59 protein-coding genes and 2 tRNA genes (1 of these 61 running past the window's edge) are annotated in these 57062 nt (G+C 60.7%); 49 read left to right on the top strand and 12 right to left on the bottom strand.

Features of this window, described 5'->3' with window-relative positions; all coding sequences use genetic code 11:
* Positions 1-533, top strand: the 3' portion of a protein-coding gene (locus tag GX181_04870; GenBank protein NLM71280.1) for an EamA family transporter. Its footprint begins 340 nt before the window's first position; 533 of the gene's 873 nt are visible here — the last part of the coding sequence; its start codon lies off the left edge, out of view; its stop codon occupies positions 531-533.
* 330 nt (positions 534-863) lie between these two features.
* On the opposite strand, the gene GX181_04865 is transcribed toward GX181_04870, so the two are convergent.
* Both GX181_04865 and GX181_04860 read right to left on the bottom strand, forming a co-directional pair.
* Positions 864-2828: a portal protein gene (locus GX181_04865; protein NLM71279.1), complete on the bottom strand. Its 1965-nt coding sequence runs from the start codon at positions 2826-2828 to the stop codon at positions 864-866.
* A 145-nt stretch (positions 2829-2973) separates the two neighbouring features.
* The gene (locus GX181_04860) at positions 2974-4725 is read right to left on the bottom strand and encodes a BACON domain-containing protein (GenBank protein ID NLM71278.1); all 1752 of its coding nucleotides are present in this window, start codon (positions 4723-4725) and stop codon (positions 2974-2976) included.
* A 240-nt stretch (positions 4726-4965) separates the two neighbouring features.
* Between GX181_04860 and GX181_04855 the strand changes: the two genes are divergently transcribed.
* The gene (locus GX181_04855; GenBank protein NLM71277.1) at positions 4966-6219 is read left to right on the top strand and encodes a Zn-dependent hydrolase; all 1254 of its coding nucleotides are present in this window, start codon (positions 4966-4968) and stop codon (positions 6217-6219) included.
* Positions 6220-6278: 59 nt separating this feature from the next.
* On the top strand, positions 6279-7532 hold the full coding sequence (locus GX181_04850; protein NLM71276.1) for an arginine deiminase: 1254 nt from the start codon (positions 6279-6281) through the stop codon (positions 7530-7532).
* A 25-nt stretch (positions 7533-7557) separates the two neighbouring features.
* On the opposite strand, the gene GX181_04845 is transcribed toward GX181_04850, so the two are convergent.
* Together GX181_04845 and GX181_04840 are read right to left on the bottom strand one after the other, a co-directional pair.
* Positions 7558-8328, bottom strand: a complete 771-nt coding sequence (locus tag GX181_04845; protein NLM71275.1) for an enoyl-CoA hydratase/isomerase family protein — start codon at positions 8326-8328, stop codon at positions 7558-7560.
* 14 nt (positions 8329-8342) lie between these two features.
* Positions 8343-9881 (bottom strand): serine dehydratase, encoded by a 1539-nt coding sequence (locus GX181_04840; GenBank protein ID NLM71274.1) that lies wholly within the window; start codon positions 9879-9881, stop codon positions 8343-8345.
* A 91-nt stretch (positions 9882-9972) separates the two neighbouring features.
* Here GX181_04840 and GX181_04835 point away from each other — a divergent pair, with 91 nt between their 5' ends.
* Both GX181_04835 and GX181_04830 read left to right on the top strand, forming a co-directional pair.
* The gene (locus GX181_04835) at positions 9973-11151 is read left to right on the top strand and encodes a hypothetical protein (GenBank protein NLM71273.1); all 1179 of its coding nucleotides are present in this window, start codon (positions 9973-9975) and stop codon (positions 11149-11151) included.
* Between the two features lie 221 nt (positions 11152-11372).
* On the top strand, positions 11373-11918 hold the full coding sequence (locus GX181_04830; protein ID NLM71272.1) for a folate family ECF transporter S component: 546 nt from the start codon (positions 11373-11375) through the stop codon (positions 11916-11918).
* A gap of 9 nt (positions 11919-11927) precedes the next feature.
* Here GX181_04830 and aroE read toward each other — a convergent pair whose 3' ends face one another.
* Positions 11928-12926 carry a shikimate dehydrogenase gene (aroE, locus tag GX181_04825; GenBank protein ID NLM71271.1) on the bottom strand — a complete coding sequence of 333 codons (999 nt, stop codon included), beginning with the start codon at positions 12924-12926 and terminating at the stop codon, positions 11928-11930.
* A 69-nt stretch (positions 12927-12995) separates the two neighbouring features.
* On the opposite strand from aroE, the gene GX181_04820 reads away from it, so the two are divergent.
* The gene (locus tag GX181_04820) at positions 12996-14189 is read left to right on the top strand and encodes a CapA family protein (protein ID NLM71270.1); all 1194 of its coding nucleotides are present in this window, start codon (positions 12996-12998) and stop codon (positions 14187-14189) included.
* Between the two features lie 42 nt (positions 14190-14231).
* Complete coding sequence (locus GX181_04815) at positions 14232-15722, top strand: long-chain fatty acid--CoA ligase (GenBank protein ID NLM71269.1); 1491 nt, start codon at positions 14232-14234, stop codon at positions 15720-15722.
* A gap of 47 nt (positions 15723-15769) precedes the next feature.
* Here GX181_04815 and GX181_04810 read toward each other — a convergent pair whose 3' ends face one another.
* Both GX181_04810 and GX181_04805 read right to left on the bottom strand, forming a co-directional pair.
* Positions 15770-16639, bottom strand: a complete 870-nt coding sequence (locus GX181_04810; GenBank protein NLM71268.1) for a hypothetical protein — start codon at positions 16637-16639, stop codon at positions 15770-15772.
* Between the two features lie 68 nt (positions 16640-16707).
* Positions 16708-17871: a pyridoxal phosphate-dependent aminotransferase gene (locus tag GX181_04805; protein NLM71267.1), complete on the bottom strand. Its 1164-nt coding sequence runs from the start codon at positions 17869-17871 to the stop codon at positions 16708-16710.
* Between the two features lie 316 nt (positions 17872-18187).
* Between GX181_04805 and GX181_04800 the strand changes: the two genes are divergently transcribed.
* From GX181_04800 to GX181_04790, 3 genes are all read left to right on the top strand, one after another.
* Positions 18188-19876 carry a glutamine--tRNA ligase/YqeY domain fusion protein gene (locus tag GX181_04800; protein ID NLM71266.1) on the top strand — a complete coding sequence of 563 codons (1689 nt, stop codon included), beginning with the start codon at positions 18188-18190 and terminating at the stop codon, positions 19874-19876.
* A 90-nt stretch (positions 19877-19966) separates the two neighbouring features.
* Positions 19967-21460, top strand: a complete 1494-nt coding sequence (locus GX181_04795; GenBank protein NLM71265.1) for a hypothetical protein — start codon at positions 19967-19969, stop codon at positions 21458-21460.
* A gap of 16 nt (positions 21461-21476) precedes the next feature.
* Positions 21477-23387 (top strand): YgiQ family radical SAM protein, encoded by a 1911-nt coding sequence (locus tag GX181_04790; GenBank protein ID NLM71264.1) that lies wholly within the window; start codon positions 21477-21479, stop codon positions 23385-23387.
* Here the strand turns inward: GX181_04790 and GX181_04785 are convergent.
* Complete coding sequence (locus GX181_04785; GenBank protein ID NLM71263.1) at positions 23314-24210, bottom strand: DMT family transporter; 897 nt, start codon at positions 24208-24210, stop codon at positions 23314-23316. The two genes, GX181_04790 and GX181_04785, sit on opposite strands and share 74 nt — an antisense overlap.
* A gap of 253 nt (positions 24211-24463) precedes the next feature.
* Between GX181_04785 and GX181_04780 the strand changes: the two genes are divergently transcribed.
* Genes GX181_04780 through GX181_04715 form a run of 14 tightly spaced genes read left to right on the top strand, consistent with a single transcriptional unit; the run spans position 24464 to position 32564 of the window.
* Positions 24464-24949, top strand: a complete 486-nt coding sequence (locus tag GX181_04780) for a cation transporter (GenBank protein ID NLM71262.1) — start codon at positions 24464-24466, stop codon at positions 24947-24949.
* Positions 24946-25206 (top strand): cation:proton antiporter, encoded by a 261-nt coding sequence (locus GX181_04775; GenBank protein ID NLM71261.1) that lies wholly within the window; start codon positions 24946-24948, stop codon positions 25204-25206. Before GX181_04780 ends, GX181_04775 begins: the two co-directional genes overlap by 4 nt.
* 4 nt (positions 25207-25210) lie before the next feature.
* Positions 25211-25582, top strand: a complete 372-nt coding sequence (locus tag GX181_04770) for a cation:proton antiporter (GenBank protein ID NLM71260.1) — start codon at positions 25211-25213, stop codon at positions 25580-25582.
* Positions 25582-25845 (top strand): DUF4040 domain-containing protein, encoded by a 264-nt coding sequence (locus GX181_04765; GenBank protein NLM71259.1) that lies wholly within the window; start codon positions 25582-25584, stop codon positions 25843-25845. Before GX181_04770 ends, GX181_04765 begins: the two co-directional genes overlap by 1 nt.
* Entirely contained in the window at positions 25842-26114 is a 273-nt protein-coding gene (locus tag GX181_04760) for a hypothetical protein (GenBank protein NLM71258.1), read from the top strand. The genes GX181_04765 and GX181_04760 overlap by 4 nt, the downstream gene beginning before the upstream one ends.
* Positions 26111-26617 (top strand): sodium:proton antiporter, encoded by a 507-nt coding sequence (locus GX181_04755; protein NLM71257.1) that lies wholly within the window; start codon positions 26111-26113, stop codon positions 26615-26617. Before GX181_04760 ends, GX181_04755 begins: the two co-directional genes overlap by 4 nt.
* Positions 26607-26954 (top strand): cation:proton antiporter, encoded by a 348-nt coding sequence (locus GX181_04750; protein ID NLM71256.1) that lies wholly within the window; start codon positions 26607-26609, stop codon positions 26952-26954. Before GX181_04755 ends, GX181_04750 begins: the two co-directional genes overlap by 11 nt.
* Positions 26951-28516 (top strand): NADH:ubiquinone oxidoreductase, encoded by a 1566-nt coding sequence (locus GX181_04745; GenBank protein ID NLM71255.1) that lies wholly within the window; start codon positions 26951-26953, stop codon positions 28514-28516. Before GX181_04750 ends, GX181_04745 begins: the two co-directional genes overlap by 4 nt.
* Positions 28516-28854 carry a hydrogenase gene (locus GX181_04740; protein NLM71254.1) on the top strand — a complete coding sequence of 113 codons (339 nt, stop codon included), beginning with the start codon at positions 28516-28518 and terminating at the stop codon, positions 28852-28854. The genes GX181_04745 and GX181_04740 overlap by 1 nt, the downstream gene beginning before the upstream one ends.
* A 25-nt stretch (positions 28855-28879) precedes the next feature.
* A complete protein-coding gene (locus tag GX181_04735) occupies positions 28880-29335 on the top strand; it encodes an NADH-quinone oxidoreductase subunit B family protein (GenBank protein ID NLM71253.1) in 456 nt (151 codons plus the stop codon).
* Complete coding sequence (locus GX181_04730) at positions 29332-29883, top strand: NADH-quinone oxidoreductase subunit C (protein NLM71252.1); 552 nt, start codon at positions 29332-29334, stop codon at positions 29881-29883. The genes GX181_04735 and GX181_04730 overlap by 4 nt, the downstream gene beginning before the upstream one ends.
* A gap of 8 nt (positions 29884-29891) precedes the next feature.
* Positions 29892-31124, top strand: a complete 1233-nt coding sequence (locus GX181_04725; GenBank protein ID NLM71251.1) for an NADH dehydrogenase subunit — start codon at positions 29892-29894, stop codon at positions 31122-31124.
* Positions 31118-32110 carry an NADH-quinone oxidoreductase subunit H gene (locus GX181_04720; protein ID NLM71250.1) on the top strand — a complete coding sequence of 331 codons (993 nt, stop codon included), beginning with the start codon at positions 31118-31120 and terminating at the stop codon, positions 32108-32110. Before GX181_04725 ends, GX181_04720 begins: the two co-directional genes overlap by 7 nt.
* A gap of 16 nt (positions 32111-32126) precedes the next feature.
* Positions 32127-32564, top strand: coding sequence for a 4Fe-4S binding protein (locus tag GX181_04715; protein NLM71249.1), 438 nt, complete (start codon positions 32127-32129; stop codon positions 32562-32564).
* Positions 32565-32643: 79 nt separating this feature from the next.
* On the opposite strand, the gene gltX is transcribed toward GX181_04715, so the two are convergent.
* Positions 32644-33957, bottom strand: coding sequence for a glutamate--tRNA ligase (gltX, locus tag GX181_04710; GenBank protein ID NLM71248.1), 1314 nt, complete (start codon positions 33955-33957; stop codon positions 32644-32646).
* A gap of 124 nt (positions 33958-34081) precedes the next feature.
* Between gltX and GX181_04705 the strand changes: the two genes are divergently transcribed.
* The 25 genes from GX181_04705 (at position 34082) to GX181_04585 (ending at position 55418) form a co-directional block, all read left to right on the top strand.
* Positions 34082-36604 (top strand): DNA polymerase I, encoded by a 2523-nt coding sequence (locus GX181_04705; GenBank protein ID NLM71247.1) that lies wholly within the window; start codon positions 34082-34084, stop codon positions 36602-36604.
* Between the two features lie 70 nt (positions 36605-36674).
* Positions 36675-37808: a hypothetical protein gene (locus tag GX181_04700; protein NLM71246.1), complete on the top strand. Its 1134-nt coding sequence runs from the start codon at positions 36675-36677 to the stop codon at positions 37806-37808.
* 69 nt (positions 37809-37877) lie between these two features.
* Positions 37878-37972, top strand: a tRNA-Ser gene (locus tag GX181_04695).
* Positions 37973-38035: 63 nt separating this feature from the next.
* Positions 38036-38112 (top strand) — tRNA-Arg (locus GX181_04690).
* A 119-nt stretch (positions 38113-38231) separates the two neighbouring features.
* Positions 38232-40115, top strand: a complete 1884-nt coding sequence (locus GX181_04685) for a phosphodiester glycosidase family protein (GenBank protein NLM71245.1) — start codon at positions 38232-38234, stop codon at positions 40113-40115.
* Between the two features lie 90 nt (positions 40116-40205).
* Positions 40206-40685: a hypothetical protein gene (locus tag GX181_04680; protein NLM71244.1), complete on the top strand. Its 480-nt coding sequence runs from the start codon at positions 40206-40208 to the stop codon at positions 40683-40685.
* Positions 40686-40760: 75 nt separating this feature from the next.
* Positions 40761-40949, top strand: coding sequence for a 4-oxalocrotonate tautomerase (locus tag GX181_04675; protein ID NLM71243.1), 189 nt, complete (start codon positions 40761-40763; stop codon positions 40947-40949).
* A gap of 62 nt (positions 40950-41011) precedes the next feature.
* Entirely contained in the window at positions 41012-41257 is a 246-nt protein-coding gene (locus GX181_04670) for a hypothetical protein (protein ID NLM71242.1), read from the top strand.
* A 12-nt stretch (positions 41258-41269) separates the two neighbouring features.
* Positions 41270-42217, top strand: coding sequence for an ArsA family ATPase (locus tag GX181_04665; GenBank protein ID NLM71241.1), 948 nt, complete (start codon positions 41270-41272; stop codon positions 42215-42217).
* Positions 42217-42684 carry a nucleoside deaminase gene (locus GX181_04660; protein ID NLM71240.1) on the top strand — a complete coding sequence of 156 codons (468 nt, stop codon included), beginning with the start codon at positions 42217-42219 and terminating at the stop codon, positions 42682-42684. Before GX181_04665 ends, GX181_04660 begins: the two co-directional genes overlap by 1 nt.
* 13 nt (positions 42685-42697) lie before the next feature.
* Positions 42698-43831 (top strand): UDP-4-amino-4,6-dideoxy-N-acetyl-beta-L-altrosamine transaminase, encoded by a 1134-nt coding sequence (pseC, locus tag GX181_04655; GenBank protein ID NLM71239.1) that lies wholly within the window; start codon positions 42698-42700, stop codon positions 43829-43831.
* A 99-nt stretch (positions 43832-43930) separates the two neighbouring features.
* A complete protein-coding gene (locus GX181_04650) occupies positions 43931-44374 on the top strand; it encodes an OmpH family outer membrane protein (protein NLM71238.1) in 444 nt (147 codons plus the stop codon).
* Between the two features lie 92 nt (positions 44375-44466).
* Entirely contained in the window at positions 44467-45306 is an 840-nt protein-coding gene (locus tag GX181_04645) for an HAD family phosphatase (protein NLM71237.1), read from the top strand.
* 194 nt (positions 45307-45500) lie between these two features.
* Positions 45501-46763: an ABC transporter substrate-binding protein gene (locus GX181_04640; protein NLM71236.1), complete on the top strand. Its 1263-nt coding sequence runs from the start codon at positions 45501-45503 to the stop codon at positions 46761-46763.
* A 78-nt stretch (positions 46764-46841) separates the two neighbouring features.
* The gene (locus tag GX181_04635; GenBank protein ID NLM71235.1) at positions 46842-47702 is read left to right on the top strand and encodes a branched-chain amino acid ABC transporter permease; all 861 of its coding nucleotides are present in this window, start codon (positions 46842-46844) and stop codon (positions 47700-47702) included.
* Positions 47703-47708: 6 nt separating this feature from the next.
* Positions 47709-48707 carry a branched-chain amino acid ABC transporter permease gene (locus GX181_04630; GenBank protein ID NLM71234.1) on the top strand — a complete coding sequence of 333 codons (999 nt, stop codon included), beginning with the start codon at positions 47709-47711 and terminating at the stop codon, positions 48705-48707.
* A complete protein-coding gene (locus GX181_04625; GenBank protein NLM71233.1) occupies positions 48707-49483 on the top strand; it encodes an ABC transporter ATP-binding protein in 777 nt (258 codons plus the stop codon). The genes GX181_04630 and GX181_04625 overlap by 1 nt, the downstream gene beginning before the upstream one ends.
* A complete protein-coding gene (locus GX181_04620) occupies positions 49470-50174 on the top strand; it encodes an ABC transporter ATP-binding protein (protein ID NLM71232.1) in 705 nt (234 codons plus the stop codon). The genes GX181_04625 and GX181_04620 overlap by 14 nt, the downstream gene beginning before the upstream one ends.
* A gap of 149 nt (positions 50175-50323) precedes the next feature.
* A complete protein-coding gene (locus tag GX181_04615; protein NLM71231.1) occupies positions 50324-50821 on the top strand; it encodes an adenosine monophosphate-protein transferase in 498 nt (165 codons plus the stop codon).
* 43 nt (positions 50822-50864) lie between these two features.
* Positions 50865-52094, top strand: a complete 1230-nt coding sequence (locus GX181_04610; GenBank protein NLM71230.1) for an ABC transporter substrate-binding protein — start codon at positions 50865-50867, stop codon at positions 52092-52094.
* A 55-nt stretch (positions 52095-52149) separates the two neighbouring features.
* A complete protein-coding gene (locus GX181_04605; GenBank protein NLM71229.1) occupies positions 52150-52515 on the top strand; it encodes a transcriptional regulator in 366 nt (121 codons plus the stop codon).
* A gap of 99 nt (positions 52516-52614) precedes the next feature.
* Positions 52615-52953 carry an anti-sigma regulatory factor gene (locus tag GX181_04600; GenBank protein NLM71228.1) on the top strand — a complete coding sequence of 113 codons (339 nt, stop codon included), beginning with the start codon at positions 52615-52617 and terminating at the stop codon, positions 52951-52953.
* A gap of 46 nt (positions 52954-52999) precedes the next feature.
* Positions 53000-54313, top strand: a complete 1314-nt coding sequence (locus GX181_04595; protein ID NLM71227.1) for a 4Fe-4S dicluster domain-containing protein — start codon at positions 53000-53002, stop codon at positions 54311-54313.
* Between the two features lie 2 nt (positions 54314-54315).
* Complete coding sequence (locus GX181_04590) at positions 54316-54657, top strand: serine kinase (protein ID NLM71226.1); 342 nt, start codon at positions 54316-54318, stop codon at positions 54655-54657.
* The gene (locus tag GX181_04585) at positions 54654-55418 is read left to right on the top strand and encodes a PHP domain-containing protein (protein ID NLM71225.1); all 765 of its coding nucleotides are present in this window, start codon (positions 54654-54656) and stop codon (positions 55416-55418) included. The genes GX181_04590 and GX181_04585 overlap by 4 nt, the downstream gene beginning before the upstream one ends.
* Here GX181_04585 and GX181_04580 read toward each other — a convergent pair.
* From GX181_04580 to GX181_04570, 3 genes are all read right to left on the bottom strand, one after another.
* Positions 55331-56020, bottom strand: coding sequence for a bifunctional phosphoribosyl-AMP cyclohydrolase/phosphoribosyl-ATP diphosphatase HisIE (locus GX181_04580; protein NLM71224.1), 690 nt, complete (start codon positions 56018-56020; stop codon positions 55331-55333). The two genes, GX181_04585 and GX181_04580, sit on opposite strands and share 88 nt — an antisense overlap.
* A 5-nt stretch (positions 56021-56025) precedes the next feature.
* Entirely contained in the window at positions 56026-56796 is a 771-nt protein-coding gene (hisF, locus tag GX181_04575) for an imidazole glycerol phosphate synthase subunit HisF (GenBank protein ID NLM71223.1), read from the bottom strand.
* Positions 56793-57062 (bottom strand): 1-(5-phosphoribosyl)-5-[(5-phosphoribosylamino)methylideneamino] imidazole-4-carboxamide isomerase (locus GX181_04570; protein ID NLM71222.1); only part of this gene is annotated, 270 nt, incomplete at its 5' end. The genes GX181_04570 and hisF, both read right to left, overlap by 4 nt.

The raw sequence follows: 57062 nt of genomic DNA, 5'->3' as shown, positions 1-57062 counted from the left end.
AGAAGCTGATCCCGGCGCGGCTGAGGGGGTTCGCGGTCGTCTTGCTCGGAATGGCGCTGGTGAACAGCGACGCTTTCGCCCAGGGGACTATCTCCTGGGGGCTGGCCTGCGGCCTTATGTCCGCCATCATGTTGGCCGTTATGGTGATACTCAACCGATTGGCAGCAAGCATCACCGGCTTTGAGAACGCAGTGCTGCAGCTGACCATCAGCTTCCTCACTGTGGCGGTGTTCACCGTGGCCAGGCAGGGCTTCCTTGTCTCCATCCCCTCCGGCAGCCTTTTGCCGATGATCCTGCTCGGCCTCGTCAACACCGGGTATGGCTGCTACCTGTACTTCTCGACGATGCAGCGGTTGCCGGCTCAGACGGTGGTGATCACCGGCTACCTGGAGCCACTGTCCGCGCTGATATTCTCAGCCCTGCTGCTTGGGGAGAGGATGACTCCGGTCCAGATAGTCGGAGCGGCGATGATACTGGGCGGGGCGTTGTACGGTGAAAGGGCCGGGATGAAGGCGGCGGAGACAGAGGCGTAGGGGGCGATAAAACTCTGTCATCCCGAGGGATCTCGCCTTTGGCGATCCCACAAACCCGAGATCCTTCGCTCACGCTCAGGATGACAATGGGGGTAAGCAGGCGGCCGAACGGGCGTTTTTTCCGTTCGTGTCGTTCGCTATCCCATGTCGCCTAAGGCGATCGGCAAGTGAGATCTCGCCCTCCTGTCATCCCGAGGGGGTTTTCCCGAGGGATCTCGCCTTTGGCGGCCTTGCAAACCCGAGATCCTTCGCTCACGCTCAGGATGACAGGGGGCAGTCCTCAAGATGACATTGACAATGGCGACCTGCGAGTGATATCTCTCTTGTTGCTCACTGTTTCTTGAAAAAATCCACCAGCCTGCGGTTCTCGTCAGGGGTGCCTACCACTCCCAGGTAGTCTCCGCAGCGCAGGATGAAGTCCCCGCCAGGGTTCGAGACCAGCTCTCCGCTCCTGCGCACCGCGATTATTGATATACCAAGCGCCTCCCTCAGTCTTGACTCGTCCAGCCTTCTGTCCTCCGCCGGGTTGCCGGGGTGGACGTATACCCACTCGAGTGCAAGCCTGTTGGTCGATGACTGCAGGCCGTTCATGTCCTCGTACTCGGGGAACTGCTCGAACAGGGGGCCGTACATCGAGGAGCGCAGCGATTCCAGCTCCCTGTGGGCGGCGGTGGCCTTGACTCCGAACAGGGTCAAGGTCTGTCGCGCCATCTCTATCGACGCCTCGAAGTCCGGTTCCACAAAGTGGCTGACTCCGTGCCCCTTCAGTATGTCTATGTCCTCCTCGTCCGCGGCCCACGCCAGCAACTCAACGTCGGGGTTCTGCCCGCGGATCGCCCGGATGACCTCCACCGTCCCCATTCCGGCGGAAGTAGTTATAACCGCCAGCTTGGCGTCGGTCAACTCGGCGGCCTCCAGCACAACTCTCTGCGCCGGGTCCCCGAGAAGCATGGTCAGCCCCTGCTCTTTTCCCTTAAGGAACTCCGTGTGGTTCGGCTCTATGATTACGTAGGGGATCTCGAAGCGGGTCAGAAGCACCCCAAGGTAGCGGGCAAGGCTCATGCCCCCGGCCAGCACCACGTGATCCTTCAGGTGGCTCTTCGGCAGGTTGATGCTCTTTACCCTCGCCGGCGAGCCTCTCTTCTTGACCAGCGAGTATATCGGGGAGACCAGCCCGGAGACGACAGGGCCGAAGATCATCGACAGCACGACCGCGTTGAGTGCGACCGAGTACTCGGTCTTGCCCATCGCGCCTGTGGTGACGGCGGCCTGCAGCACTATGAATGCGATCTCCGAGATAGGCGTCATAGTGAGGAATGCGGCAAGGGGGATCACGTTGCGGAAGCCGAAGATATAAGTCAGAGCGGACAGGATCGCTCCTCTCCCGAGTGTGGTGCCCAGCATCAGCAGCACGGTCGCCACCGGGTGAGAGGCCAGCACGGTCGGGTCCAGCAGCATCCCGATCGATACGAAGAAGAGCAGCGCGAATACGTCGCGCAGGGACGAAATGTCGCTCAAGGTTCTCTTGCTGTAGTCGGACTCGCTGAGCACCAGCCCCGCCATGAACGCGCCGAATGCAAAGGAGAGTCCGAAGGCGTAGGTTATGTAGCCTATGCAGAGGCCGAGAGCGGTCACGGAGAGTATGAACAGCTCCTGCGACTCCCACCCGGCGACGTACTTCAGCACCTGCGGAATGACGCGCGACCCGGCGAATACCATCACCACGGTGAAAGCGATCACCTTGAAGACGGGGGAGAGCACGCCGAGCAGGGTCAGCTCCGTCCCCTGAAGGCCGATCAGCAGCACCATGAGCGGCAGCACAAGAATGTCCTGCACTATGGACATGCCGAGCATCACTCGGCTTGACAGGGTACCGAGCTGCCCCCTGGACGCCAATGTCTTCATAATGACCGACGTGCTGGAGGAGACGATGGAGACCGCGTACCACATCGACGGCGCCACGCTCCATCCGGTGACCCAGCGCGCCAGCCCGTAGCCGATGAAGAGGGTTATGAACACCTGTATCGCGCCTCCGCCGACCGTGACGCCCTTGATGGAGGCTATGCTCTTCATGGAGAACTCGAGCCCCAGCGAGAAGAGCAGCAGCGCCGCGCCTATTTCCGCGAGTCCCGCGATCTGGTCCGGGTCCGTGATGGAGACTCCTCCCGTGTAGGGGCCTATAATTATCCCCGCGATAATGTATCCGAAGATCAGGGGCTGGTTCAGCTTTCTGGTGACTATGCCGCCGATCAGCCCGGCCGTGACTACTATGATCAGGTCTATCGCTATTTCCATTTGGCTCCCCCGAGGTGTTTTTTTACCACCGCATTATCGTATAAGCCTTAGATATGCGCAAGCGCGGCTCTCGGCCGCGAAGAAAGGGGGCCGCGCAAAACCGCGACCCCCTCGAGATCACCGAGCTGTCCTGACGCCCGGACGTCTAATACTTGGACTGGAAGACCTTCACCGTGCACTCTCCCTTTCCGTCGGCGGTCCGAAGCGTGATGTTCGCCCACCTGTCGGCGCCAGTCATATTTGGTTTCACCGTGACGTAGACGCCGCTGGTCTGGTCCGCCTCTCCTTTGTACTTGGAGAGTTCGCACCACTCCTGGTCGCTCTCCGCCTCCCACGGCCGCGCCGTGCCGAACTTGAGCTTCTTGTGGCTCCCCTCGGCGTCAAAGTCCACTTCGTTTCCGGCGATCAGCGGCGCGTATATGAACGGTATGGTATAGGTCTCGGTGCTGGAAACCCAATCGTGGTGTTCGACTTCATGTTTTTTAAACTTCATAATGTACTGGTTCCCGTTTGAGTAACCGTTCTGCCATTTGAATTTGGAATTGAAACCCTTGATCTTGTCTCGCGCGTTCGGCGGTATCTTCCACAGCCACTGGTTGAAGGGCTCGAAGTTGCTGCGCGACAGCCGCACCGCGTCGTGGAAATTCCCCGTGAAGTTGAAGTCCCATTTTCCGGGTTCCGTGCAACGAGGCCTTGGGAATTCATAGCGCCACTTGGCTTTTGTCTTGTCTTCCGAGGGCGCGGAGCTGTTCATCACTGTGCAGTCCGCGATACTGACAGTCTCGGAGGATGAGTAGGTGACACTGCTGGAGAGATTCGCTGTTGGATTGGAGCCGCTCACTCCGACAGCGCCCCCGAGGCTCCACGAGAAGCCGCTCGTAACGGACGTGCTGCCGGATGTCGAGGCTGGGGATGTGTTCACCAGCTGGACACCTTTGACATCGTCCAATCTGTTTTCGAAATCGTAGTACACCATGTAGCCGCGGATCTGGGCAAGGTGTTTACCATGGGCGTCATCTTTTCCATAGTTGTCCTCCGGGTTCAGCATCGCCCTCTGCTGAACGACGAACCAGTCGTAGTCGACGCCGTCAGTCGCGTTGTAGGAGTGGCAGGCGTAGATGTAGTAGTTGATCATGAAGTGCTGCTTGTACTTGGAGGCGTCACGAGTAATGATCTGTGCCTTGGCGATCCGGGTGAGGTCGTCGGTGGCCGAGGCCACGGCGGCCTTCGCTGACTCCTTGGCCCTCTCCGCGTCCACGAGGCGCTTCTCCTCGTTCGCAATGTACTGGACGAAATTTCTGGTTCTCGCCTCGTTGAACTCGTCAAGGTCGAAATCGTCCTCCGGCGGGGGGAGCTCCTCGGCCGGATCGTCGCTACTCGTATTCTCCGACTTGACAGGCGCCGTGTACTCCGGGGTCACCCAGGTGAATATGTCCGTGCCCCCGTCGTCTCGCGGCTGTCTATATACCGCGAGTATCTCGACCAGCTTTCGCTTTCCGTCCCCATCCTCGATGTCGAAGTGGGGCGGCAGGCCGACGTGTCCAAGAAACTCATTGACCCGGTCGACCGTCGCGTGCACCAGCACCACGAAACAACCTGCCTCGTAGGCCCGCCGTATCGACCTGATGTCGCCGTCGCTCGGGGTGAAGGCATCGCCATAGGATACGAAAAGCACTCCGTCTGTCGACTCTCCGTTGTAAGGAAGGAATTCTACGCAGTATCTCTTCAGGTAGAGCGCCAGTCCTTCCCAGCCCTGGCCTATATAGTAGGCCCTGGCGATTACTACTTGGTCCTCACTTCCCCCTCCGCATCCTCCGATGAAGAAGATCGAGAGGGCCAGGAAGAGCGCCGCCGTGAAAATTCCGCCGAGACGCCTTTTCGCACTGCGATTTTTCATTATCTGCAACACCCCCTGAATTCAGTTTGGGCGTGAAAGATTTGCCTCTGTCTTTCCGTCTCCTTTCGGTAGCGGCGCCTCTTTCAAGCTTGGAACGAATATTAACACTTTATCTCACTCGTGTCAATAAAATTGTAGTCGATTATCTGAAAAGTCGGAAGAGAGGTAAAGGACGCTTTGCTTTTCGCCCGGGTCTTGCTGGTATACTCTGTCGAGGGAGCTTTATAAGGAGGGATTGCTATGGGGTGCGGTTCGTTGAAGATAGACGGGGAGTCGCTTCTTGCCCGGATAAGGGAGTTTGCGGAGATCGGCCGGGACGACTCGGAAGGCAGGACGCGCCTTGCCCTGTCCGAGGGGGACGGTATGGCCAGGGACAGGCTGGTCGGCTGGATGAGAGAGCTGGACCTGGAGGTAAGGATAGACCCGGTCGGAAACATCTTCGGCATACTGAGGGGCGAGGACGAGTCGTGCTCGAACGCCCTTATGATCGGCTCGCACATCGACACGGTCATAGAGGCCGGACCGCTTGACGGCGTGTACGGGGTACTCTCGGGGCTGGCAGTAGCGAGGGCCTTCAGGGAGTCAGGCCTGCGTCCCCGCCACACTCTCATGGTGGCGGCCTTCACCAACGAGGAGGGGGTGCGTTTTCAGCCGGACATGCTGGGTTCTCTCTTTTTCGCGGGTGGAATAAGCCTTGAGGAGGCTTTGGCGGCCAGGGGGACGGACGGCGCCCTCTTCGGCGAGGAGCTGCGGCGCATCGGTTACGCGGGAGACGCCGACCCCGCCGATCTGCACCCCGCGGAGTATCTTGAATTGCACGTGGAGCAGGGCCCGGTACTGGACTCCGAGGGGATCGACATAGGAGTGGTCGAGGACCTTCAAGGGATCTCCTGGAGGAGGGTCTTGATGGAAGGAGCGGCCAACCACGCCGGGACCACGCCGATGCCCATGAGAAGCGACGCCGGGTACGCCGCGGCGAGGGCGATCGTCTTTCTGCGGGAGCTGGCCGCCGCGTCGGGAAGTATCAGGACCACCGTGGGGACTCTGTCCCTTTCGCCGGGCGCGATAAACGTCATCCCGTCCAGGGCGGAGTTCACCGTCGACATGCGCGACCCGGACGAAGAGAGGCTTTTACGCGGAGAGAGGGAGTTCACGGGCTTCCTGGACCGGTTGAAGGAGGAAGAGGGAGTGAAAATCTCTGTCGAGTCTTTGGCTCGCTTTGAACCCGTGCGCTTCGACTTCGGTCTCGCGGACTCGATAGAGGCGGTTGCCAAGGGACGAAGCCTGTCCACCCTGCGGATGACCTCCGGCGCGGGGCACGACGCTCAGATGCTGGCGAGGGTCTGCAGGACGGCGATGATATTCGTCCCGAGCAGGGACGGTATAAGCCACAGTCCCGCGGAGTTCACCCCGGAAGAACAGCTTCTGAACGGGGCGAACGTGCTGATGGACGTCGCCTTCGAGCTGCTGCAAAAGAGTGGAAAAGGGCTATAATAGACGGGCATTTCGTGATTTGCACGGACAATGCTGATTGCACACAGGAGGGGGAGCTTGTGAGGATAAGCGTCAATTCCGAGATCGGGAAGCTTCGCGCGGTCATCATGCAGCCGCCCGGCAAGGGCATCGAGCGCTGCACGCCGCTGAACGTCGGGGAGCTGGCATGGGACTCGGTGCCGAGCGTTCACAAGGCGGCGGAGGAGCATAGGCAGTGGGTAGGCGTGATGGAGAAGTTCGGCGCCAAAGTCCTTCTGTTCGAGGACCTGCTGCGCGATGTGCTGGCCCTTCCGGCGGTCAGGGACGAGGTCGTATCCGCCGTCCTCGACACCGAGAGGGAGTACCTGGCGGAGCAGACGCTGGACGTCCTTCGCGAGCATCTGCTCGGGCTTCAGCCGGGGGATTTGGTCGACAGGCTCTTCTACGGCATGACCAAGGACGAGCTCCACGAGGTGTCGGGCGAGATGGCGCTGCGCGACCTGGCGGACCAGGACAACATCTGGTCGCTCTTCCCTATGACCAACGTGTTATACACGCGCGACCCGGCGGCTGTGCTGGGAGAGGGAATAGTCTTCGGCAAGATGTTCAACCGCGACAGGATGAAGGAGCCCTCTTGCCTTAGGGCCGTCTTCCGTCACCACCCGGAGTTCGCAGGGCTGGACGCGCCCGCCTGGTACGGCGAGGAACCGGACGACACGACCCCCGCAGAGGGGGGAAATGTCCACTGCTACGGAAAGAATGTGTTCATCATAGGCGTCAACGAGAGGACTCACCCCGACTCGATAGAGAAGATAGCCGGCAGGACGATGGAAAGGGGCGATATCACCGACGTGCTGGCGCTGCGCTTCGACAACCCGCGCCTGGGCCCGGCGGACTCGATAGGACTGACGGTCCACGTCGACATGTTCCTCAACATGATAGACCACGACGCCTTCCTCTTCTTCCCCTACATAGAGAAGAGACTGACCGTGCTTCACATAACGAGGGGCAGGGGCGACAGGCTTAACATCCGCAGGGAGGACTCCCTCTTCGACGCCATAAAGAAGGTGTTGAGGCTCGACTCTGTGCGGGTGATAAAGGTCGGCGGCGACGAGAGCGAGACGGTGGCCTTCACCGAGCAGAGATCCGGCTCCGGCGGGAACACTGTCACATTGGAGCCAGGACGGGTGTGCATCTCCGACAGGAACACGGCGACCATCAGGGCGCTTGAGAAGGGCGGGATCAACGTGGTGCCGTTGGTGGCCGACGAGATAGTCAAGGGCGGCGGCGGCCCCCGCTGCACGACCATGCCTCTGTGGAGGGACGAGGTCTAGCCCGCCCCTCCGTAAAAGCGAAGAATCAGCGCATCTTGTACACGGGAGGGCGTTTTGCGAGGAAGGCCTCGACGCCCTCTCGTCCGTCCTCCGACATGGCCAGGGCCGCGAACACATCCCCCCCGGTCTGCACCGCGCGCCCCAGTGTCAGCCCCTCTCCCCGGGCGAACCCGGTCTTCCCCGCCCTCAGCGAGAGGGCGCTCTTCGAGGCGAGCTTGACCGCGAGCTCCATGACGGCCTCCTCCAGCTTGCCCGGCTCGGCGATCGAGTAGACGAACCCGAGTTCAAGCCCCTTGGCCGCAGGTATCAGGTCACCGGTGAGAGCGTACTGAAGGGCCCTCTTGTCGCCTATCCAGCGGGCGAGCTGCAGCCCCGGCTCTATGCAGATAAGCCCCACATTCACCGCGGTGGTGCCGAACACGGCCTCCTGCTCGGCAACTATGAAGTCGCAGGCAAGCGCCAGCCCGGTCCCGTTGGCAAGCGCATAGCCGTGCACGGAGGCTATCACCGGCTTGGTCATGGCGGCCAGCCTGTGATTGTGGAGGTCCATCAGCTCCAGGTAGCCGGGAATCTCGTGTCTCTCCTTCGTGACCAGCTCTCGGAGGTCTATGCCTGTCGAGAAGTGCTTGCCCGCGCCGGAGATGACTACCACCCGGACTGAGTCGTCCGCCTCGGCCGCCTGCAGGGCCGAGTCGAGTCCCAGGGCCAGTTCCGCGTTGAAGGTGTTCATGGCCTCCGGCCTGTTGAGCTCCACTCGGCAGATGCCGTCTTTTACGCTGCTTAGAACAGCTGACATTCTACATTCTCCTTTCAATCGTCGATCAGATCCAGCCTCTGAAGGCGCAATGCCGTCGGGCATAGGGCGAGTCCCCCTCGCGAGGTGCAGCGAAGCTCCTCCGGCATCATGCGCCCCGTGGCGTCGACCGCGTCTATGGTCTCGTCCAGAGGCACCGGGCTCCGGTAGCCCGCCAGCACCAGGTCCGCGCACAGAAAGGCCTGGGACGCGAGGGCCGCATTCCTGCTGTGACAGGGAATCTCCACGACGCCCTGTATCAGGTCGCATACGGACCCCATCACGTTCTGAAGCACGGTGGCAGCAGCGTCGCAAGCCTGAAGCGCGGAGCCTCCCGCAGCCTCCGTGACGGCCGCGGCACCCATAGCGCCCGCCACCCCTATCTCCACCTGGCAGCCGGCCGCCTCTGCGGCGAAGGTGCTTCTGAGGTCGTGGAAGAGCCCCGCCGCCCCCGCGGCCCAGAGGGCCATCAGCGCCCTCCTCCTGCCTATCTCCATATCCTCGATCAGGGTGCATAGAACGCCCGGCAGGACCCCGGCCGCCCCTCCTGTGGGAGCCGCGCAGACAACTCCCCCGGCGGCATTAGTATGAAGCGCGGCCATGGCCCTTATCGCGGCCCTGGCGTGAGGTCCGCCCAGGAACACCGCTCCGTCGGCCTCCGCACGTGCAAGGCCGCCAGCGAAGGGGTGGAGAAGTCTCATGGAGGGCAGCTCTCCCGACAGACCGAGCGCGACCGCCTTGAGCATTATGTCGAGCATGGACGCCATCTCCGCCATCAGCGACTCCTCGTCCCGTCCCAGCAGCGCCGCCTCGTAGGCCAGGGCGGCCTCGCCCAGCGACAGACCGTCCCTCTTTGCGACATTCAGCACCTCCTCCGCGCTTCGGAAGATCTCGTCCCCGGCCAACGGGTGCATGACCGGCGAGGCCGTGAGGACACGCACGACCCCCGGCAGGGCCGCGACCGAGTCAAGCACGTTCGCGTCGATCGGGCGCGGAGAAGATACGGTAAGCATGGCCCGGCCGTCCGACTCGGTCGCCTCGCCGTCGAGCATCGCACGGGCCCTGGGGATCGTACCGGGGGACATCTCGATCGCCGCAGTATATGACGCCCCGTTTATCATCAGTGAGAGGCCGTTGAGGGAGGTTATCTCGAACGAGCCGCCGCCGACGGACCTGCTGTGGATGACTATCTCGCGCCCGTCCTCGCCCGTGAGGACGAGCAGCGAGCTGTTGGGGTGGTTGGCCTCCGGGAAAGGAGACGCCTCGAAGACGACATCCAGCCCGCGAGGGGAGGCGAGATCGAGCGCCTCGCCGAACTCCGGGGAGGTCATCGGAATGCCCAGGAGCCCGGCGACGAAGGCCGTGTCGCTCCCCTGGTCGTGGTAGCACACGGCGAGGGAACTTGAGGGGTGCAGCAGAAACCTGGCCCTGACCGGCTTCGCCCCCAGCAGTTCTCGCGCGGTCGTCGCTATGCGCCAAGGTCCGGCCGTGTGCGAACTGGACGGCCCCCTCATCACAGGGCCGATGACGTTGTTAAGAATGCTTACTCGCTTCAACGGTATCGCCTCCTCGTCATGCTTTTCTCACCGAGTATAGCACTCGAGCCCGTGGAAAAAAGCGTACGGGTGTATTCGGAGGGGCCGTTTTGTGGTAGATTACTTACGCGAGGTGATGGGTATGAGAATGATGAGGGCGTTGCTTGTTTGTGCGGTGATTTTGGCCGCGACCCCGGCATGGGCCGAGGGTGAAGTCGCGGAGGACTCCTTTTTCGCGAAGATGTGGAGCAAGGCGATGCCAAAGCTTGAACAGGCACTGGAGCTGTTCGAGAAGGGCGAGACCCTGCCGGAGGCCAGGGTGTTCGGAGACGACAAGAGAAAGAACAGCCTGAAGTACGAGAAGTTGCTGAACGACGTGTTCAACATACTTCTGGACTCGGAGTTCCACTCCTCGCGGGGGCAGTACCGGCAGTTGGAGGACGAGATCGAGAAGGCCGAACAGAGGATGGCGGAGCTGAGAAAGGACAGAATCGGCGCGCCCGATGACTCGTGGATCCCCTTCAAACAGACCAGGACGAAGATAGACAAGGAGCTGGAGGCGCTTCAGAGCGACGTCTCACGCTTCAAGGAGGAGAAGGAGGCGATCCGCTCGTCCATGACGAAGGCCCTGTCCGAGATGGGGCTTAACCTGGACTCGACCAGTCTGGACGTCCTTCTCGCCAGCGTGAGCGGAGACGAGGTCATAGCGCTGATGCTCGCCGCCGACAGCATCAAGAAGATCAACCTTCAGATAGTGGAGCTTCTCAGCAAGGGAGAGGGCAACCTCCACATCGCCCGGAAGTACACGGGGATACACATGGTGCTGGTGGACATCTATCTCAATGCTCACTACCTGGTTATGGACAGGATAGCGAAGGAGTACTCGCCGCGACTGGACGAGATATCAAGCGCGGCCCTTATGCTGAAGAAGCAGGCCGAGGCCATGCTGGAGAAGACGCCTGTGGACGACCCGAGGCGAGAGGTGCTGGAGACCAACATAAGGGCCAACAACAGGACTGTCCAGACGGCCTCTCTCTACCGGGAGTATCTGCGGACCCAGCAGAACAAGCTGCGAGTCTCGGCGGAGAAGCTGAAGAGCGACCTCTCCGTGGCGCAGAACACGTACCAGACGGTCAAGACGGGCAGCGACCTGGTAGCCCTGATCAACACCTCCATGAGGACGCTGGAGAGCGTCTACAGCTTCGTCCTTCCCGACCTTTCGACAGTGTACGACCGGGAGATCCTGAACGAGTTCGAGCGAATAACCGGACAGATTCGAAGGGGCGCATAAACGAATTCGGCGTTGCTAGCCGGTGCCGATAGTGGTATAATAGTCTTAATTTAGAAGGCAGAGTAGGTTTCCCCGCGTGAAGTGCTTTGGGATGGAACGTTGCCCAGGGACGAAAAGTCGAACGCGATTTGCGGTGGGGGAGCCGCGTTCGCTGTCACATCAACAAGAACGACCTCTTTTGATGTGGCGGTTGCGCCTATGTCAAAAGGAGGTCGCTTTTCATGAAGCAGAATCGTTTTTCAGTCCGCGATATGGTAGTGCTGTCTCTCCTGGTTAGTCTGAACGTGGTGCTGTCTAGAATAGCAAGCATCAGGATCCCCATTGGGGGTGTCGAATCGCTGAGGATAGGGTTCGGCGCGATGCCGGTGATATTCGCGGGCCTCTTCTTCGGGGCCCGTGCGGGCGCCACTGTCGGAACGCTCGGCGATATCGCCGGTTTCATAATGAGCCCGGCGGGCGGAGTTTTCATGCCGCACTTCACCCTGTCCGTGGCCCTTGCCGGGGCGATACCGCCCCTCGTACTGCGGCTCTTCGGCAGAAAGGAATACGTCACTGATTACTCCCTCCTGGAGCTTCTCGTCGCGATAGGGGTGGGGCAGACGGTGACGTCCGTTCTCCTGACCCCCTATTTCCTCGATATGCTGTTCGGTGTGCCGTTCGCCGCAACGGTCTTCGTTAGGATTCAGACTCAACTGGTCCAGGTACCGATATACGCCGTGTTCCTCAAGCTGCTGGCACGTCGACTGTCATTCCTGGCGCTGCAGTAGGAGGGTGTCTTACTCGCTGCGCAGTTCCAGTGCTCCTCTCATTGCATCCACGGGGGCGGGCAGACCGGTGAAGATGGTGAAGGCCTCCGCGCCTTGTTGCAGGAGCATCTCGATGCCGGAGGCGGAGGGGATGCCCCGTTTCTTCGCCTCCGAGCACAGAGGGGTGTCGCCCTCGCGAGAGTAGACCAGGTCAAGAACTGCGCCGCTCCCTGCCTTGAGGACTCCGTCCAGGAATCCCTCGGGCCAAGGTGTGCCGTCGAGCCCAAGTGATGTGGCGTTGACAGTTAAGTCCGGTGCTGCACCGGGTGTCGACCCCCACGGCAATATTTTCAACTCGGCGAGTCGCGATGACCCGTCCGAGCCGGCGAGGTCGTCCAAAAGCTTGGTCGCTCTCTCGCGGGAGCGGTTCGAAAGCACTATCCTCTCGAAGCCCTCGTCGAGCAGGGCGCAGATGGCAGCCCTCGCCGCGCCTCCCGCCCCGAGGACCAATGCCTGCCCCCTTCGCGGGGCGAGCGACCTTATGGCCGCGCGTGCGCCGGCCACGTCCGTGTTATACCCCCCAGCTTCCTCCCCTCTGAACAGCACTGTGTTCACCGCCCCGGTCCTCTTAGCGGAGGAGTCGAGGCGTCGGACCCATCGAAAGGCCCTCTCCTTGTGCGGGACTGTGATGTTGACGCCGATTGCTCCTAGGGCCCTCAGTCCCTCCATCGCCGCGTCGAAATCCTCGGCGGCCACCCGGAAAGCGATGTAGCGGCACCCGACGCCGAGCTCGGCGAACGCGGCGTTGTGCATCGCCGGGGAGAGTGAATGTGCCACCGGATCCCCCAGGAGGCCCGTCAGCCGCTCGATGCTCGACCCGGCCTTTCCAGGTATTGCGTTGCTCTCTCCTATAGCCGGTCTCTCGTGCGCACCGGCAGAGCCGTCACCAACCATGTCTTCCACCCCGCCATTCGCGTTTCCGCCTATGATACGCCGTGGGGCCTCTACGTTCAATAGAACTCTCTTCACTCGTACAGGAGAATATCTGCCCGCTGAAGGTTATAATAGTCCTTAGTATCTAGTACGGAGGTGGTCTAATTGTCGTTTGCGCCCCACTCCTCCGCACGTTCCGGAGGAGGACGAGGCCTTCGCGCCGTCTGCGCGATTGCCGTTCTTTTTTTATTCCTTTTTGCCGCCGTCAACCCCACATTCGCGGACGAGGTGCCTGGCCCGGCGGAGGCGGACCGGGGCACGGAGGCTCGTTTCTCTTTCGTCGCGGTGGGCGACGCTCTGATCCACAGGGGGGTGTACGAGGCGGCGAGAAAGAGCAAGACCGAGTTCGACTTCAAGCCCAACGTGCGCCTGCTTAGGGATAGGATCAGGGGTTTTGACGTCGCCTTCTACAACCAGGAGACCATTCTTGGAGGAGTCGCCCTCGGGCTGTCGACCTACCCTTGCTTCAACTCCCCTCACGAGGTGGGGGACGCTATGCTGGACGCCGGCTTCAACCTCGTCTCTTTGGCCAACAACCACACCTTGGACAGAGGGGAGAAGGGAGTGCTGGCGTCGCTGGAGTACTGGAAGGACAAGACAGATATCGTCACGGCGGGCAGCTACTCGTCGCAGGAGGATATGGACGAGCCGATACTGTTCGAGGTCAACGGGATCAAGTGCGCATTCCTGGCCTACACCACGTCGACGAACGGGCTTCGTGCGCCCAAGGGCAAGGAGCACTACGTGGCCGTGTACAACGCCGACAGAGTGAAGGAGGACGTCGAGCGGGCCAGGGACGCGGGGGCGGAGGCCGTGATAGTCTCCATGCACTGGGGCGCGGAGTACGTGTTCACGCCGGGGGATCAGCAGAAGACGATAGCCAAGCACCTGGCTGGACTGGGAGTGAACCTGGTCGTCGGTCATCACGCTCACGTGGTGCAGCCGGTTCAGATGGTGGACGAAACCCTCGTCATCTACTCGCTGGGGAACTTCATCTCCGCGCAGAACGAGATGTACAAGCTCATCGGCCTCATGGTGTCGCTCGACGTGGTCAGGAGAGGGGAGGGCGACGAGGCGACCGTCGGCTTCGAGAATGTGATCGGGACCCTGCTCTACAACCCGCGCAGGTCGGTTCTCGGCAGGTACGTCGTCGTCCCGTTCGACCTTTTGACTACCGAGATACTCAAGGACTTCGACAAGGTGCACAAAAAGTACGCCGCCTACGTCAAGGTGGACGATACGATCGAGATTCGCCCTCCGGCCAAGGTGCCGCCAAAGGCCCCGGCGAAGAAGAAGTAGCCGCGTAGGCGGTCGGAGAAGATAACGAGGGAGGGAGAGCAAGTGTCGGTAAGGCTTGAAGAAGTGATATCCAAGCGGTTTGCGGAGGAACCGTCGCAGAGGACGATTTGGTGGAAGGGTGCCTGGCGCGATGCACGCGAGGTGGATAGCAGCGTGGAGGAGTGCGTCTCGATACTAAGGCAGGCCGGTTTTCAGCCGGGAAGCCGGCTCGCGGCCTTTCTGCCGAACAGCCCGCTGGTGCTGATGCTATCGATGGCAGCCTGGCGGCTCGGAGGAACGTTCGTCCCGTTGAACCCGAGGGGAGGAGAAGAATGGATACTGCGTATCCTCGACCACGTGGATCCCTTCGCTGTAGTGCTCGGGGAGGATATGCAGCCGCTCGCGGAGGCCATCGGCGCCGCCGGGATTCCCGTCTCTAGCGCCGCCCCCGACGGGCTTCCGTCGCCCTTCACGGGGAGAAGGGACAGGCATTCCCAGGACAGCGACGTGGCGGTGGTCTTCGCCACATCCGGCACCACGGGCGCGCCGAAGGCCGTCCCTCTGACCCACGGGAACCTCTACGACAACACGAAGGGTGTCCACGAGACGATCGAGGGCTTCGAGAAGGGGCGGGTGTTGATGAACATCCTCCCCAACTTCCACTCCTTCGGGTACACGGTCTGCGGGGTCCTTCCGCTGGTTTGGGGGCTGCCAGAGGCCCTGCTGCCCGCCTTCATGCCGCTGGGCAACTTCTTCGAAGGCCTGCTCGACTCCGGAACAGGGATACTGATCGCGGTGCCGACGATGCTGCCCTTCATCCTTGGGGCCGCGTCGAAGGGGCAGGAGCTTCCCCCCGAGCTTCGCTACATCCTGACGGGCGGCGGAAAGCTCGATCCTTCGCTGGAGAATCGCTTCCGCGACCAGCTCGGCGTGATAATCTACGAGGGGTACGGCCTGACCGAGTGCTCCCCGGTGGTCTCGTGCAACCCGAGCGACGCCCTGCGCAAGACGGGCACGGTGGGCCCGGCTCTGCCGAGCTACACGGTGGAGGTGAGAGGCGAGGACGGAAAGCCACTTCCCCCGGACAGCGAGGGGGTTCTCTGGCTGAAGGGACCGTCCGTGGCGAAGGGCTATTTCAACGACCCGGAGGAGAGCGCCAAGCGCTTCCACGACGGATGGATCGACACGGGCGACATGGTCACGGTCGATTCGGACGGGTACATAACCATCCTTGACAGGGTTACAGACATGATCATAGTCGGAGGATTCAACGTCTTCCCGCAGGAGGTGGAGACGGTGATCAAGGAGATACCCGGAGTCAGGGAGGCGGTGGTGGTGGGCGCGTCCAACCCGGTGAGCGGCGAAGTGCCTGTGGCCTTCGTTATCAAGGAGGAGGACTCCGACCTAGACGCTCACACGGTCATCGCCCACTGCAAGGAGAAGATGGCCCACTTCAAGGCGCCTAGAAAGGTAAGGTTCGTGCAGGAGCTGCCCATGTCAGCGGTGGGCAAGGTGTTGAAGAGAAAGCTGCGCGAGCAGATGATACGAGAGTGATAAAGAGAGGGCCTTCCGAATTCGGAAGGCCCTCTCTTTATGTCCGTCTATTTTTTCAGGAAGAAGAGCAGGGGCGAGAGCAAAAGGAGTATTGCAGGAGCGACGTAGCCCTGAGCGCTGCAGCCTCCCTCCACCTCGGCCGGTCCCTCCACGAAGTGGTGGACTGTGCACAGAGCGTGTGCCGGTTCTCTGTTATCCCTTCCGCCTCGGTAGTTCGAGACGGCGGATATGTACGCTGTGCCTGGCTGGAGGCCTGTGGTCAGCAGGCGAACCCTGTTGCCGATCCTCGTCGCCGGGTCGATCTGGATTATCTCCGGGTTGCTCGTGTACCAGGTGATATGTCTGAACTCGGCGTGGGGAGGCATTACGCTCGCAGTCAGAGTACCCGTGTAGCCGTGTAAGATGGAGATCTCATCCTTGTTGATTATTACCTCTTCTACAGGTACCGGCGGATTCTGCACGTAGACCATGCAGTAAGCGGCCTCATCCCCCTCTTCCTCGTCATCAAGATCCTCGTAGACGATGATCCGGGCGACGCCCTCCCCGCCGGGCGCTTCGACGACCACCTCGCTGCCCTCGACCGCGTCGTCCCCGGTCTGGCCCGCGATTCCGGCTATGGCCGGGTCGCTTGACCGCCACAAGACCCTCGCGGGCAGTATTTTTATCTTCTCTTCTTCGTCGTCTAGTCGCACCTCCCCGGCCTTCAACTTCCTCTCCTCGCCGACCCCCATCAGGATGGAGTAGAGTATCTGTAAATCGTCACCTTCTCCCTCGTAAATGATGATATCGCCGTCCTCCAGTTCCTGCAATGCCGACGAAGGGCAGGTGATCCATCCGACCTCGCTCGACGCGGAAGCCGCCCCCGCCGCGAGCACGCACAAAACGACAAAAGCCGTGAGAAATTTTTTAGAAAACATGCGATCCAACACCGTCCTTACGCAATAATCGTATTGCTTAGTGCGAATTATAGCATGCGCCCCTGTTTTCAACCCCTGTTTTTAAGGGCGTTATCCATCCTGTCGAAGGCCTTCTCCAGGTCGTCCATCGAGAGGGTGCAGGCGATCCTTACGTGCCCCGCTCCGCACTTTCCGAAGGCCGACCCTGGGATCGTGGCGACCTTTGCCTCCTCCAGCAGCCACCAGGCGAAGTCCATATCGTCCATCCCCGTGCCGGAGATGTCCGGGAAGAGATAGAACGCGCCCCTAGGCTCGGGGCAGGTCACACCGGGCATGGCGTTCAGGCGCTCCGCACCGTAGCGCACTCGTTTCTCGTATTCGGCGGCTCGAATTCGCATCTTCGCGTCCTGCGTCCTGAGGGCCTCGATCGCGCCCATCTGGGACAGGACGTTAACACCGTAGGCCTCGTTCACGGAGATCTGAAGCATGACCTTGAGTAGATCAGGGGGTGCTATGACGTAGCCGATTCGCCATCCGGTCATGCAGTGACTCTTGGACAGGCCTCCGATAGTTGCTGTCCTCTCCCTCATGCCCGGCAGGGACGCCATCGGGATGTGCTTTCCGGAGTACAGGAAGTTCTCGTAAATCTCGTCCGTGATCAGGAGAAGATCGTGCTTTCTCGCTACATCGGCGATCGACTCGGCCTGCTCTTCTGTGAGCACGCCGCCGGTCGGGTTGCACGGGGAGTTGATCAGAAGGATCTTGGTCCGCGGGGTGACGGCCCTGTCGAAGTCGGCCGCCTCGGGGAAGAAGCCGTTCTCCTCCCGCGCGGGGACCTGCACCACGGTTCCTTCGTTCAGCCGAACCTGCTGAAGGTACGCTGAGAAGCACGGGTCGGTCAGCATAACCTCGTCGCCCGGGTCGAGCATAGCCTTGAAGCAGAGGTGAGTGGCCTGGATGCCCCCCACCGTCACCAGCACCTCCTCGGGCGAGAAGTCAACCGAGTGATGCCTCTTCCAGTAGGCGCATATCTCCCTTTTCAGCTCCGGGTAGCCCGCCAGGGGCGGGTAGTGGGTGACTCCTCTCTTGGCCGCGGATGCGGCCGCGTCGACTATCTCCGCCTCCGTGTGAAAGTCCGGCTCCCCTATGCTGAGGTTGCTAAGGTCGTCGATGCTCTCCGCCGCCTGGAAAATTTTGGTCATGGGGGACGGTTGAACGTCCTTGAAGCGCTGCGCTACTTTTGGCTGGTGCATTTGTCCTCCTCCTTGTTGCGGGAGACCGCCTCCCTAAGATGGTCATCGTGACTACCGGTTCATCATCCATTGAAATCCCTCTTTTTGCAAGCCTGGAATATATCCTGTAATTATCGGATAGGCTTGATAAGTACTTATCGCCGGACAGGTATGAGGAGAGCTGAGTTGAGGGATTTCACGGGTTTTGACGGCACGGTTTTACTTTTTCGCCTCCCCGTGTAAAAATATCCTTGAGCGCTTTCGAAGGAGCGGCTGTTGCTTTGCGCCCGGAGGACGGACCGGGGCCTATCAGACGAAAAAGGAGCGGTTGAGATCCATGGAGATACAGACCGGCAAAGGACCTCATTTCATCGAGCAGATCATAATAGACGACCTTGCAAACGGCGTGGTCGAAGAAGTGCGAACTCGCTTCCCGCCGGAGCCCAACGGCTACCTGCACATCGGGCACGCGAAGTCCATCTGCCTGAACTTCGGGCTTGCGGAGCAGTTCGGCGGGACTTGCAACCTGCGCTTCGACGACACCAATCCGGCCAAGGAGGAGACGGAGTACGTCGAGTCCATCATCCGGGATGTGAAGTGGCTCGGCTTCCAGTGGCACTCGCTGCGCTACGCGTCGGACTACTTCCAGCAGTTCTACGAGTGGGCGATAGAGCTGATCGAGGCGGGCAAGGCGTTTATCGACCACCAGACGCCTGACGAGATACGAAACACGCGCGGCACTCTGACCTCGCCGGGGACCGAGTCGCCCTACCGGAATCGCACCGTGGAGGAGAATTTGGAGCTGTTCCGGCAGATGAAGGCCGGTGTCCTCGAGGACGGAACGTGCGTGCTGCGGGCGAAGATAGACATGACTCACCCCAACATCAACATGAGGGATCCGGTGCTCTACAGGATATTGCACCGGAGCCACTTCCGCACGGGCGACGACTGGTGCATCTACCCGATGTACGACTTCGCCCACGGTTACGAGGACGCGATAGAGGGGATCACACACTCGATCTGCACGCTTGAATTCGAGGATCACAGGCCCCTGTACGACTGGTTGCTGGACAACGTGTCCGTTCCGAGCAGGCCGCGCCAGTTCGAGTTCGCCAGGCTGAACCTCTCGTACACCATAATGAGCAAGAGGATGCTGCTTGAGCTGGTCAACAAGGGTATAGTCTCCGGCTGGGACGACCCGAGGATGCCGACTATAAGCGGCATTCGCCGCAGGGGATACACTCCCTCGGCGATCAGGCGCTTCTGCTCGGAGATCGGCGTGGCGAAGGCCAACAGCATAGTGGACATAGAGTTCCTTCACTACGTTATCAGGGAGGAGCTTAACACGACGGCACAGAGGGGTATGGCCGTGCTGGAGCCCCTGAAGGTCGTGATCGAGAACTACCCGGAGGGCCAGGTCGAGATGATGGACGCGGAGAACAACCCGGAGGACCCGGGGGCCGGCTTCAGACAGATACCCTTTTCAAGGGAGCTGTACATTGAAAGAGGTGACTTCATGGAGAACCCTCCCAGGAAGTTCTTCAGGCTGTCTCCCGGTGCGGAGGTTCGGCTCAAGCACGCCTACCTCATCACCTGCAGGGACGTGGTCCGCGATGAGTCCGGCAACGTGATCGAACTGCGCTGCGTCTACGACCCGGAGACGAGGGGGGGTGCGACGCCCGACGGACGGCGAGTCAAAGGCACCCTTCACTGGGTGTCCGCGCCGCACGCCATCAGGGCTCGGGTCAGGCTCTACGAGAACCTGTTCACCCTTCGCGACATGAGCGAGATGGAGGAGGGCAAGTGCTACTCCGATTACCTGAACCCGGAGTCCCAGGCGATACTCGATGAGTGCCTCGTCGAGCCGATGCTGGCCGAGGCGAGCCCGATGGACCGATTCCAGTTCATGCGCCAGGGGTACTTCTGCATGGACTCGGACTCCACGCCGGAGCTCCCCGTGTTCAACCGGACCGTCGCGCTGAAGGACACGTGGGCCAAGATAGAGCGAAAGAGCGGCGCCGATTGATTCCAGATGCTTTTACAAGGATAATGACTGTTGGAATGACCGATACGCCGTAAAAAGTGTTTTCGCTATTTCGAGAGGAGGTCCCCTATCGTGAGGAATTTCGACGATTCCGGAACCACCGGAAATGAGACGGGGAGCGTAGGCAGGAGGTGTCCCGAGTGCGGGAGCCTGGTCGAGAACTCCTTCCGCTTCTGTCCGGAGTGCGGCCTGTTCGTCCCCGGTACTACTTCGGGCTTTCGCGCCGAGAGAGATGAACTCGACGACGAGGTGGTCCGCGACTACGATCCCCCCGAGGAGGATTTTCCCGTGGACGACGGGGAGGACGACTATGACGACGAAGACGAAGACGAGTATGACGGGGTCGTCTCCGCGTCGTACGAGCCGCGTCCTCAAAGACGGGAGCCTCTGCGCTCGAACGCCGCGATGGCCGGCGCGGGCTACAGGGAGTTCAACGCCGCCATAGGAGCCCGAAAGACCCAGAGAGACCGCAAGGGAGGAGTCTTCCTGGTGGTGCTCTTCTTCCTCTTCGTCGGAGTGCTCGGCGGCGGGGTCTACTGGTTTCTGCAGCAGGCAGGGAAGATCCCGTACGAGAGCAGCGGAGGCAAACCCGTGGCGAAGCAGCCAGTGCAGCCGCCCGCGACTCGGGAGGAGGCCTCCGTGCAGCCCCTGGCGACACCTGGGGGGGCGCCGCTGGACTTGACCTCCCTTCCGGGTTCGCAGCCTCTGCCTGTGTCCTCTCCCGTCATGACCGACGCGCTGGAGATACTGCGTCCGACGAGGGGAGTTGTGATTGGATCCGGCGTGAACCTGCGCGGCTCTCACTCGGTGAGCAGCTCGGTGGTGGGAAAGGTGACCGCCGGCAACGAGGTGGAGGTGCTGGAGTCGTGGGCCGGCGACGAAGGGACCGAGGTGGTGACGCTAGCCGACGTGGACCTTATAGCAGCTGACGGCAAGACCTTGCGCCTTGCAAAGGGAAGAGGCCTGTCGGTGCTGTCGGGGCCGGACCCGAACGGGCTTATCAAGGTGGCCCTTCCCGACGACAGGGCGAAGACGCCCTATACCCTCTCCGCGACGACTGTGACCGCCCCTCACTCCTGGCCCTGGTACAAGATACGCCCGCGCGGGGGCAGGGAGGGATGGATCTTCGGCAAGTTCATAGCCGTGTTCAATCCCATGGACAACAGCCTCTCCTCCAACGTCTACGACCGCGCCCTTCACACCTTCGGAGAGACGAAGGAGGGACTGATGGCCTCGCTGGGCGCGCCGCTCAAGTCCTCCGTCAAGAAGGTGACCGTCTCGGGCTTCGACGCGGACGAGGACACCCTCGGGTACGACGGGCTCACGGCCGTGCTGCTGACGAGCGGGGGCTTGACCGAAGTCAAGTCGCTTACCCTGCTGTCTCCCAAGCACAGCCTGGATGGGGGCTTGGCCGTCGGGCTGGAGCGGCTGGCGGTTCTGTCGATCCTGGGTCTTCCGAACGCCATGGAGAGAGGGAGCGAGGTCTACCGGCTCGACGCTAGGACGGGGATAAGGGTCCGCTACGAGAACTACACGGTGAAGACGCTGCACATCGGCAACCTTTGATGACGGAGCCGCAGGCATGAGCATCCCACCCGTTCCAGGCGCCGGCTTCCTGCCCGTCGACGGAGTGGAGATGGCTAAACGAGGCTGGGACCGGCTTGATTTTCTGATGGTGAGCGGCGACGCTTATGTCGACCACCCATCCTTCGGGGTCGCGGTAATCGCCAGGGTGTTGGAGGAGGAGGGATTCAGGGTCGGGATTCTGCCGCAGCCCGACTGGCGCACGGCGGACTCCTTCAAGATAATGGGAAGGCCGAGGTACGCGGCGCTGGTCACAGCGGGCAATCTTGACTCGATGCTGAACAAACTGACCGCGGCGAAGAAGAGCAGAAGCGAGGACAGATACTCGCCCGGAGGAAGACCGGGTATGCGCCCCGACAGGGCCACCATCGCCTACTGCTGCAGGCTGAGGGAGCTTTGGAAGGACCTTCCGATCGTGATCGGAGGAGTGGAGGCGAGCCTCCGGCGCTTCGCTCACTACGACTACTGGTCCGATTCGGTGCGCAGGTCGATGATCGTCGACAGCCAGGCCGACTTGCTGGTCTACGGGATGGGAGAGCTTCAGATCCGGGAGATAGCGAGGGCCCTGGCGGAAGGAGCGCCGGTCGAACGCCTGACGGACGTGCCGGGCACGGTATGGCGCACGAAGGAGCTGAGCGAAGCGGCGGAACGGAGCGTCGTCTGCCCCTCTTTCGAGGAGGTCTCGTCGGACAGGAGAAAGTTCGCTGAGGCTTTCGCCATCCAGGACGGTGAGCAGGATCCCTTCAGGGGCCGAGCCGTGGCCCAGATGCACGGAAACAGTTGGATCGTGCAAAACCCGCCCGCAAGGCCTCTTACCACCGAGGAGATGGACCTGGTTTACTCCCTTCCTTACGCCAGGACCTGGCACCCGAGGTACGACGACGATGGCGGCGTGCCGGCCATTGCAGAGGTCCGCTTCAGCCTCGCGAGCCACCGAGGTTGCTTCGGCGGCTGCTCCTTCTGCGCCATCCACTACCACCAGGGAAGGATAATTCAGAGCCGCAGCCACGAGTCGCTTCTTCGCGAGGCGAGGATTCTAACTTCCCTCCCGGATTTCAAGGGTTACATCCACGATGTCGGCGGCCCCACGGCCAACTTCAGGATACCGGCCTGCGACGACCAGCTGATCCGGGGCGCCTGTAGGGACCGCCGCTGCCTCTTCCCGAGGCCGTGCCGCAAGCTGAAGGTCGATCACTCCGACTATATCGCGCTGCTTAGAAAGCTGCGCTCCCTCCCGAAGGTAAAAAAAGTCTTCATTCGATCGGGTATACGTTTCGACTACCTGTTGGCCGACGGAAAAAGCGGCTTCCTGGAGGAGCTGTGCAAGCATCACGTGAGCGGCCAGCTCAAGGTCGCACCGGAGCATGTGTCAAAGAGGGTGCTGGCCCTGATGGGGAAGCCGGGCAGGAAGGTCTACGAGAGGTTCAGGTCGGCCTTCGCGGCGATGAACAAGCGGCTTGGAAAGAGACAGTACCTGGTTCCCTATTTCATCTCCTCTCATCCCGGGTCGGCCCTGGAGGACGCGGTGGAGCTGGCGGAGTTCATAAGGGACTCCCGAGTCCAGCCGGAGCAGATACAGGACTTTATCCCCACTCCGGGCAGTCTGTCGACCTGCATGTACTACACGGGCCTGAACCCCTTTACCGGGGAGGAGGTCCGGTCGGCGAAATCGCCCGAGGAACGCAGGATGCAACGTGCCCTGCTGCGCTTCGCCGACCGGAAGAATCGAGACGTTGTAATAAGGGCCCTGGAGGCCGCGGGCAGGCGGGACCTCATCGGTACCGGGCCGTCCTGCCTTGTGAGGGCTCCGGCAGATAAGAAAAAGACCGTCGGGTCTAGGTCCTCTTCGGAGAGACCAGCTTTAGCAAGGAGGGACCGGAGACGGTCAAAAGAACGGCGACGAAGATGAGCACGCAGCCCGCGATCATCTGCGAGGTGAAGACCTCGTTCATGAAGTAGACCCCCGCGAGGGCGCCGAAGACCGCCTCAAGGCTGAGCAGGATGGAGACATGCGTGGACGGGGTGTACTTCTGGGCCGTGTTCTGCACGGCGAAGGCCACCACGGTGCACAGCACCACCGTGTAGGCGATGCTCCACAGCCCGCTTCCGTCCCCGAAACCGGGCCAGGTCTCGAACAGCAGAGCCGCGGGAAGGCTCAGTACAGCCACCATCACGATCTGAAGGGTGGTGAGTACGAGCGGGTCCGTGTCCACCACAAAATGCTCTATGACGATTATGTGGAGGGCGAAGAAGAAGGCGCACGCGAAGGTGAGAGTGTCTCCGACGCCTATGCCGGCGTCCTCCTGGAGGGACAGCAGGGCCATCCCGACCAAGCAGATCAGCGACGCTGCGAAGGAGAGCGGACCGGGTGACACCCTGCGAAGCGCCCAGTAGAGAAAGGGTACTATCACTACGTAGGTCGAGGTCAAGAAAGCCTGCTTGCCCGGAGTGGTATAGTTGAGACCCAACGTCTGGGTGGCGTATCCGAGGAAGAGAAAGAAGCCGACGATGATCCCGGCGCGCACGTCCTTCATGGTCATCGAGGAGACCTTGCGCCGGAAGATGACCGCCATGAGCAGGGCGGCGGCCGTGAAGCGAAGCACGAGCAGCCAGAAGGTCGGGAAGGAGTCAAGCGCGTCCTTCATGGCGACGAAGCTGAGGCCCCAGAACAGGGAGACAGTTACTAGCGAGAGGTCTGCCAGGGCTGATTTCATCGAGGGGGAGGATTTCATGAAAGTTCACTTCCAATTTTGGCGTATTATGCGCCGTTGGTTCGACGCGCGAAGGAGAGTATAGCATATTCCTTCGCTGAAAAGCCGTCGGAAAAGATGCATGGGGATCGGCGTTCATCGGCGACGATTTGCGATGGTCGGCGGCGAGAGAACCTCATTTACAAGTCGCTCATGTAGAGTATAATGAACACGTTTGTTTTCAAGGGACCGGAGGCATCGTCCTTTTATTTTTCATCGACGGGAGGTGTGGCGCGTGTTTATCTTCATAGTCTCGTTTCTGATGTACATCCTTCTTGTATGGTCGGGCGGGGCCATCCCGCTGGGGGAGGTGCTGATCGGGCTGCTCTTGGCGGCTGCGATAACTTATGCCTTCAAGTCCTGGCATCCGGGCAGGGACCTCAGTAAACGGGGTCTCGATCCGAGGAGGTGGGCGAACTTCATCGCGTTCCTCTTCGGACCGTTCGCGGTGGGGCTTGCGAAGGCGAATATCGACGTGGCTACTAGGGTCATAACCGGAAAGATCAGGCCGGGAATTGTCAAGATCAACCCCGGACTCAGGAGCGATATAGCAAAGACTGTACTGGCTAACTCCATTACACTTACTCCGGGGACCCTTACGGTGGATGTCGACGACGCCGGTGTTTTCTATATCCACTGGCTGTACGTCGAGGACGAGGAGCCGACGGGGGAGCAGCTCTACGGGAGTTTTGCCAAGTGGGCAAGGAGGTTGGCTGAATGACGGTCCACGTTATCTGGTTTGTCGCGGCTATCTTGGGAGTTCTTGCGCTTTCCGTGCTCGGACGCCTCATAGCGGGCCCCACGGTCGCCGACAGAGCGGTGGCGCTAGACACATTGAACACCTATGTCCTGGGGATCATGCTTCTGATGGCGGTGGCCTACGACTCCGTGGTCATGGTGGACGTAGGCATCGTCTACGCATCGCTCTCGTTCGTGGGTACGATGTTCATCGCCAGGCATATAGAGGGGGAGGTGTGAGCAAGTGGTTGTCTTTCTGCTTGTGACGGCCGCTCTCATAGTCAGTCTTATATTCAATTCGTTGGGAGCGGTGGCCCTGTACCGGTTCCCCGATGTCTACACCAGGCTTCACGGCACGACGAAGTGCACCACTTTCGGCACCATATTCATAGTCTTCGCCGTGCTCATCTATTCTCTGGGCCGGCTGATCGGAGAGGGGGAGCAGCGCTTCCTGGTTCTTTTCATCCACGCTTGCGTGGCTCTCATGGTCCTTCTCATCACGAACGCGACCGGGGCACACGCCCTCGCGAGGGCCTCTCACAGGAGCGGCATCCTGCCTGCGCAGGCAGTGGTAGACAAACTGGAGGAGAGTCGTGAAGGGGGGAAAGGGGCATGATGAACTCTGCGATGCACATCTTCGTGCTGTCCGTAATGGGCATAGCGGCCTTCTTCGCCCTCTGGTTCAGGGACCTGATCTCGTCGGTTATCTCCATGTCGATCTTCAGCTTGATGATGGCGCTGGAGTTCTACCTGCTCCAGGCGCCCGACGTGGCGATGGCGGAGGCGGCCATAGGAGCGGCTCTCAGCACGACCATCTTCATAATCACCATCAGGGCCTGCAGCCGGCCCAAGAGGCGCGAAGGGGGTAGGGACTGGTGAAAAAGACGCTCTTCGTAACAGCGGCGATTCTTCTCGGTTCGTTCATCGTCGGCGCCCTTGACGCGGTACATCCGTTCGGAGACCCGCTCGACGCGCCCATGGACGACTACTTCATAGAGAACGCGCTCAACGACATATCCGCCGAGAATATCGTGACGGCGATAGTCTTCGATTACAGGGGCTTCGACACCATAGGAGAGGCGGCGGTCCTCTTCACCGCGCTCACCGCTGTGTCCGTCCTGCTGAGGGAAGGGAGGAAGAAACCGTGAATCCGCTCTCGGTAGTGGTCCGGACGGTCTGCGACCTGTTTGCATGGTTCATGATCGTCTTCGGCGTAAACGTTCTGTTGCACGGTTACGTGACCCCGGGCGGAGGTTTCCAGGGCGGCGCGATAATCGCGACTTTCACGGCCTTCCTTCTCGTCGCCTACGGCGGCGGAAGGGTTGCGGCGAGGGTGAACGACAAGCTGTTCGACCTGTTCGAGGAGGTCGGGCTGATAGTCTTCTTCATCCTAGCGTTCCTGGGCTTCCCGATGACCTTCTTCTTCAACTTCATGGCGAGGCCCCTTGCTGAGAGCGCCTCCGGGTTTTTCCCCGGAGTCGGCACCGTGGCCCTCATGTCAGTGGCGGTTGGACTCGAGGTCACAGGTGCTCTGTCGCTGATAATTCTTACGATGCACAGAGGTATTCGCATGTTCAAGGCGGAGCCCCTGGAGCATGAGACGGGGCACGAGAGAACGGTCTTGAAGGAGGTGCACGGGCATGATAGCTAACGCTCCTTTTTTCCTGGTGGGTCTTCTGTTCCTGGGCGGCATGGTCGCAATCTTCATGGAGAAGAACCTCATCAAGATCGCCATAGCGATAAGCATCATAAGCTCGTCGGTAAACCTGTTCCTGGTGGCCCTCGGCTACAGGAACGGAGGGACGATCCCCATCCACTTCCTGGCGGGCGAGGGGACGGTCATGGTGCTCCCCACGCCTCAGGCGATGACTCTGACTGCGATAGTCATAGCCCTCGCGACCACGGCCCTGCTCCTGTCGCTCATAATACTCGTCCACAGGCATTACGGGACGCTTGACATCGACGAGATCAGGAGGTTGAGAGGATGAACTGGAACGATCACCTTCCGGCGCTATTGCTGGCGGTTCCGCTCTTCGGCGCGTTCATAGCGCCTGTCGTCTCCCCGTTCGGCAGGACGCCCCGCGACGCGCTTCTGACGGTCGTCTCATTCCTGACCCTTTTGGTCTCGCTGCTTCTTTTCAAGCACGTTCTGACGAACGGGACGGCCGTGTACGTCATGGGCGGCGAGAGCTACAATCTAACCCTGCCGCTCGGGATGAAGCTACCGATAAGGATAATCATGGAGGTGGACGCCTTCAGCGCCTTCATGGCGGTCTGCGGAACGATAGCATCCTTCGCAGGCGCTCTGTTCTCCATGAACTACATGGAGAAGTTCACCGGCCTGGGCCGCTTCGTCGCTCTCTACTTCCTGCTGACTACCGGGATGCTCGGCATGATGATCACGGGCGACATATTCAACTTCTTCGTCTTCCTCGAGATCGCCTCCATAGCATCCATCGGCCTCATAGCATTCTGGAGGGACAGGCCGGAGGCAATAGAGGCGAGCTTCAAGTACATGCTCATCTCGCAGGTCAGCTCGATGATCTTCCTGGTCGCGGCGGGCGCCCTGTACGGAAAGTACAACGCTCTGAACATGGCCGCCATAGGCTCGCTGATGAGACCGGGGACTATGGAAAAGCTGGCGCTGGTCTTCCTGGTGGGGACCCTCGCGATGAAGTGCGGAGCCTTCCCGCTCCACATGTGGCTTCCGGACGCGTACGCCGAGGCGCCGTCCGGCGTATCGTGCCTATTGGTGGCGGTCAGCCAGGCCTCTCTGTACGGGCTGATGCGCGTCTGCTTCTCGCTATACGGCGTGAACCTCGGCGGAGCGTTCGTGCCGTGGGTCATAATCGCGATGGGGCTTGCCTCCATGTTCTTCGGTGTCACGATGGCGGTCGTCCAGCACGAGATAAAACGCCTCATAGGCTATCACTCCGTCTCGCAGGTGGGCTACATGCTGCTTGGTCTCGGAGTCGGGATGCTGGTGCTGACCGATGCGCGAGGCATGGCCGAATACGGCTTCACCGCCATCAAGGGCGGCATCTTCCACATCTACAACTACACGATGTACAAGGCCCTTCTATTCCTCGCGGCGGGCGCGGTCTACTACGCTACCGGAAAGCGCGACCTCAACGAGCTGGGCGGACTGGCGAGGAGGATGCCCTTCACTACAGGGATGTTCGTGATAGCGGCGGCCGCGATCTCCGGGCTCCCGCCCTTCAACGGCTTCGTGTCGAAGCTGCTGATCTACGAGTCGGCCTTCGCGGTCCATCCCTCTCTGACCGTCGTCGCTCTGGTCACTTCGGTGCTGACCCTGGCCTCTTTCGTCAAGGTCTTCCAGACAGCGTTCCTGGGGCCGGAGAAGGGGTCGTTCACCTCGGTGAGGGAGGTCCCGACCGGAATGCTATTCGGCATGGGGGTGCTGACCCTCGCGGTCATGATTGCCACTCTCTTCCCGTCCTGGACTCTTTCATACCTGGTTGAGCCCGCCGCCAAGGCGCTTGTCGACCAGGCCGGGTATATCGGCGCAGTAATGGGAGGTGGGCTCTGATGCTCGGTACTGTTTACACTGGGTTCGGCTACTGGGACGTATCGTCCTGGATAGCGTTTTTTGCGATAGCCGCCGCCCTGGTCCTGTGGCTTCGCGCCCAGGGGCGCGAAGACTACAAGGAGGGGACCGAACAGGACGAGATCTTCTGGTCCGGAAACGTGGTCCCGGAGGAGGGGGCGGAGATAACGGTGCCGGCCTCCTCCGCGTACTGGGGTTTTCGGAAGGCCATGGCCCCCTTCTACAGGGCCCTGATCGGAATGCACACGGGAATCGGAACGGATATCGTCGGCTTCTACGTGGTAGTGGTCGCCCTGATGGCCGTGTTCATTCTTCTATAGGAGGGGCGACATGATCAACAAACTCATGGAGAGGTACCTGGATATTCTGCCCAAGTCGCTCTGGGTGACGACGTGCAACTCCGGGTCGTGCAACGGATGCGACATAGAGATTGTGGCCTGCATTAGCCCGCGCTACGATATCGAGCGCTTCGGCATGAAACTTGTAGGAACCCCGAGGCACGCCGACGTTCTGATAGTGACGGGGCCTGTGACGAAATACATGACCGAGAGGCTGAGGCGAATATACGAACAGATGCCAGACCCGAAGGCGGTCGTGGTGGTCGGCAACTGCGGGTCTTCCGGCGACGTCTTCTACAAGTCCTACAACCTCGACGGCCCGGTGGACAATGTCATCCCGGTCGATGTCTACGTGCACGGATGCCCTCCTCGCCCGGAGGCGATAATCGAAGGAGTGGCCAAGGCCGTCATGAAGCTGGAGTCCCTCAGGGAACCGAAGAAAGTTGGTGAGGCTGAGTCATGACTTTCCCCGCAACAGGTGTTAACAGTGCGGAGGGGCGTGCGCCCGAAGAGCTGCTGGCCAGGGTGAAGGAGGCCTTTGGAGAGGACGCAATGGTAAGGATCAACTCTCATACCGGCGGACTGAAGAACGAGGAGCAGTACCGAGACCTGTGGCTGTCCGTGGAGAGGGCGCGGTTCCTCGAGTTGATAGATCTCCTGGGCGAGTTCGACTTCCCGATGTTCCACGTAATGTCCGGGAACGACGACGGCGACCACATCTCCCTGTACTACCACTTCGGCATGTTCCATGCCGCGGGGCGCGGAAAGCGCTTCGGGGTGGCGGTCGGTGTCGAGGTGCCCAAGGAGGACCTCGTGATGCCGTCGCTGCACTCCCGTATTCCGGGGGTGGAGTACAGCGAGCGCGAGATGCGCGAGATGCTCGGAATCGACTTCGATGGCCTGCCTAACAAGGGGCTGGTCTTCCTCCCGGAGGACTGGGACGAGTCCGTCAAGCCGTGGCGCAGGGACGAGACGGGCCCCAAGCCCGAGGACGTAAGGGAACTTTCGTAGGGGGAACGATGATGGAAAAATCTTACACTATTCCAATTGGCCCCGTCCACGTCGGTCTTAAAGAGCCGATTACAGCTTGGCTGGACCTCGACGGCGAAAAGATAGTAGGCGCAAGGGTACGGCCGGGGGCCATCCACCGCGGGATCGAGTTCATGGCGCGCGAGAGAAACCCGATCCAGGTTATATACCTGTCGGAGAGGATCTGCGGGATCTGCTCGTTCGCCCACGTGGTCGCCTTCCTGCGCGCAGTGGAGGATGCGGCGGACTACCCGGTTCCTCCGCGCGCCCAGTATATAAGGTCTCTCGTGCTGGAGCTGGAGAGGCTGCACTCCCATATTCTCTGGGCCGGCGTGGCCTGCTACTCGATAGGCTTCGATTCGGCGTTCCATCTAGGGATGGTGCTTCGCGAGAAGGTGATGGACGTGCTGGAGGCCCTCTCCGGCAACAGGGTCAACTACGGAGTTGCCACCGTCGGCGGCGTCCGGTGGGATATCACCCCCGAGGTCGCCAAGGCCGTCAAGGAGATGGTGAAGTACTACAAGGCCGAGTTTGGCGCCTTCTACGATGTCGTGACGGCGGACCCGATAGCCAAGGCGCGCATGCGCAACGTCGGGGTCCTGACGGAGGAGGAAGCGGTGAGGCACAACGCGGTCGGACCTACAGCACGGGCCAGCGGAGTGAGGTGCGATATTCGCGAGACATCGCCGTACGAGGCTTATGCCGATTTCAACGTAAAGGCCATAGTCCCGCAGGATTACTACGGCAAGGCCTACGGCGACGTCTTCGATCGCTTCCTTGTGAGGGTGCTCGAAGTACACCAGTCGCTCAACATAGTAGAGCGAGTGATGAAGGGACTCCCCGAGGGGGACATCGTCACGGAGAGCAACTTGAACAAGGTGCTCGCCTCGCTGAAAAAGGCCGAGGGGACTGGCTGGAGCGTCATCGAGGCCCCAAGAGGGGACGACACTCACGTGGTGCATCTCAAGGCCGGGGAGGAGAACGTCAACTGGTGGAAGGTGCGGGCGCCGACCTACGCCAACGCGGTATCCTGGCCGCTGATGTTCAGGGACAACGAGCTGGCCGATGCGCCTCTCATCATCAACAGCATCGACCCGTGCATATCCTGCATGGAGAGGATGCTGGTGACGAACTCCTCCGGCGCGGCCGACAGGATATACACTAGAGCCGAGCTGATCGAGATGAGCAGGGAGAAGACAAGGAGGCTGAGGCAGAGATGTTGATGGCCGTTATGCGACTGGTATCCGGAATCGCGCTTATGCTTCTGGTGATCATCCTGGCCCTCCTGTACGACGGAGCCGACAGGATAATAAACGCTCGGATGCAGCGCCGCCTCGGTCCGCCCCTTCTGCAGCCGTTCATCGACGTGCTGAAACTGCTCGGCAAGGAGAACATAGTCCCCCGCAGGGCGGTCAAATGGGCGTTCAACGGGGCCCCCTGGGTTGCGGCCGCCAGCATGATCATGCTCTTCCTCTACATCCCGATAGGCTCTCTTCCGCCCGTCCTCGGGATGCACGGAGACCTGATACTGATAATCTACCTGCTGGGCCTGTCGGGGGTCGCAATGGCTGTAGGAGGCTTCGCGAGCGGGAGCCCGATAGCGAACGTCGGAGCGCAGCGCGAGATGGTCCTGATGATGAGCTACGAGTTGCCCCTCGCTGTGGTCGTGTCGACCATGGCGTGGGTGGCCCTCAGGACCGGCATGCCGGGCGACCCGTTCAACCTCGAGACCTTTGCGGGCATGTCCGTGTGGGGCATGTCGGGAAGGATAGGCTTCCTAGGGGTGTTCTGCCTCTTCCTCTCCCTGATCCTGGTGGTTCCGGGCGAGACGGGCAAGGGCCCGATGGACATCCCCGAGGCCAAGACCGAGATACTCGACGGACTGATAATCGAGTACTCCGGCAGAAACCTGGCCCTGTTGAAGATCGTCTTCGCTCTCAGGGCGACGGCCCTGTCGGCCCTGATCACGGTACTCTTCTTCCCCTGGTCTCTCGGTGGTTTCCTGAGGCTCGGGGGAGTGCTTCTGTTCGCCTTCGACTTCGTCTGTTTCTGGGTCAAGGTCTTCATAGTCCAGGTCCTGGTTGTCACTCTTATGAGGACCATGTTCGGAAGGTTCAAGATCTGGCAGGCGTCGGAGTTCTACCTGATCAAAGTGGCCGGGCTGTCCATAGCCGGCATGATCCTGGCCACGGTCGGCCTCATGGCCTAGGAGGGGGTGGAGAGCCATGATCAACCGCATGATCGTTCAGCTGGTGCGCCAGCTATGGGAGAGGACCTTCACCAACCTCTTCCCCGTGGCCAGGATGCCAGACTCCATGACGGAGGCCCTTGACGCGGCGGAGAAGGGGTGGATAGAGCTCAATCCGCCCATAGGTGTCAACGAGCACTTCCGAGGCAGACTGAACTACGACAGGGAGGCCTGCATAGGGTGCAGGCTCTGCATAAGGGTCTGCCCGGCGAACGCGATCGAGTTCCTCCCCGAGGACAAGAAGATCCAGATCCACGTCGACAGGTGCTGCTTCTGCGCTCAGTGCGTGGAGATTTGCCCGGTGAAGTGCCTGCTGTCGTCGGAGGACTATCTCATTTCCTCGTACGACCGCAAGGCCCAGATAGTAACGGACACGGGAAAGCCCGTGAAACAGCCATCCGTGGAGGGGGCCTGAAAAGAGCCTCCACCGGTGCGAAATGACGGGTGATACCACACGGTCAATAAAAAGGCGGGCCTCGAGGCCCGCCTTCGTCCTATATGACTCCGTAGTGCTCCAGGCGCCTTCGCACCTCGTCCTGACCCAAGTGCTCGGCTACCTCGAACACTCCGGGGCTGACCTTCATCCCGGTCAGGCATAGGCGAAGGGGCATCGCAAGGTCCCTCATCTTGATGCCGTTCGCGACGCTCCACTCACGGGAGAAGTCCTCCATGCCCTTTGCGTTCCAGTCCGGCAGAGACAGAAGCTCGGAGTTGTACCTCCTTAAAACTTCAATGTGCTTTCCGTCCTTCGAAACCCCCTCGTACCTCTCCTTTACAGGCTCGAAGTCCAGGAAGTAGTCGGAGTAGGTTGCGGCCTCCCTGGCTGTCTGCCCCCGTCCCTCCAAAAGGGTAAGGGAATCCGCCAGGTACTCCCTCGAGTGAGAGTCCACCGGAAGGCCCATTCCCCTCCAGAAGGGCTCCACCAGGGCCAGTCGCTCGTAAGGCGGTAGCCTCTTGAGGTGCTCCTGGTTGATGTGATTCAGCTTGTCCATGTCGAAGACCGACGGCTTCTTGATCACCCTCGACAGGTCGAACATATCCGCTGCCTCCTCGCGGGAGAAGATCTCCCTGTCGTCTCCCGGCGACCAGCCGAGCAGCGCCAGGAAGTTGAACACCGAGTCGGGCATGTAGCCCATGTCCCGGTATTCGTAGACGCTGGTGGCGCCATGCCTCTTCGAGAGTTTCTTCTTGTCCTTGCCAAGTATCATCGGCAGGTGGGCGAAGACGGGCCTCTCCCATCCGAGCGAATCGTACAGCGCGAGCTGCTTCGGGGTGTTGGATATGTGATCCTCCCCTCTTATGACGTGGGTTATCCCCATGAAGTGGTCGTCGACCACGACGGCGAAGTTGTAGGTGGGCATGCCGTCGCTCTTTATCATCACAGTGTCCTTCAGGGTGTCGCTGAGCATCTCTATGCGCCCGTACACTATGTCGTCGAAGGCGAGCGGAACTCCTGGTGGCATCTTGAATATCACCGCATTGCCCTCCCTGTACGCCTTGTCTTCGCCCAGGAGTTTTTCGGCTGTCTCGCGGTAGAATGAGAGGCGCTCCGACTGTCTGTACGGGCCGTAGGGGCCGCCCGTGTCCGGTCCCTCGTCCCAGTCGAGCCCGAGCCAGCGCATGCCGGACATTATCGTATCCTCGTACTCCTGGGTCGAGCGCTCCCTGTCGGTGTCCTCTATGCGCAGGATGAACTTCCCGCCCATGTGCCTGGCCCACAGCCAGTTGAACAGGGCCGTGTGCCCGCCCCCGATGTGCAGCGCTCCTGTCGGGCTCGGAGCGAAGCGAACCCGTACCGTCTCCTTCATTTCAGTTCCTCCTCGGTGCTTCGTCTTGTCGTGCGTCGTTGGTGCGCAAAGTCGCACAATGAGCTATTATAACCTTGAAAGGTCATTATTTCTTAACGTCGCTTGCCTGAGGGGTGTGATAGATCTGAAAAAGAAAAAATTACTTCTCGTGGACGGTCATGGGCTTGCGTTCAGGGCTTTTTACGCCATCAGGGAGCTGAACGCACCGGACGGGACTCCTACCAACGCCATAGTCGGGTTCTTCAACATGCTCCAGAAGATAAAGGACGAATGGGAACCCGACCTGTACGGCATTATTTTCGACGCCCCCGGTCCCACCTTCAGACACGAGGCGTACGAGGATTACAAGGCGGGAAGGAAACCCACGCCTCCGGAGTTCAAGACGCAGCTCCCCCTTATCCTGGAGCTGCTGGATGTCATGGGTGCGCCCGTGGTAGTTAGGGATGGAGTAGAGGCCGACGATGTAATCGCCTCCTCGGCCTGCGCGGCTGCGGAGCAGGGCATGGATACGCTGGTGCTCTCCTCCGACAAGGACGTGCTCCAGATCTTGGACAGGGAGATCGAGGTATTGAGGCCGGTCAGGGGCATCAGCAGCTTCGTCAAGATGGACGGCGGCTCCTTTACGGAGGAGTACGGCTTCCCTCCATCCTCGATGCCGGACTACCTCGCCCTTCTCGGCGATACAGTGGACAACGTCCCCGGGGTCCCCGGGGTAGGTGACAAGACGGCCAGGAAGCTGCTGGGAAAATACGTCACCCTGGAGGGCATTTACGATAACCTGGCCGAGCTGAAGGGCGCGATGAAGACCAGGCTGGAGGGGAACCGCGAGCAGGCGTTCAAAAGCCGCGAGCTGACGAGGTTGCTCTGCGATACGGAGGAGGACCTCTCGGTGTACGAGCCTCGTCCCGCCGATACTGAGAGGTTTCTTAAGCTTTGCCGTCGCCTCGGGCTGAAGAGTTTGGCGTCGAGGTTCCTGCAAGAGAGGGACGGGCCCGGCGCGGAGAGAGAATCGGCACCGGGCGGCGCCTCCTTTGAGGGGATCGTCCTTCTGCCCGTGATCGAGGGCAGGTACCCGATGCATCTTTCCGCATCCGAGCTGTTCCTCCGCGAGGGAGAGGGGGAGATTCGGAGGGTCGCCGCCGAGGAGAGAGGCGAGCTCTTCGCCCGGCTCTCGGAGGCGGGTGCGCCTGTGCTGATGCCCGACTTCAAGGAGGCCGCGGCCTGCTTCGGCCCGGGATTCGTACCGCTCGAGCTCGCGCGGGACTTCAAGACGGCCCACTACCTGCTTCACCCCGATGCGACGCATCACGCGCCGGAGACCGTCATGGAGGGCTATGCGGATCTCCCGCCCGAGGGACGGGCGGGGCTTCTTGCGGGCGAGTACGGTGCCATGAGCGAGCGAATGAAAGGCTATCCAGGGCTCGAGGAGTTGATGCTCGGGCTTGATATGCCGCTTATCCCCGTGCTGGTGGAGATGGAGCGATACGGAATAAGATGCTCGTCGGATGCGCTTTTTTCTCTCGACTCGGACCTGTCGGGGCGCCTGTCCGGCATAGAGGAGGATATCGCGTCGAAGGCCGGGGAGAGGATAAATCTGAACTCCCCCAAGCAGGTCGCCTGGCTGCTCTTCGAGAAGCTCGGCCTGCCCCCCGGGAAAAAGACCAAGACGGGGTACTCCACGGACATCTCCGTGCTGGAGGGGCTGTCTTCTCTCGGCCCTCCGTTCGACGAGGTTCCGAACCTCCTGATGGAGCACCGGGAGCTGTCGAAGATGCTGTCCGGCTTTGTGCAGCCTCTGGCGAAGGCGGCGGAATTTGGGAAGGGCGTGATACACGGCATCTTCGAGCCTGCCGTGACCGGGACGGGCAGGCTGAGCAGCAGGGAGCCCAACCTGCAAAATTTGCCGACCTTCGGCCATTGGGCCGTGCGGGTCAAGGAGAGCCTGATGCCCCACGAAGAGGGGCGAATGTTCATCGCGGCCGACTACTCGCAGATAGAGCTTCGCATCCTCGCCCACTTAAGCGGCGACAAGCGCCTGCTGGACGCCTTCGCGTCGGGCAGGGACATTCACACGGAGACGGCCTCGTGGGTCTTCTCGACCGAGCCGGGCCTGGTCACGCCGGAGCTGAGGCGAGTGGCGAAGATGATCAACTTCGGCCTGCTGTACGGAATGAGCACCTTCGGCCTGGCAAGTCGCCTGTCCATAGGGCGTCAAGAGGCCGCGTCGATAATAGGGCGCTACTTCGGAGCGCTTCCCGGGGTGAAGGACTATCTCGAGGCCGGTTATAACGAGGCGAAGGAGCGCGGATACACGAAGACCATCGCGGGGCGCGTTCGCCCGTTGGACGAGGTCGCCACCAGTCCGAGAGACAGGGACGCTTTGCGCAGGGTCGCGGTGAACACCCCGATCCAGGGTAGCGCGGCGGACATAGCCCGAAGGGCCATGATAGACTTCAGCCGCCGGTACTCCAGCGACAGAAGCGTCCGTCTTATGCTGCAGGTGCACGACTCGCTTGTCTGTGAATGCCCCGTTGAGAAAGCCGTCGAGGTAGAAGCGGAGCTCGTCAGGATAATGGAAGGTGCGGCGACCCTGTCGGTTCCGCTTAAAGCCGAGGCGAAAATGGGGAAAAACCTGTCGGAGGTGTAGTAAAGAATCACCTCTTCTGTGGTAAAATCCTCCATTGGAGATCGGATTTCAAAAGAGAGGAAGATGCAGCTTGTTGATGAAGACCCTCAGGTCTCAGATGCGCTGGATAATGATCGCCATAGCCGTGCTGTTCGTGATCTCGGTATTCGGGATGTACGGCTTCGAGGGCGCGCGGAAGGGTCGCGCACCCGAGGGAAGCGAGGGCGGCGACTACGTTGTTGCCGAGATAGATGGCAAGTCGTTGTTACGCTCGACGCTGGACCGGAGCGTAAGGGACCTGGTCGGCAGGATGGACGTCCGCGATATCAAGCCTGAGGACATTCCAAGGCTTTACAGGGCCGCCCTGGACGGCATCGTGACAAATCAGCGCCTGGCGGTCGAGGCCAAAGAGTCCGGCCTCGACGCGACCGATGCCGAGATAGACCAGGCCATCCGCGAGGTCTCCGACCAGTTTCCCACCAAGGAGGCCTTCATGCAGTATCTCGACCAGAGCGGCGTCAAGATGGCCGAGTTGAGGGAGAGCATCGCCGCCCAGATAGTCCAGGGCAAGGTTGTGGAGCGTGCCTCCGAGGGGCTCGAGGCCACCGAAGAGGAGGCCCTCGACTTCTACGAGAAGATGAAGGAACTCCTGTTCCACTCCCCGGCCGGCTTCAAGGTGGACTACGCCAGGTTCAAGGACGAGGCCGCGGCCGTCAGGGCGGTTGAGGCGATAAAGCTCGGCGGCGAGTGGAAGGAAGTGGTCGGTGCCGTTGCATCGGACGACTTGATCACGAGCACCCTGGACACGGGGCCGGTTTTCATGGCTGACTCCTCCTTCAAGGATAAGCTGGGCCTTTTAGCACCCCTGGGGCTTGAATCGGTGGGCGGCCCGGCGAAGATGGAGGACGGTGACTTCTTCGTCGGAATCAAGAGGGAGAAGATCGAGGAGTCGACCGTGGCCTTCGAAGAGGTGGGAGACGACGTCAAGGCCATAATCCTCGAGGAGAAGAAGAGGATGTCCGTCGAGACCTTCTTCAGAGAGCTGAGGGATGGAGCGACGGTGGTCGTTCACGACCTTGAACTGTTCCACGTGCCGGAACCGCCCGCGGAGGCGGAGGACGAGGCTGCGCCGGAGGAGACCGCCGGCCTTGAGTCGCCCGCGGCCGGGGAGGGAGTGGAGGAGTCGGACTCCCCCGCTCCTGAAGAGGAAAAAGAAGAGGAGTAGGCTGCTTCTTTTGTCACTGGGCTATTGACAGTCATACAGCCCTTTTATAAAATAGAGCGCGCTGTCCTTGGTGGGTTGGCCGAGTAGGTCGAAGGCGCTCGCCTGCTAAGCGAGTAGGGGGGCCCAAACCTCCCTCGAGGGTTCGAATCCCTCACCCACCGCCATTTTCGAGGTCTTTGCAGATCGCGCAGGGGACCGGAGGAATGTGGCAGCGACGCCCGATACGCGCGCCGGTAGCTCAGATGGATAGAGCGGCGGTCTACGGAACCGCAGGTCACGAGTTCGAATCTTGTCCGGCGCGCCATACTTCAGGGGCATTTCAATCGGAATCCTAAGGGTTCCGATTTTTTTCGGTGTTTTCTATAATCACAAGGGTTTTTCTCTCATTTCAACCCTCTTTGAAAACCCCAAGGAGTAGATAGTGTGAAAGATTGTCCATCAGGCTTTGCGAACGGGCGAGCGAGGGCTAATAAACCCGCCGGTCCGACCGCGTCCCCCGACAGAATCCCTTCGTCCACCGAATGCCGCAAGGCTGTCTGTTCAAGGCGTCTCGCAGTCGTCCTGCTTCTTTTCGTCCTCTATGCGCTCGTCCTCGGTGCCCGGGGATCGGACGCAGCGGCCACCATCAGGAGAGACGAGTTCATCACGCTCCTGTTCAATGCGCGTGGATTTCCCATGCCGGCCGGGGAGAAGTCCGCTGTCAATGCTGCACTGGATTACAACCTGGTCCCCTTGCCCGACGGCAAATTTTCAGATCCGGTCACCCGCCTGGAGGCGATAGTCCATGCCGTCCAAAGCCTTGGACTGCTCTTCGAGCCAATCGCCCTGTCCGGCTGTCCGCTGCCCTTCAAGGACGTTGATTCGCTTCGACCGGAGGAGAGGGGGGCAATCGCGGCGGCCCTGTACATGAGACCGCCCCTGTTGAAAAAGACTGGCTCGAACTTTGAGCCGAACAGGAGGATCACCCCCTCCGAGGGCAAGGAGATAGCGGCTATCGTCGCTCAAGCGGTGAGAGAGCTCCTCCTCACCGTCGACCTCTCTCCGTACAAGGGCATGATCGTACGGATCAGGCGGGAGGGAGTGTGCATGATCGCGCCCAAGTGGAGGGGCGTGGTGAACGGCTTTGATACCAAGGAGGACGCAGAATCGTTCAGGGCGCTCATGGCCGGCTCTGGAGTGGACGCCACAGTGGACAGCTACAACTACGACTGGAGGGTGAGGTCGCAGCTGCTCGACAGGTACGGGGGAATCCGGGCCTTTTTGGACGCGGCGAGGGCTCATGGCAGGGAAGGGGTCGTCTTCTCCAGCATCCCCAGCTGGGAGAAGAGCGACACGCCGCGCTTCTGGACGATGATGATCTTCGACCCGGCGCTATTCGAGATCCGCCCGCTGATTCCAGGGGAGGGGCTGCAGGCGTTGGCGCCTTTAAGCTCCATGTTCCGCAACGGAGCTGTCGCCGCCGTGAACGGGGGGTTCTTCGGAACCTCCGGCAAGGGGAGAGGGAGCCCTATCGGAGCCCTCATGCTGGACGGGGTTCTTGCATCGGCGCCCATCGCGGGCAGAACATGCCTGGGCTGGAACAGGGAGAACAGGGCCGTGTTCGGCGAGCTCGCATGGACCGGCAGGGCCTACTTAAGCGGCGGCTACATGGACCTCAACGGGATAAACAAGCCCTTGAAGGGGGATGGGGCCGTGCTCTTCACCTCTCACTTCGGAAGAGAGACGCCTGTGTCGACGATCCGCACCGCGGAGGCGCTGCTCGACGGAGAGAGGGTGACTGAGGTCCGGACGGCGGGGAGCAATCCCCTGCCCGAGGGAAGAAGCGTGCTGGCGGTCTACGGATCCGCCGCCCGCTTTATCGAGGCCCTCTCCCCCGAGGATACGATATGGACGGTCAATAATTTCAACGACAGCGACCAGTCGTGGATGAGCATGACGAACATCGTCCAGGGCGGGCCCTTTCTGCTGAGCAACGGGGAGGTGCTTACGGAAAGCGAGAACCTCGGCGAGTCCTTCACGCACCGCCGTCACCCGCGCACCGCGGTCGGGCTGACCGGGGAGGGCGAGTGGTTCTTCTTCGTCGGGGATGGCAGAAACGCGCTCCACAGCGTCGGTTTCACCCTTGACGAGCTGGCGAGGGTCCTTAAGAACGCCGGTGCCATGTACGCCTTGAATCTCGACGGAGGAGGCTCCTCGCAGATAATGACAGAGAAGGGCCTCTGGAATGTCCTCTCCGATGGCCTCGAGCGCCCCGTCAGCTACGGGTTGGGGGCATTCATGAGGGAGCCTGTTTTGCACGGATGGTAACAGGTTTCCTTAGCGCTTTTTTCAGGTTCTTGTGGTAGACTAATCGTTACAGCCAAGATGAAAAATCAGGAAGGAGTTGTGCTATTCAGCATGAGAATCAACACGCGTACTATCGGGGTTTCGGCAGTGGTTTGTCTGTTCGTGCTTCTCGTTTCGGGACTGGCGGCGTCGGCCGACATCCAGCCGGTCAACTTCGGTCAGGACCACATCAAAATGCAGTGGTACCTGGTCAACTACGGCTCGGATAACGGGGTTCTGTTCGCGAACGCGAGGAAGTACTACACCAATCCGACGGTCAAGGAGGAGACCATCCAGCTTATCGTCGAGAAGTTCGGGACGGACCAGGAGGTCGCGGACGGACTCTATTTCACCGAGTACGGCTACGTCTACTCCAGCGACGGCAAGTCGTTCGCCGTTACCTATATAAACCACTACGACATGCTCGGGGGGGTCATCAGGTCCACCGAGTACGACGAGTCCTCCCGCGAGTTCATAGGCATGTCCAAGGAGATGATCCCGTTCAAGGCATACCAGTACGCATCGGGAAAGGCGCCCGCGCCCAAGAAATAGCACCCTTGTATGACGCACGTCGGGGCCTGGTTCCTCTCAGGCCCCGGTATGTATGAGATGAAGGAGGTTTTTCAGATGCCTATAGTCAACGTAAAGCTGTTCGAAGGCAGAACCGTGGACGACAAGAGGAGGCTGGCCTCGGAGGTCACGAAGACGATCTGCGGAACACTGTCGGTTCCTCCGGAGAGCGTCAGGATCATTATCGAGGACATGTCGCGAGAGAATTTCTCCGTGGCCGGCGTTCTGGCCGTCGACAAGAAGTAGGTCCCGGTTAGCTCTTGAAAAGACTCTGGCCGGCGCTTAAAAAAGCGTGGGAGTTCTTCGTCCTGTTCCATCACGGCGCCTTCCTGGACAGGCGAATGGCGGTCGTCCGCAAGGAGGCCTTCGACATCAACGACAACCTGATGCTTCTGTTGTTCGGCGACTTCCTGGGTATTCCCAACCCCATCTCCTACTACATGCTGGAGCTGTTGCCCTACGTGGCGGACGACCTGGAGTCCTGGGAGCGCCGCATCATGAACAGGAAGTTCATCCTGGCCGAGAAGGCGGCCCAGTTTGATTTCGACACGTGAGGAGACAGATCAATGAGGCGTTTTTCGTTCTTCGGCGGCAAGGGAGGTACGGGTAAGACCTCCTGCGCCGCCGCGTATGCGTTATCCCTTTCTCGAAGGGGTGTCAGGACCCTGGTGGTCTCAACCGACCCGGCCCATTCACTTGCCGATGCCTTCGGGAGGAGCATAGGCGGCGATTCTGTCCCGCTGGCCGAGAACCTCCGCGGGCTGGAGATAGACCCGGCGGCGGAGGCGAAGAAGTACATGGAACTTGTCCAGGAGAAGACGCTCGACCTGGTCAGCGCCGCCATCGTGGACGAGATAAAGAGGCAGATCGAGATAGCCTACATGTCGCCGGGCGCCGAGGAGGCGGCCATATTCGACAAGTTCGTCGAACTGATGGAGTCCGCCGGAAAGGACTACGACTCCATCGTGTTCGACACCGCGCCGACCGGGCACACCCTTCGCCTGCTCACTCTGCCGGAGATACTCGGTGCATGGATCGACCAGCTGATAGAGAAGCGAAGGAAGGCCATGCACCTGATGAAGATGGCCTCCCGCTACGACTCCAAGCTAGCCGATAGGATCAAGGAGGATCCGATTCTGGACACCCTCACGGCCCGCAAGGAGAAGTTCGAGCTCGCCAGGGACCTCCTGACGGACGCCTCTCTCTCCGCCTTCTTCTTCGTCATGAACGCGGAGAGGCTCTCCATACTGGAGACGGCGCGGGCTGTGGAGATGCTGGAGAGGCACGGCATAGCCATCGGGGGCATAGTGATCAACAAGCTGATACCGCCGGACGCCGGAGCTTTCTTTGACAAGCGCCGCGCTTCGCAGGAGAGTTGCCTGGGCGACATACGCGCTCGCTTCCCCCGGTTCCCGCTGGTGGAGCTCCCTCTGCTGGAGACGGACGTCCAGGGGCTTGAGCAGTTGGACATCATGGTGCCCCTGCTGGGGCCGATCGACGGAGAGGAAGGCTGATGCCGCAGACCCGGCGGTCCGATGAACGCTTCATGCGCCTCGCGCTGGAAGAGGCGCGAGAGGCCGCGGCGCGGGGAGACGTGCCGGTTGGAGCGTTGGTCGTGTCCGAGGGCCGGGTGCTCGCCAGGGCGGGCAACAGGAAGAGCGACGACCCGACCGCTCACGCCGAGATCCTTGCCATACGGGAGGCGGCGGCCTGCCTGGGCGGGTGGAACCTCTCGGGCTGCACCCTTTTCGTCACGGTTGAGCCCTGTCCTATGTGTGCCGGTGCGATAGTGCTGGCGAGGATCGCTCGACTGGTGTTCGGCTGTCCCGACCCGAGGGCCGGGGCGTGCGGCACCCTGTTCGACATAGTCCGCGACGGCCGCCTCAATCACAGGTGTAGGGTCGAGTCCGGAGTCCTGGAGGAGGAGTGTGCGGAGGCCATGGTCGCCTATTTCAGGGAGCGGCGGGCCAAGACATGCTAAAGGCGGTGAAGGAATGAGATCGTTATTCTACGGGCGTCAGTACATCGACGAGGAAGACATCGAAGCGGTTATCTCCGTCATGAGGGGCGACTGGCTGACCCAGGGCCCCTCGGTAAGACAGTTCGAAGAGGCCTTCGCCCGGTACGTCGGCACAGAGCACGCTGTGGCCTTCGCCAACGGAACGGCCGCTCTGCACGGAGCCTATTTCGCCGCGGGCGTCGAGGCGGGCGACGAGGTCCTGACCAGCGCCATGACCTTCGCCGCCACGGGCAACGCGGCCCTCTACCTTGGAGGGGTACCGGTCTTCGGCGATATCGACCCTCGGACTCTCTGTCTCGACCCGAAGGAGGCCGCCGGCAAGGCGACCCCAAGGACAAGTGTGATCGCGCCCGTCAGTTACGCGGGCTTCCCCGTGGACCTCGGCCCCTTCCTCGAGCTCGCCGAGAAGAACGGGGCGGTGGTCGTGGAGGATGCCTGCCACGCTCTTGGAGCGACCAGGAACGGAGTTAGAGTAGGCAAGGAGGCTCACATGACGGCCTTCAGCTTCCACCCGGTCAAGCACATAACGACGGCTGAGGGAGGAATGGTTACGACCGACTCGGAGGAGTTCGCGGTGAGAATGCGCCTCTTCCGCACGCACGGAATAGAAAAGTCGCCGGACAATTTCATGTCGCCCCCCGACGGGCCGTGGGCCACGGAGATGCAGTTCCTCGGCTTCAACTATCGCCTGAGCGACCTGCACGCGGCCCTTGGCGTCAGCCAGATGAAGAAGCTGGAGGGGTTCCTCGCCAGGCGGAGGGAGATAGCGGCGGCGTACGATGAGCGGTTCGAGGGCATTCCGTCCTTGCGGATTCCTCCTCGTACCGAAGGGCACGCCTACCACCTGTACCCGCTTCAGTTCAGCAGGGAAAGCCGCTCGCGAGCATTCGAGGCCCTCGGGAAGATGGGTATACACGGGATGGTTCACTACCCGCCCGTCCCATTGCACCCTTACTACAGGCGGCGCTTCGGTTACAGTCCGGGCGAATTTCCCCGTGCGGAGGAGCTCTACGCCAGGGAGATCAGCATGCCGCTCTTCTACGGTCTTTCCGACGACGACGTACGAAGGGTGGTCGACTCGGTCTGCGCCGTGTGCGACCAGATGTAATCGGGGCTCTTGCGGGCGGATTATCTGGACTTTTCATGATACGGAGTATATACTTCTTAGGGGTAAAAAGAATAGCAAAAAAGTCGAGGAGGTAGTTCGATGTTCTTGAGAAAACGCATAGGGGTTCTTCTGTTAATGGTGTTCATCTTCTCCGTCTTGACGGTCGCGGTCGCTTCCGCGAACGAGAAGATCGGCGTGATAGATTCTCAGAAGATCATATTTCAGCACCCGAAGTTCGAGGGTGTCACAAAGCAGCTGCAGCAGATAAGCTCCCAGAAGGAAAACGAGACGAGGCTGGCGATGGAGAAGGAGCCGGATCAGAATAAGAAGGCCCAGATCTTCAATGCCAAGAGGAGCGAGCTGGCCCAGGAGGAGGCCCGCCTGATGCAGCCGATCTTCCAGGAGGCCCAGGTGGCCGTCAGGACAGTGGCCAGGCTCAAGGGCCTTACCGTCGTCATCGAGCAATCCGCTGTCTACTTCGGAGGCATCGACATCACCGACGACGTCATCCAGGAGCTCAAGAAGAAGGCGGCCGGCAAGTAGACCCACCTCGGCGAAAAGACATCATCGAGTTCAAGGGCCCGCTTCTCCGTTTCTCGGGGATACGGGCCCTTTTCATGGAGGATGAATACCAGATGAAGCTAGTGGTTACGGATATCGACGAGACCTTGTCCATAGGAAACGACATCTCGCCGGAGGTTGTGTCCGCCTGCGAGCGCCTTCGCAAAAATGGCTGGGACATCATGGTGGCGACCGGCAGAATGCTCGCCTCCTCTATGCATCACGTAAGAGCGACGGGGACGGAGTTGCCCGCGATCGTCTACAACGGGGCCAGGGTTATGGATCACAGGACACGCAGGCCCGTCTTCGAGACACCAATGGATCCCGGCCTGGCCCACGAGGTCCTCAAGGCAGGCTGGGACTGCCCAGTCGAGCTTCAGGTGGTAGGCGACGAACTCGCCTTCTGCAGGGAGGATGATCACATAACGGGCAGCTACCTCACCGGGTCCGGAATCACCGTGGAGGCCTCCTGCGAGGCGCCTTTCACTCCTGACCAGGTCTTCCGGGTGCTCTTCTACGGCGAGAGAAAGCACATACTGCCGCTGGAACGGAAGATGAAACACAGTTTCGGAGACAGGGCCGAGATCATGCAGGCGGGCGAGGGATACCTCGACGTGCTGTCCCCGGGAGTGTCCAAGGGGTCGGCTCTGCGGAGGTGGCTGGATTCACTCTCGGAGCGTCCAGAGATCGTCGTAGCCGTGGGTGACCATCATAACGACGTGGAGATGCTGAAGGAGGCCGACCTGGCGGCTGCGCCGCTTGACGCCACTCCCGAGGTGCTCTCCGTTGCGGACATCGTGATGCCCTCGGCCTTTGACGCGGGCTTTGCCCGTCTCGCAGAATGGCTGCTGAGGATGGACGAAGAGCGAATTCCGAGGGCGGCAGGGATGCCTGGGAACAAGCTGTACGTCTGACGCGATGCCGATTCGCACCCCTTTAACTAAGCAACGTCGGATTGACAAAACCGCCTCGTGCTAATACTATCGTTTGGTAACAGGAGTCGACGGTTGCCCGATGGAAGGGGGTGGCTCAGGCTAAGCCGTGATCCAGAAGTCGTCTCGGGCATCCGCATAACAGATCTATCCACTTGAAGGAGGAATGCAGTCTTATGCTCAGGAAAATCGCTTTCACCATTGTAGTATGTGTGCTAGGCGCTCTTCTCTTGGCCGGAGGCGCTGTGGCCGAGGAGAAGGTAATCAAGATCGGCACTCTCTTCCCGCTGACCGGTTCGTCGGCCGTTTCCGGACAGAACTGCCTGAACTCCGTTCTCGCCGCGGCCGAGCTGATCAACGGCGCTTACGAGGATTTCAACGTTCCCCTAGCGGCGAAGGCCGGCCTGCTGGACGGATACAAGATCGAGATAATCAAGGCCGATCACCAGGGCAAGCCCGATGTCGCGAAGTCCGAGGCGGAGCGCCTGTACAACCAGGAGGGCGTCTTCGCCATCATAGGCAGCTATAATAGCGCGGCCACGAAGCCCGCCAGCGCGGTGGCCGAGCGGGCCAAGAAGCTCTTCCTATGCGGGGCGTCCAGCTCCGCCGCGCTCACCGAGAGGGATTACAAGTACTTCTTCCGCCATGCCCCGACCGACGCCATCGAGGCCACCGAGTTCACCGACTACATCACGTACCTCAACGAGGAGAAGGGTGCGGGGATAAAGACCCTCGGCCTCATCTACGAGAACACCGAGTTCGGAAAGCACGCGGCCGACGAGGGCAAGGCGGCGGCGGCGAAGATCGGTCTCGAGGTCGTGGCGGACGTCCCGTTCAACAACGGCGCGACCAACCTCAACAGCGAGGTCCAGACCCTCAAGGCGGCCAATCCGGACGCGGTCTTCGGTGCGGCTCTGGGCGGAGACTACTCACTGTGGGTGCGCACCATGAAGCAGGTCAACTGGCTTCCCAGGATCGCCATCAACTTCTGCACCGGCTACCAGAACCCCGCGGTCCAGAAGGAGCTCGCAGGGGACGGAGACTACTTCATGGGCGGAATGAGCTTCTCACCGGAGCTGGCGAAGGACTTCATGCCCGAGGCCCTGAAGGTGCAGGAGAAATTCTACTTCCCGCTCGCCAACCAGGAGTTTGACAGTGACTCCCTCCAGGAGGCCGTCATGCTGCTGGTCCTGGGCCAGGCCATTGAGATGGCCGGCGAGGTCGACACTGAGAAGGTCCGCGAGATACTTGCGACCGAGACCTTCGAGTCCCCCCTCTCCCTCAGCGGCGAGGTGGCCTTCGAGCCGGGCGGCCAGAACATCAAGGCCCTCAGCGTCATCACGCAGATCAAGGACCTTCAGTACAACACCATCTATCCGGAGAAGTTCCAGAACTCCGATCCAATATTCCCGATGACCCCCTGGGACGAGAGGGACTAGGCAGAATATTATCTGAATTGCACTGTTTCGAGGGGGCGGCATTTTGCCTCCCCCTTTTTTCAGGAGGTTGAGCGGATTATGAGCAGTTTTCTTCAGGTCCTTCTGGATGGCCTTCTCAACGGCCTTGTCTATGCGCTTGTCGCCGCGGGACTGAGTATGATATGGGGAGTTATGGACGTAATAAACTTCGCACACGGGGAGTTCCTGATGGTCGGGATGTACGTCAGCTACTGGATAGGCTTCTTTCTGAACGTGGACCCCCTCTTTTCCTGGATCGCGGCGGGTGTCTTCCTGTTTATCATGGGGGCGGCGACCTACAGGCTGATAATCAGGAACAGCCTCGGGAAGTCCGCCATGGCGCCTCTGCTTGCCACTTTCGGGCTCTCGATGGTTCTGAAAAACTTCTGCATGAACCGCTTCACCCCGAACTTCAGGCTGCTGTCCGGGACCATAATGGAGGGCAAGACCATCTCCCTGGGCGGCGCCATACTTTCCGTGCCTCAACTTGTGACCGCTGCCTTCGCTCTTGTCGTCCTAGCCTGCCTCTACTGGATGCTGAAGAAGACCAGGCTTGGATGGGCGATACAGGCAACAGCGATGGACAGCGAGGCGGCGGAGTTAATGGGTATCAGAACCGAGCATATCTATCTCATGGTATTCGGGATCGGCGGCGCCTGCGTCGGAATAACAGGGGGCATGATGACCTCATACCTTGCCGTCTACCCTGAGGTCGGGTCTCTGTTCAGCCTGATCGCGTTCGTCGTCGTCGCGCTCGGAGGTTTTGGAAGCATCCCGGGCGCCCTGCTGGCGGCGTTAATAATCGGGCTGGTGGAGTCCTTCACGGGCTTCTACATTGCCGCCGTGGTGAAGTACGCGGCGGTCTTCGCCGTCTACCTGGCGGTCATACTGGTTCGCCCGAGAGGGCTGTTCGGGTGGTGAGCGTGCATGAATACTAAAAAACTATCGGATAGACTATGGTACGCTCTTCTCGCTGGCGCGGTCGTCCTCCCGTTCATACCGGGCGGCGTGGAGAACACATTTCACGGTCACGTTCTGACGATGGTACTGCTCTATGCGGCCATGGCCCAGGCCTGGAACATCATCAGCGGCTACTGCGGGCAGACCTCCTTCGGACATGCCGTATTCTTTGGAATAGGCGCCTACGGTGCGGCGATGGCCGTGGTCCAGTACAACTCCCTGCCCTGGTTCGGCGCTCCCGTCGGGGCGCTGCTGGCCGCGGTGGTTTCGATACCGATCAGCGCTCCATGTTTCCGCCTGAAGGGGCACTACTTCGCCATAGCCACCTTCGCCATCGTCGAGATATTCAACAGGCTCTTCATGATCTGGAACTGGGTGGGTGGCGCGATAGGGCTCGACTACCCGATACTGGAGGACGGTTGGAGGAACTTCTCCTGGTCCTCCGACAAGACGGGCTACTACTTCGGGGCGCTCTTCCTCTTCGCGCTGATATTCGGCGTAGTGCGCTGGATCGACTCCCACAGGATGGGCTACTACCTTAGGGCGGTGCGAGAGGGACAGGAGACCGCCGAGTCGCTCGGGGTCAACAGCTCCGTGGTGAAACTGTCGGCCATGGCTCTGTCCGCCGGACTCGCGGGCCTCTGCGGCGCATTCTTCGCACAGTACAACTACAGGGTCGATCCTCCGATGGTGATGTCGCTTGACATGTCGATGAAGTTCGTGCTGATCACCATCCTCGGCGGACTGGGGACCTTCTGGGGGCCGCTTCTCGGGGCCGCGGTTCTGATACCGCTGCAGGAGTACACACGGGCCTACCTGACCCACCTTGGGTCCGGCATCGACCTGATAGTATTCGGGTTGATAATCATCGTCACGATGATCCGACAGCCTACGGGTATCATGGGGCTTATCCGCCGATTGGCGCCTCGCGAAGAGGATCCTTCCGCAAAGGGAGGTGACCTGTGATGGCCATACTGACAGTCAAAAACCTGACGAAGACCTTCGGTGCCCTCGTCGCCAACAACGACGTCTCGTTCGACGTGGAGAGGGGCTCGATAGTCGGCCTCATAGGACCCAACGGAGCGGGCAAGACCACTCTGTTCAATTGCGTGGCCGGTATGTACAGGCCGACATCGGGGAGGGTTTTCTTCGAGGACAGGGATATCACCAACCTGCCCTCGTGGAGGATCGCCAGGCTAGGGGTGGCAAGGACCTTCCAGGTGGTCCGTCCCCTGAGGGAGATGACCGTGATGGAGAATATCCTCGTGGGGGCCTACATGCGCACCGGCAATCCCGAAGAGGCCGCCTCCATAGCGGAAAGGTGCCTTGACATGAGCCTCTTGTCTCCCTATAAGAACCGCCGGGCAGGCGGGCTGACCATAGGGAACAAGAAGAGGCTCGAGGTCGCGCGTGCTCTGGCCACCGGTCCGAGGCTGATCCTGCTGGACGAGGCCGCCGCGGGACTGACCTCCAGCGAGACCAGGGAGATGGTGGAGCTGATCCAGAGGATGAAGGACGATGGCATCACCGTGCTCATGGTGGAGCACATAATGGAGGCTATAATGCCGATCGCCGACAAGCTCGTCGTGCTGAACGGGGGGGAGAAGATAAGCGAGGACGCCCCGGAGGCGGTGGTCAAGGACCCCGAGGTGATCAGGGCCTATTTCGGAGAGAAATACAGCAAAAGACTGCAGAGGGATTCGAAGGGAGTTGATAGCGATGGCCGCGATGCTCGAGGTTAAAGATATCCACTGCGGCTACGACGGCGCTCCCGTCATACGCGGCCTATCCCTGGAGGTGAACAAGGGGGAGATCGTGGCTATAATCGGCGCGAACGGCGCGGGAAAATCGACCACCATGCGCGCCGTGTGCGGGCTTATGCATCCGACACGAGGCCAGATCCTGTTCGAGGGAGAGGACATCACCAGGGCTCCCGCGTCGTCCAATGTCCGAAAGGGGCTGTCCTACATACCGGAGGGGAGAAGGCTCTTCCCCAAGCTCACAGTCAAGGAGAACCTCGAGCTCGGCGCCTTCATCCACGACGACCGGGCACTGATCGAGGAGAGGCTTGAGGAGATGTTCAAGCTCTTCCCCAGGCTGAAGGACAGGAGTGCCCAGACGGCCGAGACCCTGAGCGGCGGGGAGCAGCAGATGTGCGCCATAGCCAGGGGCCTCATGTCGGGACCCAAGCTCATAATGCTGGACGAGCTGTCGCTCGGCCTGATGCCGAGCCTGGTTGAGAGGGTCTTCGAGACGGTGGTCCTGATCAACGAGAGGGGCATCACGGTGCTGCTGGTGGAGCAGATGGTCCAGGAGGCGCTGGAGATAGCGGACAGGGGTTACGTTCTGCAGACGGGCAGACTGGTCCAGTCGGGCACGGCAAGGGAACTGCTCGACTCCGACGAGGTCAAGAGGGCTTACATGGGCATGTAGTCCCGGTCTAAGCAAACGATTCACAGACCGCCGCCGCAAGCTGGAACAGGCGGCGGTTTTCTATTTTTACAAGGTCTTTTCGTGACTAAACAAGCGGTACTGTTGTATCATATACTGCGCGAACAAAAACATTAGAGGAGGGATCGTCCGTGCCGGAGATAACAAAGTGGACGCTGGTTCAGCTGGCTTTCCCCGATGATTGCAATGTGATACTGGGTCAAAGCCACTTCATCAAGACAGTGGAGGATCTGTTCGAGGCCCTTGTGACCTCCTCGCCGACCCTCAAGTTCGGCCTGGCCTTCTGCGAGGCGTCTGGAGACTGTCTCATTCGCCATGACGGCAACGACGAGGAGCTGACGAGGGTGGCGGTGGACAACATGAAGGAGGTCGCGGCGGGGCACGTGTTCATCGTGGTGCTTCGCGACGGCTATCCTATAAACGTCCTAAACCGCATTAAGGACTGCCAGGAGGTCTGCCGGATCTTCGCCGCGACCGCCAACCCGATCCAGGCCATCGTGTGTGAGAGCGAACAGGGCAGAGGTGTCGCGGGGGTCATAGACGGCTTCCCTCCGAAAGGAGTCGAGTCTGAGAGCGACATCGAGGGCAGAAAGACCCTTCTGCGACGTATAATCGGATACAAGCGCTGATGATGGGGAGATTCGCTTGTTTCACGGACAGGAGGCGCAGGCCTTGAGCGACTCATGGGTGCGTCATATTTTCGCTCGCAAGGCGTTTAAAAGCTGTGTGATCGTGGCGACGGCCCTCTTTCTGTTCTCTTTCTTCGCCCTTCCCGCCCTCTGCGACCCGGGTGATATGATAATTGGGGTCGAGGATGGCTGGATCTGGCAGGTGGTGCTGCTGCCGCCGGACGAGGGATGGGAGAGCGACTCGGGGCGTTCGGCCCTGGCAGCCGTCAGGCTGGCTGAATGGGAGGTCATGGACAGCGCGGACGGGGTGAGCGGCCGCGACATCAGGTTTCACCAAGAGCCGCCGGTCGACGTGGAGACGGCCGCCGAGCGTGTGGCGGAGTGGAGGGAACGGAGCATCTCCGCCGTGCTCTCCTTCTCGCGGGGTGATGATATCGAGATCCTGCGTCCATTTCTCTCCGGCGCCGGGCCGATCCTGCTCTCCGCATATGGAGAGAGCGCGAACATCTACGACGAGGAGGGCGTGCCGGACCCGATGATATTCGCGCTTGACCTCTTCCGCGACTTTCGGGTCTCGGCCTTCGCGGCCTACGCCTCGGAGGTGCTTAAGGCAGGCGATGTAGTCGCATTGATGGCGGACAGGCTTGATCCGATGCTGGAGAGTTACTCCAGGCACCTCGGGGATATGCTGTCCGACAGCGGGTTTGTCTCCGAGCGCTTCTGGATACCCGGAGGAGGCATGGACTCGTTCCGGATGATAGAGTCCGAGGCCGTCTCGTCCGGCGCGGACGTCATGGTGACTTGGGCCGGCTCTATGGTCGTCCGCGATGTCTGGAGGGCTGCAAGACGGATGTCCAAAGGCTTCGAGATCTGGTACGGGGGCGCTCCGCATCGCATCCTTCTGCCCTTCGACGGAGTCCTCGTGGCCGACCAGGACTATCCAGTGAGGGCGGATGAGACGTTGAGCGGGCTCAGGAAGGAGATTCGGCGGCGGTTGAATATCGTGATAAAGGACGACGCCGCGGCGGGCAGGGCCTATGTCACGTGCGAATGGCTCTTCGACGCCTTCAGGCGCGCAGCCTCCCCTGTTCCCTCGGTCCTGGCCGGAGTCATGCCCGAGGTCGCGGGCCTGTTCCTCGGCACTCAGAGGATCTCCGTCAACCCCGCCACCCATCGCCCCTTAGAGAGGCGAGTTGCCTTCATGACAGTGGTGGAAAGGTCGTTCCATCCAGTGAGTACCCTGACTATCCGGGGGCCGGACTACCTGCCGTGAACAGCCCCCTCGATTCTTTCATGCTCCAGACAATGACAGAGGAAGGAGTATTACTATGATATTGCGTGAAATTGCTTCACTGATACGAGCGGAGGTGCTTACCGGCGAGGAGCTTCTGGACACGCTCGACATAGAGTGCGCATACGGCGCGGATCTGATGAGCGATGTGCTGGCGTTCGCTCGTCCCGGCTCGCTTCTGCTCACCGGGCTGACAAACATTCAAATTGTGAGAACGGCTCAGATGCTGGACCTTCCTTCGGTGGTCTTCGTCCGGGGTAAAAAACCCCAGGAGCCTGCGTTAAAGCTGGCCACTCAGATAAAGATGCCACTAATGCTGTGCCAGATGAGCATGTTCGAGTCCTGCGGTATTCTCTTCCAAAAGGGAATCTTACCCTGTCATATTCCGAACAGAGGGGTGTGACACGTGGGGCAGGAACCGTATGTCGAGGAGTACGCCATCCAGGCGGGAGATTTTTTTGCGATAGGAGAGGCGTCTACCAAGTTCAAAACGACACTTAAAATGCTTGGAATCCCCTCGGACCTCGTGCGCAGAGCCTCTGTAATAGCATACGAGGCCGAGATGAACGCCCTGATACATGGCGGAGGAGGGCTTTTACGCCTGACCGTGAACGATGATCGCCTCCTGATTGAAGCGTCGGATTCAGGTCCTGGCATTCCAGACGTGCAGCTGGCGATGCAGGAGGGGTACTCCACCGCCACGGACGAGATAAGAGAGCTGGGCTTCGGGGCGGGAATGGGACTGCCGAATATTCAGAGGAACGCCGATGCGATGGAGATCGACACGGAGGTGGGAAAGGGGACCAAGCTCAAAGCCACGGTGGTCTTCAAGCGATCCTGATTGAACCATGGCTTGAGGCCCCTTACAGTAAAGGAGTGTGTACTTTATGTCCGGAGGAATTAAAATTACCGAATCCCGGTGCCGCGGATGCGCAAACTGTATAAGGTCATGTCCCACGGAGGCTCTCCGAGTGATTGACGGGGTCGTCAAGCTCATTCCGAATCTGTGCATAGACTGCGGAGAGTGCATCCGCAGCTGCAAGGACAAGGCGATAACTGTCAACGACGACGAGTGGGATCTCATCAAGAACAGGGAGGGCCTGGTGCTGATGGCGGACCCGGCCTTCTACGTGCAGGCGGGTGCCTACTCGCGTCCGCGCCTGATGATGGAGGCGCTGGAGCTGCACGGCTACCAGGACCTGTCGGAATGGGCATCGCTCGCATTCGACGTTTCCGCATTCGCCTCCGTTAAGATCATCCAGGAGGGGGGCGACAACCTCCCCTATATATCCACCTACTGTCCAGCTGTCATAAGGCTTATCCAGATGAACTACCCCGAGCTGGTCGGACGAATCCTTCCCGTGGAGTCGCCTCTCGAGACGGCTGTCGCCATGTGGCGCGAGGAGACGGGCGCCAAGGAGAACGTCACGTTGGTCTCCCCCTGCCCCGCCAAGGCGACCCTGGTGCGCAACCCGGTTGGCAGAAAGCGCAGCTCGCTTGAATACGTGGTAAGTGTGCGCACCGTGATACGAGACATGCTGGCCTGCAGCGTAAAGGTCACGGGCGCAAAGGCCAGGCCGGGCAGCGGCAGATGGCTTCTGTGGTCGACCTCCGGAGGCGAGTCGAAGCACATCTCCTCCTTTTTCGACAAGGGGTTCACCTCCATCTCCGTCTCCGGCCTGAAGAATACGCAGGATCTGCTCAACGAGCTGGAGCTCGGGCGCCTTGCGGGCGTGGACTTCATCGAGTGCAGGGCATGCGATCTAGGCTGCTTCGGAGGGACCGGCACCTACGAGTCGCGCTTCCTGTCGCAGCTGCGCCTCGATACCGTCGATGCGGAGTGGATGCCGACGAGCGAGGAGATGGAAAGGATCCGCGCCTGGCACGAGAAGGGCGTCTGGAGACTCACGGCTCCCATCGTGGCCAAAGAGCGCCTTCCCCTGTCCAAGGACATCAAGGAGGCAATGGCTAAGCTGAGGGAGATGGACGCGATATACGCCGACCTACCGCACATCGACTGCGGCGCATGCGGCCGCCCTTCGTGCAGGGCCCTGGCGGAGGACATCGTAAGGGGATATGGAGATGTCTCGGACTGCGTGTTCAAGATGCGCGAGAGGATTACGCAGCTCAGCGAGGAGATCCAGTCTCTCTCCTCGAAGCTGCCGCACACCCTTCATCCTGGAAGAAAACGGAGGAAATAATCTTGAAGACAAGGGACGTGCTTGAGACGACCGAGGCGGAAGTCTTCGTTGAGGGGGACCTCGACAGGGAGCTCAAGGGCGCGATATCGGGCGACCTTCTCAGCTTCATAATGGCCGAGGCCCAGGAGGGATGGCTGTGGATAACGATACACACCCACATCAACGCCGCCGCGGTCGCTGTGCTGAAGGAGGTCCCGTTCATCCTGGCGACCTCGGGGAGGACGCCGGACAAGGCATTGACCGAACGATGCGCCACGGAGGGGATAACACTTGCAGTGACCGGTTTCTCATCGTATGACGCCGCAGGGGTGCTTTGGGAGGCCGGCCTGAAAAGACCGTCATGAGCTTTTTGCCCTACTGGGTCGATCTTCATCTTCACACGGTGCTGTCCCCCTGCGGCGAACTCGAGATGGGAGCGCCGGAGATAGTCGCTGCGTACCGCGATGCCGGTATCTCCCTCTGCGCCGTGACGGACCACAACGATATAGCCAACGCCCCCGCGATACGGGAGGCAGCAGCGGGCGACCCGGTGGTGATAACCGGAATCGAGGTGCAGTCCGTCGAGGACATACACGTGGTCGTCCTGTTCCCGGACGACTCGGTCGCAAAAAGCTATAGGGAGTGGCTGTGGCGGGAGATGCCGCAGATAGAAAACGACCCGGACGTCTTCGGGTATCAGCTGGTGATAGATCGGGACAACAACATACTCGACGAGCGGGAGACCCTGCTGGTCCAAGGCTCGGGCTACTCGGTCGACGACGTCGCTCTCGAGGCGTGCGAGAGGGGGGCGCTGGTGATACTGGCTCACCTGGACCGCCCCTCCTTCTCCTACGAGGCCGTGCTTGGAAGGGTGCCGGACGACTTCCCCTGCCACGCACTGGAGCTGTCGCCCGCCGTCTCACACGCCGCCTTCGAGGAATATTGGAAAGAGAGGTATCCCGACAGGCTCTTCATCCGCTCCTCGGACTCCCACCGTCTTTCCACCATTTCGAAGGACAGGTGTACCGTGATGATGCTTCAGGCGCCCTCCTTCGCAGAGGTCGAGCTGGCGCTCAAGGGGCTCGAGGGCAGGGAAGTCCTCTGTCCCTGGGTCGGGGCGCCGTGACGGCGCTCAAGCTCGGCCCATACGTCCCTCGGGGTCAAGCCGGTCGCCATCAGGGCGACCATCAGGTGGTAGACCAGGTCCGCAGCCTCGAGGACTGTCTCCCCTGCGTCTTGGCAGGCCACCGCCAGCGCCGTCTCGACCCCTTCCTCGCCCACCTTCTGGGCCACCCGCCTGGTGCCGCCAGACAGGAGCCTCGCGGTGTAGCTCTCGGACGGATCGCTGCTCTTTCGCTCCTCCAGGAATCGCCATAGGACGCCGGGGAAGGTTCCCCTGCCCTCGCACTGAGGCGTTAGCAGCCTGAAGAAACAGGATCGCTCCCCCGTGTGACAGGCAGGGCCCGCAGGCTCGACGAGGGCCAGGAGCGAATCCCCGTCGCAGTCCGCCCGCAGCTCGACCAGTCGCAGCCTGTTCCCGCTCGTCTCTCCCTTGACCCACAGCTCGCTCCTCGACCTGCTCCAGAAGGTCATGTCCCCGGTGGCCTCGGTCGCCTCCAGGGACTCGCGGTTGGCCCACGCCATCATCAGGACCTCTCCTGACAGCACGTCCTGGACGATGACGGGGATGAGCCCTCGCGAGTCGAAGTTCAACCGGACAATGTCCATGCCCATCACGAGGCCTCGCGGGCAGAGCGAACAGGTACACCATGCCTGGCCAGGTACCCTTTCAGCTCGCCTATGCGTATATCTCCGAAATGAAATACCGAGGCGGCCAGAGCTCCGTCGCACCCCGCGAGAAATGCATCGAGGAAGTGCTCCATGCGTCCCGCTCCCCCCGACGCGATTATAGGTGCGGGCACCGACGATACCGCCTTCGATAGCAGGTCGAGGTCGTATCCGTTTTTATCCCCGTCCCGGTCGATCGATGTCAGCAGTATCTCGCCACAGCCGAGCCTGACTCCCTCCCTCATCCACTCGAACGCATCCAATCCGGTCGAGAAGCCGCCGCCCCCGGTAAAGACCTCCCAGCCTCCGGATTCGTTCCTCCTCACATCGACCGCAAGGACCACCGATCCCCTGCCGAGAGCCTCGACGCACTCGCCTATCAGGCCAGGCCTTTTGACCGCCGCACTGTTTATCGAGATCCTTCTCGCACCGAGCGAGACCAACTCCTGCGCCTCCTCGGCCGACGAGATGCCTCCTCCGATTACGAGAGGAATGGAGGCGATCCTCGATACCTCTGATATCCAGCTCCTCCTCCGGCCGCGGTCTTCACCGCCAGCGGAGATGTCAAGCACCACAAGCTCGTCCGCCCCCTCCTCCATGTAGAGCCTCGCCATCTCCACCGGGTCGCCGGCGTAGCGCATTCCCTCGAAGCAGACGCCTTTTACGGTCCTTCCGTCGAGGACGTCAAGGCATGGGATGATGCGGCGTCCTTTCATAAACGAGCCTCCTCAAGGGCGGATGAGAGAGATATCCTCCCCTCGTAAAGGGTTTTCCCGAGCACGACCCCGGAAAGCCCGGCATTTTTCAGGACCCGAAGGTCGTCGATGGAGGACACGCCCCCGGCCGCGATTATCTCTATGTCGGGATAGTCGGCCTTCAACCCTCGGTACAGTTCGACGTCAGGCCCGCTTTCCGTGCCATCCTTGTGGACCGCGGTTATTAGGAACAGACGAAACCCGATGATCCTCAGACGCTCTATCAG

This window comes from Synergistaceae bacterium (genome assembly GCA_012521675.1).
GTDB lineage: Bacteria > Synergistota > Synergistia > Synergistales > Aminobacteriaceae > JAAYLU01.
The sequence above is the reverse complement of the archived record's forward strand: the minus strand, read 5'-3'. Positions and strand labels throughout refer to the sequence as shown.

Coding starts and splice junctions, on each gene's coding strand:
- GX181_04775 (NLM71261.1), top strand. CDS start 24,946: ATGACGGTCCACGTTATCTGGTTTGTCGCGGCTATCTTGGGAGTTCTT.
- GX181_04730 (NLM71252.1), top strand. CDS start 29,332: ATGACTTTCCCCGCAACAGGTGTTAACAGTGCGGAGGGGCGTGCGCCC.
- GX181_04595 (NLM71227.1), top strand. CDS start 53,000: ATGTCCGGAGGAATTAAAATTACCGAATCCCGGTGCCGCGGATGCGCA.
- GX181_04625 (NLM71233.1), top strand. CDS start 48,707: ATGGCCATACTGACAGTCAAAAACCTGACGAAGACCTTCGGTGCCCTC.
- GX181_04665 (NLM71241.1), top strand. CDS start 41,270: ATGAGGCGTTTTTCGTTCTTCGGCGGCAAGGGAGGTACGGGTAAGACC.
- GX181_04645 (NLM71237.1), top strand. CDS start 44,467: ATGAAGCTAGTGGTTACGGATATCGACGAGACCTTGTCCATAGGAAAC.
- GX181_04675 (NLM71243.1), top strand. CDS start 40,761: ATGCCTATAGTCAACGTAAAGCTGTTCGAAGGCAGAACCGTGGACGAC.
- GX181_04605 (NLM71229.1), top strand. CDS start 52,150: ATGATATTGCGTGAAATTGCTTCACTGATACGAGCGGAGGTGCTTACC.
- GX181_04680 (NLM71244.1), top strand. CDS start 40,206: ATGAGAATCAACACGCGTACTATCGGGGTTTCGGCAGTGGTTTGTCTG.
- GX181_04790 (NLM71264.1), top strand. CDS start 21,477: ATGAGCATCCCACCCGTTCCAGGCGCCGGCTTCCTGCCCGTCGACGGA.
- GX181_04640 (NLM71236.1), top strand. CDS start 45,501: ATGCTCAGGAAAATCGCTTTCACCATTGTAGTATGTGTGCTAGGCGCT.
- GX181_04845 (NLM71275.1), bottom strand. CDS start 8,328: ATGTCAGCTGTTCTAAGCAGCGTAAAAGACGGCATCTGCCGAGTGGAG.
- GX181_04600 (NLM71228.1), top strand. CDS start 52,615: ATGCTTGGAATCCCCTCGGACCTCGTGCGCAGAGCCTCTGTAATAGCA.
- GX181_04805 (NLM71267.1), bottom strand. CDS start 17,871: ATGCACCAGCCAAAAGTAGCGCAGCGCTTCAAGGACGTTCAACCGTCC.
- GX181_04660 (NLM71240.1), top strand. CDS start 42,217: ATGCCGCAGACCCGGCGGTCCGATGAACGCTTCATGCGCCTCGCGCTG.
- GX181_04740 (NLM71254.1), top strand. CDS start 28,516: ATGCTCGGTACTGTTTACACTGGGTTCGGCTACTGGGACGTATCGTCC.
- GX181_04635 (NLM71235.1), top strand. CDS start 46,842: ATGAGCAGTTTTCTTCAGGTCCTTCTGGATGGCCTTCTCAACGGCCTT.
- GX181_04620 (NLM71232.1), top strand. CDS start 49,470: ATGCTCGAGGTTAAAGATATCCACTGCGGCTACGACGGCGCTCCCGTC.
- GX181_04830 (NLM71272.1), top strand. CDS start 11,373: ATGAAGCAGAATCGTTTTTCAGTCCGCGATATGGTAGTGCTGTCTCTC.
- GX181_04715 (NLM71249.1), top strand. CDS start 32,127: ATGATCAACCGCATGATCGTTCAGCTGGTGCGCCAGCTATGGGAGAGG.
- GX181_04800 (NLM71266.1), top strand. CDS start 18,188: ATGGAGATACAGACCGGCAAAGGACCTCATTTCATCGAGCAGATCATA.
- GX181_04765 (NLM71259.1), top strand. CDS start 25,582: ATGAACTCTGCGATGCACATCTTCGTGCTGTCCGTAATGGGCATAGCG.
- hisF (NLM71223.1), bottom strand. CDS start 56,796: ATGAAAGGACGCCGCATCATCCCATGCCTTGACGTCCTCGACGGAAGG.
- GX181_04720 (NLM71250.1), top strand. CDS start 31,118: ATGTTGATGGCCGTTATGCGACTGGTATCCGGAATCGCGCTTATGCTT.
- GX181_04855 (NLM71277.1), top strand. CDS start 4,966: ATGGGGTGCGGTTCGTTGAAGATAGACGGGGAGTCGCTTCTTGCCCGG.
- GX181_04725 (NLM71251.1), top strand. CDS start 29,892: ATGATGGAAAAATCTTACACTATTCCAATTGGCCCCGTCCACGTCGGT.
- pseC (NLM71239.1), top strand. CDS start 42,698: ATGAGATCGTTATTCTACGGGCGTCAGTACATCGACGAGGAAGACATC.
- GX181_04785 (NLM71263.1), bottom strand. CDS start 24,210: ATGAAATCCTCCCCCTCGATGAAATCAGCCCTGGCAGACCTCTCGCTA.
- GX181_04750 (NLM71256.1), top strand. CDS start 26,607: ATGATAGCTAACGCTCCTTTTTTCCTGGTGGGTCTTCTGTTCCTGGGC.
- gltX (NLM71248.1), bottom strand. CDS start 33,957: ATGAAGGAGACGGTACGGGTTCGCTTCGCTCCGAGCCCGACAGGAGCG.
- GX181_04860 (NLM71278.1), bottom strand. CDS start 4,725: ATGAAAAATCGCAGTGCGAAAAGGCGTCTCGGCGGAATTTTCACGGCG.
- GX181_04630 (NLM71234.1), top strand. CDS start 47,709: ATGAATACTAAAAAACTATCGGATAGACTATGGTACGCTCTTCTCGCT.
- GX181_04810 (NLM71268.1), bottom strand. CDS start 16,639: ATGTTTTCTAAAAAATTTCTCACGGCTTTTGTCGTTTTGTGCGTGCTC.
- GX181_04585 (NLM71225.1), top strand. CDS start 54,654: ATGAGCTTTTTGCCCTACTGGGTCGATCTTCATCTTCACACGGTGCTG.
- GX181_04735 (NLM71253.1), top strand. CDS start 28,880: ATGGAGAGGTACCTGGATATTCTGCCCAAGTCGCTCTGGGTGACGACG.
- GX181_04745 (NLM71255.1), top strand. CDS start 26,951: ATGAACTGGAACGATCACCTTCCGGCGCTATTGCTGGCGGTTCCGCTC.
- GX181_04580 (NLM71224.1), bottom strand. CDS start 56,020: ATGGACATTGTCCGGTTGAACTTCGACTCGCGAGGGCTCATCCCCGTC.
- GX181_04865 (NLM71279.1), bottom strand. CDS start 2,828: ATGGAAATAGCGATAGACCTGATCATAGTAGTCACGGCCGGGCTGATC.
- GX181_04650 (NLM71238.1), top strand. CDS start 43,931: ATGTTCTTGAGAAAACGCATAGGGGTTCTTCTGTTAATGGTGTTCATC.